Raw genomic sequence first — 53228 nt, 5'->3', positions numbered from 1 at the left:
ACGCTTAATGAATTTTCCATAGATTGGATGCTTCACGAAACGCTCGATAGCAACAACAGCAGATTTCTGCATTTTGTCACTAACAACACGACCCTGCAGAGTACGGATTTTATCGGTCATTACGAACCCGCCTTCTCAGTCAGTAAAGTCTTAACGCGTGCAACATCACGGCGAACCTGCTTCAGCAGATGAGACTGCTGCAGTTGGCCAGATGCTGCCTGCATGCGCAGGTTAAATTGCTCACGCAGCAGATTAAGCAGCTCAGTGTTCAGCTCTTCAACGCTTTTTTCACGCAGCTCTGTTGCTTTCATTACATCACCGTCTTAGTTACAAAGGTGGTTTTGATAGGCAGTTTTGCTGCTGCCAGCTTGAATGCTTCACGGGCCAGCTCTTCTGGTACGCCGTCCATTTCATACAGGACTTTACCAGGCTGGATCAGGGCAACCCAATACTCAACGTTACCCTTACCTTTACCCATACGCACTTCCAGCGGCTTCTCGGTGATCGGTTTGTCCGGGAATACACGGATCCAGATCTTACCTTGACGCTTAACTGCACGGGTCATAGCACGACGTGCTGCTTCGATCTGACGGGCAGTCAGACGACCACGGCCAACAGCTTTCAGACCGAAAGTCCCGAAGCTAACATCCGTACCCTGCGCCAGACCGCGGTTGCGGCCTTTGTGCACTTTACGGAATTTCGTACGCTTTGGTTGTAACATAGCGACTCTCCTTACTTACGGCCTTTACGCTGCTGCTTTTTAGGTTGAGCAGCCGGTTCCGGTTGTTCAACAGCAGCCATACCACCCAGGATCTCGCCTTTGAAGATCCATACCTTAACGCCGATTACACCATAAGTGGTGTGCGCTTCAGAGGTGTTGTAGTCAATGTCAGCACGCAGAGTGTGCAACGGCACGCGACCTTCACGGTACCATTCGGTACGTGCGATCTCGGCGCCGCCCAGACGGCCGCTAACTTCAACTTTGATACCCTTCGCGCCCAGACGCATGGCGTTCTGAACCGCACGCTTCATAGCACGACGGAACATCACACGACGCTCCAGCTGTGAAGTGATGCTGTCAGCAACCAGTTTTGCGTCCAGTTCCGGTTTACGGACTTCGGCGATATTGATCTGTGCAGGAACGCCAGCGATTTTCGCGACGACCGTGCGCAGTTTTTCTACGTCTTCACCTTTCTTACCGATCACGATGCCAGGACGAGCGGTGTGAATGGTCACACGGATGCTCTTAGCTGGACGCTCGATAACGATACGAGATACAGACGCCTTAGCCAGTTCCTTAGTCAGGTACTGACGTACTTTAAAGTCGCTGTCCAGGTTGTCAGCGAATTCTTTGGTGTTCGCAAACCAGGTAGAGTTCCATGGTTTTACAATACCCAGGCGAATACCATTAGGATGTACTTTCTGACCCATTGCTAGTCTCCAGAGTCTCAGCGATCGGACACAACCACAGTAATGTGGCTGGTGCGCTTCAGGATGCGATCTGCACGACCTTTTGCACGCGGCATAATGCGCTTCATGCTTGGGCCTTCGTCGACGAAAATTTTCGCGACTTTCAGATCGTCGATATCAGCGCCATCGTTGTGTTCAGCGTTAGCAATGGCAGATTCCAGAACTTTCTTGACCAGTACAGCCGCTTTCTTGTTGGTGTAGGTCAAAATGTCCAGTGCCTGCGACACTTTCTTACCGCGGATCAGGTCAGCAACAAGGCGAACCTTCTGAGCAGAAGAACGAGCGTGGCGATGTTGAGCTAAAGTTTCCATCTCTTCCTCCTACTTATTTCTTCTTGGCTTTTTTATCAGCCGCGTGACCGCGATAAGTACGTGTCGGCGCGAATTCACCCAGTTTGTGACCAACCATTTCGTCGGAAACAAAGACAGGAACGTGCTGACGACCATTATGGACAGCGATGGTCAAACCGATCATGTTAGGAAAGATCGTTGAACGACGGGACCAAGTGCGCAAAGGCTTCTTGTCACCGCTTTCCACCGCTTTCTCTACCTTCTTCAGCAAGTGCAGGTCAATAAAAGGACCTTTCTTGAGAGAACGTGGCATGGCTTATCCTCTAATATTATTTGCTACGGCGACGTACGATAAATTTATCGGTACGCTTGTTGCTACGGGTCTTCTTACCTTTGGTCTGAACGCCCCACGGAGTTACCGGGTGCTTACCAAAGTTACGACCTTCACCACCACCGTGCGGGTGATCTACTGGGTTCATCGCGGTACCACGAACGGTCGGACGAACACCACGCCAACGGGTTGCACCAGCTTTACCCAGAACGCGCAGCATATGCTCAGCGTTACCGACTTCGCCCAGTGTAGCGCGGCAGTCAGCTTCGACTTTACGCATTTCACCTGAACGCAGACGCAGGGTAACGTAGGAACCTTCACGCGCAACGATCTGCACGTAAGCACCGGCTGAGCGAGCAATCTGACCGCCTTTGCCTGGTTTCATTTCTACGTTGTGAACGGTAGAACCCACCGGGATGTTACGCATCGGCAGTGTGTTACCTGCTTTGATCGCAGCATCAACGCCAGACTGAATCTGGTCGCCGGCTTTCAGGCCCTTAGGGGCCAGGATGTAACGGCGTTCGCCGTCTTTGTACAGAACCAGTGCGATGTTCGCAGAGCGGTTCGGATCGTACTCAAGACGTTCAACGGTTGCCGGGATACCATCTTTGTTGCGTTTGAAGTCAACCAGACGGTAAGCCTGCTTATGACCACCACCGATGTGACGGGTAGTGATGCGACCGTTGTTGTTGCGGCCACCGGATTTGCTGTTTTTTTCCAGCAATGGAGCAAACGGCTTGCCCTTGTGCAACTCTGGGTTCACCACTTTAACGACGTGGCGACGACCCGGAGATGTCGGTTTACATTTAACAACTGCCATTGTCTTTCTCCTCCGACTTACTCAGCGCCGCCGACGAAGTCCAGATTCTGGCCTTCCTTCAGGGTGACGTAAGCTTTTTTCCAGTCGCTACGACGACCGATACGCTGTCCGTGACGCTTAACCTTACCTTTAACTACCAGGGTGTTAACGTCTTTAACTTCTACTTCGAACAGTTTCTCAACAGCAGCAACGATCTCTGCTTTAGTCGCGTCTTTAGCTACTTTGAGTACGATGGTGTTGGTTTTTTCCATCGCGCTAGATGCCTTTTCAGATACGTGCGGCGCGCGCAGTACTTTCAGCAGACGTTCTTCACGGATCATGCCAGCATCTCCTCAACTTGCTTAACTGCATCAGCAGTCATAACGACTTTGTCGAAGGCGATCAGGCTAACTGGGTCGATACCCGCTGCATCACGCACGTCAACCTTGTACAGGTTACGCGCAGCCAGGAACAGATTTTCATCCAGTTCGCCGGTGATGATCAGCACGTCTTCCAGCGCCATGTCTTTCAGCTTCTGTGCCAGCAACTTGGTTTTCGGTGCTTCAACAGAGAACTGCTCGACAACGATCAGACGATCTTGACGTACCAGTTCGGACAGGATGCTTTTCAGCGCGCCGCGGTACATCTTTTTGTTAACTTTTTGACTGTGGTCTTGTGGCTTAGCAGCAAAGGTCACGCCACCTGAACGCCAGATCGGGCTCTTTACAGAACCTGAACGCGCACGGCCGGTGCCTTTCTGACGCCAAGGCTTTTTGCCTGAACCGGTTACTTCAGCGCGAGTTTTCTGCGCGCGAGTACCCTGGCGGGCGCCTGATGCGTAAGCAACAACAACCTGGTGAACCAGCGCTTCGTTGAAATCACGACCGAAGGTAGTTTCGGAAACAGTCAGCGCGCTCTGCGCGTCTTTCAATACTAATTCCATTGCTATCCCCTTACGCCTTCACAGCTGGTTTAACGATCAGGTCGCTACCGGTAGCACCGGGAACTGCACCTTTAACCAGCAGCAGGTTGCGCTCAGCGTCAACACGTACTACGTCCAGGCTCTGAACAGTTACGCGCTCATTACCCAGCTGACCTGCCATTTTCTTGCCTTTGAACACTTTGCCCGGAGTCTGGTTCTGACCGATAGAACCCGGAACGCGGTGAGACAAGGAGTTACCGTGGGTTGCGTCTTGGGTACGGAAGTTCCAGCGCTTAACGGTACCTGCGAAACCTTTACCTTTAGAGGTGCCAGTTACGTCTACTTTTTTAACGTCAGCGAAAATTTCAACGCTGATGCTCTGACCTACAGAATACTCATCACCTTCAGCGGTGCGGAATTCCCACAGGCCACGGCCAGCTTCTACGCCAGCTTTAGCAAAATGACCAGCTTCAGGTTTGGTCACACGGTTTGCTTTTTTAGCACCGGTGGTAACCTGAATTGCCTGGTAACCATCGTTCTCCAGGCCTTTGACCTGAGTAACGCGGTTCGCTTCAACTTCGATTACGGTTACTGGGATAGATACGCCATCTTCAGTGAAGATGCGGGTCATACCCACTTTTTTACCGACTAAACCAATCATTGTTTCAACCTCTCAATCGCTCGATGACCTGATTAACCCAGGCTGATCTGCACGTCAACACCGGCAGCCAGGTCCAGACGCATCAGAGCATCAACGGTTTTTTCAGTTGGCTCAACGATGTCTACCAGACGCTTGTGAGTGCGAATTTCGTACTGGTCACGCGCATCTTTGTTAACGTGCGGAGAGATCAGAACGGTAAAGCGCTCTTTGCGGGTCGGCAGCGGGATCGGACCACGTACCTGCGCACCAGTGCGCTTGGCAGTCTCGACGATTTCCGCGGTTGATTGATCGATCAGACGATGATCAAACGCTTTAAGACGGATACGGATTCTTTGGTTCGACATGAGACCAAGGCTCCAAACATTTTATAGACGAAAAAAATTACTACTCGAACCCATTACGATTGATGGGAGAGTGTAATCGTTCAGCATATAACTCCACAGTTGGGAGTATTGTCAGACGGCCCAACAAACTGCCGTCTGCGATTCAGCTCGAATCGCGCCTGCCAATATCGGCAGGCCCGCGCATTATACGTAGATTTGCTCAGGAAGCAACCCACGATGCACATTTGCCATAGAAAACTGTGTTTAACGCTTTTGTGCACGTCTGCACAGAAGCCCTGCAGGACGGATGTTTTCGCCCCTTTTTTTCTGGGCGCGGTTTTCCATTCTCTTTTTCTTATCCGCGACGCAGAGGACGCGTTCAGACAGACTCAGTCATCACATCAGGTTAACCGGAGGTCATCGTGTTGCTCATCATCGTTGCTGTCTCCCTGTCAGGCGGCGTGCTTGGCAGCTTTCTCGCCCTGGCCTGTCAACGTTTTCATACGTCCGCTTCACCACGTCGCTGGCTGCAGTCATTGTGGACGCCGCCTTCCCACTGTATTTACTGTCGCCGCACGATCCTGTGGCACGACAGCGTTCCGCTGATAAGCTGGCTGTGGTTGCGGGGGCACTGTCGGTTTTGTTCGCATCCGGTCGGTTTGCTGCCCGTGCTGTTTGAGCTGACAGGCGCCCTGCTCTGCCTGTTGCTGGCTTACCTGTTTTACGACAATCTCATTCATGCGCTGTTTCCGCTTCTGGCTTCCTGTTTGCTCCTCGTCCTTGCGGCCATCGACCAGCGCCACTTCCTGCTGCCAGATGTTCTCACCCACGCGCTCCTGTGGCTGGGTCTTTCACGTTTCATGTTCTTTCAGCCACTCACGGTCAGTTCGGCCATCGGTGGCGTCATGTTTGGCTATGGTTCACTTTGGTTGCTTGCCGGAATTTTTCAACAGGTTACGCGGCGGAAGGGATTAGGTTGTGGGGATTTTAAACTGTTTGCCGCACTGGGCGCATGGTGTGGTTGGCAGGCCCTGCCCTTCATTGCCCTGACCGCCTGTACGACAGCCTTGATCGCTTTCGGCGCGCTGCGGATAAGGAACCGGGCGTGGTACCTGAACAGCCCGCTTCCCTTTGGCCCTTTCCTGGCCGTCGCGGGCTGGGGAGTTATCGTTAGTCAAAGCCTTACTCTTCTTTGATTTGCGCCTGCAGGTAATTCTGAATGCCCATCTTACTAATGAGATCAAGCTCGGTTTCAATCCAGTCGATATGATGCTCCTCATCTTCGAGGATGGCGATCATCATATCGCGGCTTACGTAATCATGAACTTTATCCGCATAGGCGATGGCTTCTCTCAGGTCTTTTGCGCCTTCGAGTTCAAGATTGAGATCGGACTGCAACATCTCCCCGACATCTTCTCCAATCCTGAGTCGTCCCAGATCCTGTAGATTAGGAATGCCTTCAAGAAACAGAATACGTTCGATGTATTTATCCGCATGCTTCATTTCATCTATGGACTCATGGTACTCAACGTCGTTAAGACGCATCAGTCCCCAGTTTTTGAACATCCGTGCATGTAAGAAGTACTGGTTTATTGCAACCAGTTCATTCCCCAACAATTTATTGAGATGACTTATGATTTTCGCATCGCCCTTCATTTCGCTTCCTCCGCTCATGTTTATTTGAGCGTAGATGCGGTTAAAAAGAAGTCAAAAAAACGCGATGAAAATTGTGGGTATTATCAAGTCGGTGGTGTGTGTGCGTTTACGCGATTTCTTTATATTGCGGAGCGTGCTGCATCTCTTCATCCATAATCGCGCGGGCATCCCGAATACATTTTCCACATTGCTTTCCCACGGGCACGATTTGGCGCAACTGCTGGATAGATTTGGGCTGATAACGGCGCACGACTTCACGGAGCGTTTTGTCACTGATGGCATTACACAGACAGACGTACATTTATTCATCACCCGGTCTATTTCGTGCGCACAGTGTAAATGCGAATCGTTTTTATTTCAAACCTACCTTTTGTGAGGAGAAAGCCTGCGTGATTAAATGACAGGCATAAAAAAAGAGCACCGAAGTGCTCTTTTTATTTTGCAGTGGCCACATGAGTGGCCACATCAGAGATCACAATTAAGCGATAACTTTAGCAACAACGCCCGCGCCAACGGTACGGCCACCTTCGCGGATTGCGAAGCGCAGACCTTCGTCCATTGCGATTGGGTGAATCAGGGTAACAACCATTTTGATGTTGTCGCCTGGCATAACCATTTCAACGCCTTCTGGCAGCTCTACTGAACCGGTCACGTCAGTGGTACGGAAGTAGAACTGTGGACGGTAGCCCTTGAAGAACGGAGTATGGCGGCCACCTTCGTCTTTAGACAGAACGTAAACTTCTGACTCGAACTTAGTGTGTGGCTTGATGGTGCCTGGCTTCGCCAGAACCTGACCACGCTGGATGTCTTCACGCTTGATACCGCGCAGCAGAACACCACAGTTTTCGCCTGCCTGACCCTGGTCCAGCAGTTTGCGGAACATTTCAACACCGGTACAGGTTGATTTCGCCGTATCTTTGATACCCACGATTTCAACTTCGTCGCCGACTTTAACAACACCGCGCTCAACACGACCGGTTACTACAGTACCACGGCCAGAGATTGAGAATACGTCTTCGATTGGCAGCAGGAACGGCATGTCGATAGCACGAACCGGATCCGGGATGTAGTTGTCCAGGTGGTTAGCCAGCTCAACGATCTTCTCTTCCCACTCTGGGTTGCCTTCCAGCGCTTTCAGTGCTGAACCGCGAACGATTGGAGTGTCGTCGCCCGGGAAGTCGTACTGTGACAGCAGGTCACGGACTTCCATCTCAACCAGCTCCAGCAGCTCTTCGTCATCAACCATGTCACACTTGTTCAGGAACACGATGATGTAAGGAACGCCTACCTGACGACCCAGCAGGATGTGCTCACGGGTCTGCGGCATTGGGCCGTCAGTCGCAGCAACAACCAGGATCGCGCCGTCCATCTGCGCAGCACCGGTGATCATGTTTTTCACATAGTCGGCGTGGCCCGGGCAGTCAACGTGTGCATAGTGGCGAGACGGGGTTTCATACTCAACGTGTGCAGTGTTGATGGTGATACCACGTGCTTTTTCTTCAGGGGTGCTGTCGATCTGGTCGAACGCACGCGCCTGGCCGCCGTTGGTTTTAGCCAGAACGGTGGTGATTGCTGCAGTCAGGGTGGTTTTACCGTGGTCAACGTGACCGATGGTGCCCACGTTTACGTGCAGTTTGTTACGTTGAAATTGCTCTTTCGCCATGGCGATATTCCTTACGTTATGCCTTCATCACCCGGGATGAAGGCATCAGTTCAAATTTAAACCGTAGCTTATTTGCTACGAGCTTCAATAACGGCCTGCGCAACGTTGTTCGGTGCGTCGTCATACTTCAGGAACTCCATGGAGTACGAAGCACGACCTTTGGTCAGAGAGCGCAGCTGAGTTGCATATCCGAACATTTCAGACAGTGGAACTTCAGCGTGGATCTGAACGCCAGTAGCGTTAGATTCCTGCCCTTTGAGCATACCACGACGACGGCTAAGGTCACCGATTACGTCACCGGTGTTCTCTTCTGGGGTTTCAACTTCAACCTTCATGATAGGCTCAAGCAGAACAGGCTGCGCTTTCTTAAAGCCATCTTTAAAGGCAATAGACGCGGCCAGTTTAAACGCCAGTTCAGAGGAGTCAACGTCATGGTAAGAACCGAAGTGCAGACGAACACCTAGATCCACAACCGGATAACCTGCCAGTGGGCCTGATTTCAACTGCTCCTGGATACCTTTATCAACGGCTGGGATGAATTCGCCAGGAATTACACCACCTTTGATATCGTTGACAAATTCGTAACCTTTCGGGTTCGAACCTGGCTCCAGCGGGTACATGTCGATAACAACATGACCGTACTGACCACGACCACCAGACTGCTTGGCGTGTTTACCTTCGATACCGGTAACTTTAGAGCGGATAGCTTCACGGTAAGCAACCTGTGGTTTACCCACGTTCGCTTCAACGTTGAATTCACGCTTCATACGGTCAACGATGATATCGAGGTGAAGTTCACCCATACCAGCGATGATAGTCTGGTTAGACTCTTCGTCAGTCCATACGCGGAATGACGGGTCTTCTTTCGCCAGACGACCCAGAGCCAGACCCATTTTTTCCTGGTCAGCTTTGGTTTTCGGCTCAACGGCGATAGAAATTACCGGCTCAGGGAATTCCATACGCTCCAGAATGATTGGCGCGTTTGGATCACACAGGGTATCACCAGTGATAACGTCTTTCAGGCCGATCGCAGCGGCGATGTCACCTGCGCGAACTTCGCTGATTTCTTCACGTTTGTTAGCGTGCATCTGAACGATACGACCGAAACGCTCACGTGCAGATTTCACGGAGTTCAGAACGGTATCGCCTGAGTTAACCACACCAGAGTAAACGCGGAAGAACGTCAGGTTACCCACGAATGGGTCAGTTGCGATCTTAAACGCCAGAGCAGAGAACGGCTCTTCATCACTTGCGTGACGCTCAGCTGGGGTATCTTTACCATCGTCCAGCATACCGTTGATTGCCGGTACGTCGGTCGGGGCTGGCAGATACTCAACAACCGCATCCAGCATTGCCTGAACACCTTTGTTCTTAAATGCAGAACCACAGGTCACCAGGATGATTTCGTTTTTCAGCACGCGCTGACGCAGCGCTTTTTTGATCTCTTCTTCAGTCAGCTCTTCACCGCTGAAGAATTTCTCCATCAGCTCTTCAGAGGCTTCTGCTGCAGCTTCGATCAGCTTGCCGCGCCATTCTTCAGCCAGTTCTTGCAGGTTAGCTGGGATCTCTTCGTAATCGAAGGTCACGCCCGCATCCTGGTCGTTCCAGTTGATGGCTTTCATTTTGATCAGGTCAACAACGCCGGTGAAGTTTTCTTCAGCGCCGATAGCGATCTGCAGCGGAACCGGAGTCGCGCCCAGACGAGATTCGATCTGACCAACTACTTTCAGGAAGTTTGCACCCATGCGGTCCATTTTGTTAACGAACGCAATGCGTGGAACTTTATATTTGTTAGCCTGACGCCATACGGTCTCAGACTGTGGCTGAACACCACCTACAGCACAGTAAACCATTACTGCGCCATCGAGCACACGCATGGAACGTTCTACTTCGATGGTGAAGTCAACGTGTCCCGGGGTGTCGATGATGTTGATGCGGTGTGGCTCAAACTGCTTAGCCATACCTGACCAGAACGCGGTCGTTGCAGCAGACGTGATGGTAATACCACGTTCCTGCTCCTGTGCCATCCAGTCCATGGTCGCTGCGCCATCATGCACTTCACCGATTTTGTGGTTAACACCGGTGTAGAACAGGATACGCTCGGTAGTAGTGGTTTTACCGGCGTCGATGTGTGCGCTGATACCGATATTACGGTAGCGCGCAATGGGTGTTGTACGAGCCATTTTATTCCTCGGTTTTTAGGACGTTCAAAGTTAGTCGACCCCAGCGGGTTGGCTGTTTGAGCGCCCGCTGGTTTAACAACAACTACGCAGCTGTTACCAGCGGTAGTGAGCGAACGCCTTGTTGGCTTCAGCCATACGGTGAACGTCTTCACGTTTCTTAACTGCAGTACCTTTGTTTTCTGCAGCGTCAGAAAGTTCGTTCGCCAGGCGTAAAGCCATAGATTTATCACCGCGTTTACGAGCAGCTTCTACGATCCAACGCATTGCCAGGGCATTACGACGAACCGGACGGACTTCAACTGGAACCTGATAGGTTGAACCACCAACGCGACGTGACTTAACTTCGACAGTCGGACGCACGTTTTCGAGAGCAACCTCAAAAGCTTCCAGGCCATCTTTACCAGCACGTTGAGCCAGGGTCTCAAGTGCGGTATAGACGATAGATTCAGCAGTAGATTTTTTACCATCTACCATCAGGATATTTACAAATTTAGCCAGCAGCTCTGATCCGAACTTAGGATCCGGCAGAATTTTACGCTGACCAATGACGCGACGACGTGGCATGGAAATACTCCGTTGTTAATTCAGGATTGTCCAAAACTCTACGAGTTTAGTTTGACATTTAAGTTAAAACGTTTGGCCTTACTTAACGGAGAACCATTAAGCCTTTGGCTTCTTCACGCCGTACTTGGAGCGTGACTGCTTACGGTCTTTAACACCTGAGCAGTCCAGCGCGCCACGAACGGTGTGGTAACGCACACCTGGCAGGTCTTTAACACGACCGCCACGGATCAGGATCACGGAGTGTTCCTGCAGGTTGTGACCTTCACCACCGATGTAGGAGGTGACTTCAAAACCGTTAGTCAAACGCACACGGCAAACTTTACGCAGTGCTGAGTTTGGTTTTTTAGGAGTGGTGGTGTACACACGGGTACAAACGCCACGTTTCTGCGGGCAAGCTTCCAGCGCCGGCACGTTGCTCTTTGCAACTTTGCGGACGCGTGGTTTGCGAACCAGCTGGTTAACTGTTGCCATTAAATAGCTCCTGGGATTTAGCTTTTTGCTTCGTAAACACGTAATAAATCACCTCGTAGAATTACGAGGAGGCAGAATTTTAGGGCTGTGTCAAAAAGGTGTCAAGAAATAACCAGGGGGCCAACGCATTACCAGGCCATTTGTTGTTGATGTTTTACCGTTAGCGCAACGAAAAAAGTATAGTCCACAGACTGCACAACAGGGGAAATTTGCGTGCTCAGCCCCCGGGCATTCAGGTCATCTTCCAGTGCCCAGAGCTTCGCCCCTGAGGCGCGAAGCTGTTCCAGCGCCCTGCTGCCCTCAATCGCCGCCAGTACGCCATCCTGCAGCAAGAGCAGGTCATCCTCCGGCATAAGCAGTCGGGTCAGGCTTTCGATGTCGCTGTAAGTCGGTGAGTGAAATAACATATGCAGCATTAGGTGCTCTTAAAAAGTCAAAATACGGTCATAGCCTGCGAGTTTTTGCCGCAGGGCCGACGCATCTAAAATTTCGGCATCCAGAATGCGTGGCGCATTTTCCGCTAAACCGCGCGACTGCAGCGACGCCCTGCACAGATAACACTGGTCGATATCATACAGCGCCAGCACGCCGAAGGTAGCGGCATAATGCCGGCTGTGAATATTTTCCGGCTGTTGCTCACTGTTAAGCTGCAGAACGCCATCTCCAATAAAAAACAGGCCGATATCGTCACTCAACGCGCCGGTGGCCAGCACCGCATCTAACCCTTCACGTCCTGCACTGCTGCCATGTGGGGCTCGGGTGAATACAAACGCGACACGCTTCATCAGAACTGCACCATCCGCTCGCAACGCAGCGCCGCTTCCGCCAGCGCGCCTAAGCCGGCCAGGGTAAAACCGGGCTGAAGATTCGCGCCCGGCAACGCAAGCCGTGAGGCTTCCTGCGCATCCGTCACGCCGCGCCGGAGTGCCGCCGCCACGCAAATGTTCAGCGCCACCCCATGCGCCTGATGAAGCGACTGCCAGGCACGAACAAGATCGAATTCGTCACTGGCGGGCGCGCTAAGCTGATTGGCGTTCAGCACCCCTTCCCGATAAAAAAAGACGCTTTCCAGCTGGTGTCCCGCTGCCAGCAGCGCGTTGGCAAACAGCAGCGCGCTGGTCGCCTGCTGCGTACCATAGGCCGGACCGGTGACAAGAAGCGCATAGCGCATTAACGATCCTGCCCCTGAAAGTCACCGTTTTTAAACTGGCGGATGTACAGGTACACGGTATGTTTGGAAATATTTAAGCGCTCGGCGACCTGATTGATGGCGTCTTTGATATCGAAAATCCCTTTTTCATACAGATTCAATACGATCTGACGGTTCTTGGCATTATTCGAGACGTTACGGTCGGCGCTCACTTCTTCAATCGTAAATTCCAGCGTCTGCATGACCAGGTCATCGACCGAACTGGCAAAGTTCACATTGGAATCGACCTGCTGCATCTCTGGCGGCAGAAACGTCGACATGATCTGTGAAAACGGAACGTCGAGGTTCATGTTGATACACAGCAAGCCAATCACCCGATGCTGGCGATTACGAATCGCAATCGTGACGGACTTCATCAGCACACCACTTTTCGCGCGGGTAAAGTAAGCGCGGGAGACGTTGCTGTCTGCACCCTGCATATCATGCAGCATGCGCAAGGCTAAATCCGTGATGGGCGAGCCCACTTTACGCCCTGTATGCTCGCCGTTAGCAATACGCACGGCCGAACAGTTTAAATCTTCCAGTGAGTGGAGGACGATTTCACAATGCGAGCCGATCAACATGGCAAGACCATCTACAACGGCCTCATACGATTTTAAAATATCGTAATCAGTTTGCTCGAACGGATGCTGCTCCAGAAGATCGAAGTCGCTCAGTTCACCGGGATTGAATGGATTAGACATTGAAGACATCACCCTACATGGCTGGAGCCTGTCACAGCGGCTACGGGCAGACTCAATATTGGGATAGTTATGCAGGCGATAGTCTGGCAAATGTCGCGGGGTTATGCCAGAGGTTTGTCATAAAGAGAAACCGCCACCCGAAGGTGGCGGCAGACAGATTACTGGGATTTCTTCGCGTCAGCAGCAGGTGCCTGCGTTTTTTCATCCGCTTTTGGTGCCGGTTTGATATCAAGCAGCTCAACGTCAAACACCAGCGTGGAGTTAGCCGGGATGCCCGGAACACCGTTTTTACCGTACGCCAGGTTTGGTGGGATAACCAGCTTGATCTTACCGCCTTTCTTAACGTGCTTCAGGCCTTCAGTCCAGCCTGGAATCACGCCGTCAAGACGGAAAGACAGGGGCTCACCGCGCGTGTAAGAGTTATCAAACTCGGTGCCGTCGATCAGCGTACCTTTGTAGTTTACAACGACTGTATCGCTGTCTTTTGGTGCCTCACCGGTCCCTTCTTTCTCAACCTTATACAGCAGACCACTTTCGGTCTTCTTCACGCCGCTCTCTTTAGCAAACTTAGCGCTGTAAGCTTCACCCTTCTCGGCATTTTCTTTTGCGTCTTTTTCCATCTTGGCTGACGCCGCGCCTTTCACGCGGGCTTCGAACGCCTGCAGGGTTTGCTCGATTTCTTCGTCAGACAGCTTGCTCTTGCCGCCAAACGCGTCCTGAACACCGGCAATCAGTTGCTGCTTGTCCAGCTTGATGCCCAACTTCTCCTGTTCTTTCAGGGAGTTGTCCATATAACGGCCCAGTGACGCACCCAAAGCGTATGCAGATTGCTGATCTTCATTTTTGAAGGCGGCATTTTTTGGAGCCTGAGGAGCAGACTGTGGAGCATCGGCAGCGGCCGGAGCTGCTGCTGTTTCTGCAGCCATTGCCAGCGGAGCATTCAGCGCGACGGCCATGGTGGTAGCTAACAATGTGACTTTAAACAGTGATTTCATCCTTTCTCCAAAACCGAAGCCTCTCACCTCGGGAATCATTGCGGACTGAGGGCCCACACTATAACTTTACGTGGCAATGACGAACACTCCCACAACGTAATTATCTGGTCTACTTCCGACCTTTTTTGCATCAGGAAGTTTCACCAGAGATGATGTCATCTGACCCTTTTTCAAGCTAAACACCAAATAAAAGCGAATAAATAGGGCAATTCTGCAACGCCAGCCTTTAGAATCATGCGCTGAGTAACCCCTTAACAGGAGAAAAGATCATGCAACAGTCAGAGTGGGAACAACGTATTGAAGCGCTTGAAAGTAAGCTGGCCTTTCAGGAGATCACTATCGATCAACTGAACAATACCGTCGTTCAGCATGAACTTGAAATGAGTAAGATGCGCGAACATATGCGCCTGTTACTTGAGAAGTTTAAAGCCAGCGCGCCGTCGATGATTGCCGATGCTTCAGAAGAAACCCCGCCGCCGCATTACTGATCCATCCGTGACAGGCCAGGCTGACTGTCGGCAGGCCCGTTCTGCCGAGGCCTGCTGACAATAAAATGCCGCAAAAAGTAAGGCCACCCGAAGGTGGCCCTGCACTACCGCGTCGGACTTAGTGGCTGCAGCCACAACCGCCCGTTCCGCAACCACCTTTACCGTGGTCATGGTCATGGTCATGGTCGTGATCGTGGTGATGACCATCTGCACCGTGAACATGGCCGTGTGCCAGCTCTTCCGGTGTGGCTTCACGAATCGCAACCACCTCAACGTTAAAGTTCAGGTTCTGACCCGCCAGCATGTGGTTACCGTCAACCACAACATGGTCGTCTTCCACTTCGGTGATTTCAACCGGCACCGGACCCTGATCGGTTTCCGCCAGGAAACGCATGCCAACCTGTAATTCGTCAACGCCCATAAAGACGTCTTTTGGTACGCGCTGTACCAGGTTGTCATCGTACTGACCGTACGCGTCATTTGCCGGGATATGCACGTCAAACTTATCGCCCGCGACGTGGTTTTCCAGCGCATTTTCCAGACCAGAAATCAGGGAACCATGACCGTGCAGATAGTCTAACGGTGCACTCACCGGTGACTCGTCAACCAACACACCGTCTTCTGTACGTACCTGATAGGCCAGGCTTACCACCAGGTCTTTTGCTACTTTCATGATATCTCCTAACCGTTGAGAACTAAGATCCCGTCTCATTGGTCTATTCTTGCGTGCAATAACACCAACCAGAAAGGTTCGGGGCTGAGTACAAGAGGCACTCTTTTTCTCTTGCGACTTCAGCGTTAATGGCGTCAATTGTAACGGAATTCAATCCCGCTGTGTGCTTAAGTTTAAAAAAAGCTGGGCCATTTCGCTACTCGGGATGGAAAATTCCGATCACTTGCTCGTTACTGCGAACCTGATCGCGTGCCTGTTTATCGGCTTCCCGCATTTGATGGCCGCACTTCACACACTCGACGACATCGACATTGTTTTCACGCCACATGGCCAGCGTGTCTTTTTCCTGACAATGCGGACATACCGCACCAGCAATAAAGCGTTTACGCATGCTGTTCTACCTGTGTCTTTTGATTACTGATCGTCATCCCAGTCATGGAACTGACGTCGTTCATGCTGCATTTCACGCTGAAAAATGTCTTCCAGTTCACGTCGCGCCTCGCGGACACGGGAAATCTGCGCCATATCAGAGTGGACAGGCATCAGCTCCCGCAACATGCGCATATCCAGCCGGCGGAAGTGTTGCTGTGCCCGATGAGCCTGATGAGGATGCATTCCCAGCGACATAAGCGTTTTACGCCCCAGTTCCAGCGCACTGGAAAAAGTTTCGCGTGAGAACTGCGTCACGCCCGCCTGCAGCAGTTCGTGGGCTTCCACACGACCACGGGCACGCGCCATAATCTGCAAATGCGGAAAATGTTGCTGGCAGAGATGCACAATCGTCATCGCATCTTCCGGATTGCTGCAGGTAATGACGATTGACTGCGCATCAGCCGCACCCGCCGCTCGCAGCAGTTCCAGCTCCGTTGCATCACCATAGTAAACCTTGTAGCCGTACTTGCGCATCAGGTTGACCGCACTAATATCACGCTCCAGTACGGTGATGCGCTTATTGTTTGCCATCAGCAAACGGCCCACTACCTGACCAAAACGTCCGAAGCCCACCACAATGACCTGCGGCTGATCGTCCTCAACGAAGGGTTTTTCAGTGTCTTCATCGCTTTCATTAAAGCGACGCGCCAACAGCCGATCAATTGCCTGCATAAGCAGCGGCGTGGTCATCATGGACAGCGTCACGGTAACCAGCAGCAGCGGCAGTTGGTCGCCCGAGAACAGTCTGGCTGACGAGGCCGCCGAGAACAGTACAAAAGCAAACTCGCCGCCCTGACTCAACACGCCGGCAAACTGCTGACGTTCAGAGCTGCGTAAGCCATAGATTCGAGCCAGCACATACAGCACCAGTAACTTGACCGACACCAGCGTCAGTACGCCCAGTAAAATGGCGATAATGTGGGTATAAAGCACCCCGAGGTTCAGCGCCATGCCCACCGAGATAAAAAACAGCCCCAGCAGTAAGCCTTTGAACGGCTCGATCGCCACTTCCAGCTCATGACGGTATTCACTTTCCGCCAGCAGAATCCCGGCGATAAAGGTGCCTAACGCCATGGATAACCCCAGCGCATCCATAAACAACGCGGAGCCCAATACCAGCAGCAGCGAGGCGGCGGTAAATACTTCACGCACGCCTGAGGCCGCGATGTAGCGAAAAATGGGGCGCAGTAAATAGCGGCCCCCGACGAGCATGCCGGCAAACGCCAGGACCTTCATGCCCACTTTCATCCAGTCGACGCTGCCGCTGTCATTCCCGGCCAGAAGCGGAATCAGTGCCAACGCCGGAATAACAGCCAGATCCTGAAACAGCAGCACCGAAAACCCTAGCTGGCCCGCTTCGCTGCGGTTCATGCCCTTGTCCCGCATCAGCTGCAAGGCCATCGCCGTTGATGACATGGCCAGACCGATCCCGCCGATTACCGCCGCGCGCCAGTCAAAGTTTGTCAGCCACAGCAATGCGCCAAGAATGGCGGCGGAGAAAATCACCTGCGCGGCACCGATACCAAAGATAGAACGGCGCAGCGCCCACAACTTTGCCGGGTTCAGTTCCAACCCGATGATAAACATCAGAAAGACAACGCCCAGTTCAGAAAAGTGCAGAATCTCGTCGACGTCACTAATAAATCCCAGTCCCCACGGACCAATGGCAATACCGGCCAGTAAGTACCCCAATACTGCGCCAATCCCCAGGCGAGCCGCTACCGGTACAATCAGCACCGCCGCAAAGAGATAGATGACTCCTGCGGTCAGCAGCGTTTGTCCTTCCATTTATAACCCTCCATTCGGCAGCGGTGCTGCCAGCCAGTCGCTATAGGCACGGGCATATTTTTTGAGTAAATCAGGTTGCTGACGGCGCGCCCAGTAAATAATCATCGGCGACATCCAGTGCATACGGCACATCTGTGCGGTCAGCTCAAAAGGTCGCAAAATGTCATTCATGGAATAGCGGTTCAGTCCGTGCTGCTGAAAGGCCGTTTCAGGTTCGCCAGTTGTGACGATACTGCGCCAGTACTTTCCTTCTAATGCGTTTCCGTCTATGCCGTTGGCAAAACCCCGGGACAACACGCGATCTAACCACTCTTTAAGTAACGCCGGGCAGCTGTAGGTATAGAGAGGATGTTGAAAAATAATCACATCATGCTCACGCAGTAGCTGTTGCTCATGGTGGATATCGATAAAAAAATCCGGATAGGCGGCATAGAGGTCATGAACAGTAACATGCTCAAGGGGCCTGGCCGCGTCCAGCAAAATACGATTTGCGATGGAATCCTGCGCTTCCGGATGAGCAAAAAGCAGCAAAATCTTAGGTGGCTGCGACATCCTTTCCCTCCAAAGCGTCGTCATTGGTGCGGATTTCCGCTACCATGCACAACGCAACAAAAACCCAATTATGTTGCACGTAAATTAACATATTCTGACGATACGGCGCTTATGATTGTCTTTTCTGCCCTACAAATTCGCCGCGGTGTTCGCGTCCTGCTCGACAACGCTACCGCCACCATCAATCCCGGCCAAAAAGTCGGGCTGGTGGGTAAAAACGGCTGTGGAAAATCCACCCTGCTGTCGTTGCTGAAAGGTGAGATCACCAGCGATGCGGGATCGTTTACCTTTCCCGGTAACTGGTCGCTTGCCTGGGTGAATCAGGAAACGCCTGCCCTCAGCCAGGCCGCCCTTGACTATGTCATCGATGGCGACCGTGAATACCGCCATCTTGAAGCAGAACTGGCAGAGGCCAACATCAGAAATGACGGAAATGCCATCGCCCTGATTCACGGTAAGCTCGATACCATTCAGGCCTGGACGATTCAGTCGCGCGCCTCAAGCCTGCTGCACGGGCTCGGATTCAGTCAGGAACAGCTTCAGCGCCCGGTCAGTGATTTTTCGGGGGGCTGGCGCATGCGTCTTAACCTGGCCCAAGCACTGCTGTGTCGATCGGACCTGTTGTTACTCGATGAACCGACGAACCACCTCGATCTGGACGCCGTGATCTGGCTGGAACGCTGGCTAAAAAGCTATGAGGGCACGCTGATTCTGATCTCGCACGATCGCGATTTTCTCGATCCGGTGGTGGACAAAATTATCCACATCGAACAGCAGACGATGACCGAGTACACCGGTAACTACAGTTCCTTCGAACGCCAGCGCGGCGCGAAACTGGCCCAGCAGCAGGCGTTATACCAGAGTCAGCAGGAAAAAGTGGCGCACCTGCAAAAATATATCGATCGTTTCCGTGCACAGGCCACCAAAGCCAAACAGGCGCAAAGCCGTATTAAGATGCTGGAACGGATGGAGCTGATTGCGCCAGCCCATGTGGATAATCCGTTTAGCTTCAGCTTCCGCGCACCCGAAAGCCTGCCGAATCCGCTGCTGAAAATGGATAAAGTCACCGCGGGCTATGGCGATCGCATTATTCTGAACGCCATTAAACTTAACCTGGTGCCGGGATCGCGCATTGGCCTGCTGGGTCGCAACGGTGCCGGCAAGTCAACGCTGATTAAGCTGCTGGCGGGCGAACTCGCCGCCAAAGCGGGCGAAATTGGCCTGGCGAAAGGGATCAAGCTGGGTTACTTCGCTCAGCATCAGCTGGAGTTCCTGCGCGCCGATGAGTCGCCTTTACAACATCTTTCACGGCTTGCGCCGAAAGTGCTCGAGCAGCAGTTACGGGATTATCTGGGCGGCTTTGGCTTTCAGGGCGATAAAGTCACAGAGGTAACCGAACGCTTCTCTGGCGGCGAAAAAGCGCGGCTGGTACTGGCGCTGATTGTCTGGCAGCGCCCCAACCTGCTGTTACTGGACGAACCCACCAACCACCTCGATTTGGACATGCGTCAGGCATTAACTGAGGCGTTGATTGATTTCGAAGGCGCACTGGTTGTCGTATCGCACGATCGCCATCTGTTACGCGCCACCACCGATGACCTCTATCTGGTGCATGATGGCAGCGTTGATGTGTTCCCGGGCGATCTGGAAGATTATCAGCAGTGGCTGAGCGACCTGCAAAAACAGCAAACGCAAAATGAGGCCGCGCCTAAACAGGACAATGGTAACAGTGCTCAGGCCCGTAAGGATCAAAAGCGTCGTGAAGCCGAGCTGCGAACGCAGACCCAGCCCTTGCGCAAAGAAATCGAGAAGTTAGAAAAACAGATGGCGAAGTGGCAAGCCCAACTGGCCGACGCCGAACACCTGCTGGCAGACAGCGCGCTGTACGAACACAGCCGCAAGGCTGATTTAACGGCTGCCCTGCAAAAACAGGCTGAGAGTAAATCGGCGCTGGAAGAGGTGGAAATGGCCTGGCTGGACGCGCAGGAAAAACTGGAAGCGATGCTCGCCTCCTGACAGAGGCGGCATCACCTTTCGTCACAACCGTACCGGTGTACTCGCGGTACGGTTCAGTAAGGCTTATCGCCTAATACCGTGGCGCGCTGCATCACTCTTCGGGCCGGATAGTAATCGGCATTGGCGTAGTGCTGAGTGACGCGATTGTCCCAAATCGCCAGGTCATTAGGCTGCCAGCGCCAGCGCACCTGAAACTCCGGTTTCGTGCTATGCGCAAACAAAAAGCCCAGTAATGCATCGCTCTCTTTCTGACTCAGCGTCAGAATTCGGGTTGTAAAACCCTCATTGACGAACAGCGCTTTTTTCCCACTAACCGGATGCGTCCGGATAACAGGATGCTGTACAGGTGGGTTTTTCGCCGCAGCCTGCCGCCAGCGCTGGTGCTCTTCTTCTGTCTTACGGTGTTTATATTCCGGAAACGACTTTGTAAAATCGTGCTCCGCATAGAGTTCAGACAGTAAGGTTTTGAAGGGGGCAGACAGCGCCTCGTACGCCGCAATACCGCTGGTCCATAACGTATCCCCACCCGCCTCCGGCAAGACTTTGGACGCCAGCAGCGCCACAGCCGGAGGCGTCTGGATGAACGTCACATCGGTGTGCCAGTTATCATTATCCGGAGGATTATCCTGATGCGTATCCAGGACAATGATCTCTTCCACGCCCGGCGCATGCGGATAAACCGGATGGATATGAAGATCGCCAAAGCGAATGGCCAGCGCACGATGCTGCTCGGGCGTGATCGCCTGATCACGTAAAAACAGTACCTGATGACGCAGCAAGGCGTGATAGAGCTGCTCAAACTGCGCGTCACTGAGTGGACGCGAGACATCAAGGTTGCCGACCTGCGCGCCGATAAAGGGGCCCAGAGGCGTAATCGCTAACTTTTCGTTCATTTTTGCTCTCCGTTCCAGGGCGTCAGACGGCGCTGTAGCGCACGCAGACCCAGTTCTAAACTACATGCCACAATGGCAATCACCGCGATCCCTGCCAGCACCACATCCGTTGCCAGAAATTCCCCTGCCGACTGCACCATAAAGCCCAGCCCACGCGTGGCAGCAATGAGCTCAGCGGCCACCAGCGTTGACCAGCCCACACCTAATCCAATGCGTAAGCCGGTCAGTATTTCTGGCAAGGCACCCGGCAGGATGACCCAGCGCAGCCGTTGCCAGCGATTCGCCCCCAACGATGCCGCGGCGCGCAGACGAACCTGCTGTGCGTTGCGAACACCGGCCACAGTCGACAGCACTATCGGGGCAAAAATCGCCAGCGTGATCAGCAGTATTTTCGATGTTTCACCAATACCGAACCAAATGACCATCAACGGTAAATACGCCAGCGGTGGCACGGGCCGATAGAGCTCAATCAGGGGATCGATCAGGGCACGTAAAACCGGGCTGACGCCCATCGCAATGCCCACCGGAATGCCTGTTAATGCCGCCGCGCTGAGCGCAATCAGCATGCGCGTCAGGCTGGCTGACAGGTGCTGCCACAACGTCGCGTCCATAAACCCCTGCGGACCGGCAACGCTCAGTAACTTACTCAGCACCTGCTGCGGCGACGGCAGAAACAGCGGCGCAATGAGCCCCAGTGTGGTCACGCTCCACCAGATGAACAACAGCACAAGCAGGCTCACTGTGCTCAGCGTGGCCGTCAGGGAGAAAGGCCAGCGCAGGCGACGACGCCGGGCGCGGGTCGGCACATCGTTAATGATCGCACTCATGCAAATGCCTCCCGTTGTGCAAATACCCGGTTCAGCACATATTCCCGTTGGGCGATGAAATCGGGATCAGACTTGATGCTGCGGCAGGGTTCGCCGTCCACGAAACGCTGGCCAAAATTCAGCGTCAGCGTTTCCTGTACCCGACCGGGCCCCGGAGAGAGCAGCACCAGCTCGCTCGCCAGAAAAATGGCTTCTTCAATGTCATGCGTAATCAGCAGGATCTGTTTACCGCTGTCCTGCCACAGCCTTAACAGCAAGGTCTGCATTTGTTCACGGGTAAACGCATCAAGTGCGCCAAACGGTTCATCGAGCAGTAACAGGCGGGGATCGGCAGCCAGCGCGCGGGCGATGCCAACGCGTTGACGCTGTCCGCCAGATAACTGCCAGATATGCCGCTTTTCAGCGCCTTCCAGCCCAACATTTTTTATCATCTGCCGTGCAAGGGCTTCACGCGGCTGGCGCGCCATACCGGCAATCTGTAATCCGAAAGCGACGTTATCCAGCACATTCCGCCAGGGCAGCAGGCCTTCATGCTGAAACACCACGCCGCGATCGGCGCCTGGCCCCTGAATCGCCTTGCCGTCCAGAGAAATACTGCCGGACTCGACCGGTAAAAACCCGGCGATCAGATTCAGCAACGTGGTTTTGCCACAGCCTGACGGTCCCAGCACAACGACCAGCGCGTTATCCTCCACGCGCAGTGAGATGTCCTGTAATACCGGCTGTCCGCCATAGCTCGCGTTCAGATGGGCTATTCGCAACATGACGATGTCCTCAGGGCTTGACCAGGGGCGCAACAAAACGACTCGTGACAAAGGCGCTGTAATCATTACCGGCCTGCGGCACCTTGCCCTGTTCTTTCAGGAATTGCGCCGTGTCCACGATGGCTTTGTTCACCGGCTGCTGCAGTTGCGCCACCTGCTGGGCGGCGGTCAGATAGGTGTTGCCCTTAACCAGTCCAGGAATTTGTTGCTCGGGCACGCCGCTTAAGCGCGAAAGTTTACTGAGGTTATCAGGCTGTTTAAGCCACTGTTCGGGATGGTCCAGGTAGGCTTTCTGCGCCTCAATAGCGCTACGGGCAAAGGCGGTCACGATATCCGGATGCTGCTGCGCGAAGTCTTTGCGTACCACCCAGACATCAAGTGTCGGTGCTCCCCAGCGCCCGACCTGCGACGAATCCGTTAAAACGGTGCCATCTTTCTCCAGTTCATTCACCGCAGGTGCCCAAACGTAAGCACCGTCAATGTCCCCGCGTTGCCAGGCCGCCACAATCGCAGGCGGTTGCAGATTGACCAGTTGAACCTGAGACGGCTTAATCCCCCAGTGTTTTAATGCCGCTAACAAGCTGTAATGGGTGGTCGAAATAAAGGGGACAGCGATCCGCTTGCCGATCAGGTCCTGGGGACGGGTGATCGTTTTCTTCACGACCAGCGCTTCAGAATTGCCTAACTGAGAAGCCAGTAAAAAGGCTTCGATGGGAAGCTGCTGCGTTGCCGCAACGGCCAGTGGGCTGGAACCAATATTGCCAATCTGGACGTCGCCTGATGCCAGCGCACGAAGCACGCCTGATCCGCTATCGAATTTGCGCCATTCGACCGTCGCACCGCTCTCTTTGGCAAACGTATTATCCGCCTGCGCCACCTTAGCGGGTTCAGCGGAGGTCTGATAAGCCACCGTTACGTTGACCGCGTTGGCCTGAAACGCCAGCACTGACAGGACCGCCGCCAGAATCGTGAGTCGCCCTTTTTGCATGATTTTTCCCCCATCATTTTTATGATGTGGGCAGTGTTGCTGGCAGAAGTAATTTCATAAAGGAATTAAAAGTTATCCCTAATAGAAAGAAATTCTTAGATCATCATCTGCAATAGATTGCCGTTATACGCAAATTAAATTTCAGACAAAAAGCCATAAATTTGTCAGGCGCTCACATCCTGGTTGTGCTATTGATATGCGCTATTATTTGCTCCCCGGTGAGGCTTGCGAGTTCGATGTCGATCGACAAAGTTGCCCTGTTAGCTGGCGTGTCTAAAGCCACGGTATCCCGCGTGCTTAACGCGCATCCTGGGGTAAAAGCAGATACGCGACAGAAAGTGCTGGATGCCATTGCCACAAGCGGCTATCAGCCAAACCTGCTGGCGCGTCAGTTGCGAACCTCGCAAAGTCATATGCTGCTGGTCCTGATCTCCGATATCACGAACCCTTTTTGCTCCCGAGTTGTTCAGGGCATCGAAGCTGAAGCAGAAATGCACGGCTACCATATTCTGCTGTGCAATTCGGCCTCACAGTTTAAACGTGAGTCGGCCTACCTGACCTTACTGACCGGCAAGGTGGTGGACGGCGTGATTACGATGGATGCCGCCGCCGGGCTGCAAAGCCTGATCGATATTATCGGTGATGCGCCCTGGATTCAGTGTTGTGAGTTTGATCCCGAGATTGCGGCCTCGTCCGTCTCCATCGATCATCTGGACGCCGCACGTGATACCGTCCATTATCTGGCCGGCCGGGGCCGTAAGCGCATTGCACTGGTGAATGGCGATATGCGTTATCTCTATTCTCAATATCGCGAACAAGGCTATCGAGAGGGCGTTGCGCAATCGGGGTCAGACTGGACGAATGTCGTCTATACCGAAGGCATTACCTGCGAAGAAGGCAGTCGGGCATTGCAGGAATTGTTGCGTTTAGCGGAGCCGCCGGATGCGGTATTTGCCGTGTCTGATGTGCTGGCGGTTGGCGTGGTGCATGCAGCACTGGAGGCGGGCCTGCGTGTCCCGGAAGACCTTGCCGTCGTGGGGTTTGACGGCATTCCCTTTACCAGCAGCCTGAATCCACCGTTAACCACCATTGAACAGCCCATGTATCAACTGGGTGCGCGCAGCGTGCAGCTGTTGCTGAAAAAAATTCGCCAGCCGCATGCGCCGGTTGTTCGCGAAGTGTTGCCCTGGACGCGCCTGGAGCGCGCATCCAGCTAAGCTCAGTGCCAGATCAGCAATACGCAGGCCGCCGTTAACAGCCCCATGCTCAGGTTAAAGCGTTTCCAGGCGCGGGGACTACGTAAAATACGGCCGATCATCGCACCAAAGCCCATCCAGATAACGCCTGCAACCAGATTGACCATAACCATGCCAAGACTGATTAACAGGACAGAATGGCGATAGCCCGCACCGGCCAGACTAAAACTGGCGACGGCACCCAGCGCCATGAGCCAGGCTTTGGGGTTGATCAGTTGTAATAAGCCTCCCTGCCAGAACGGCATAGGTGCGACAGGCGCCGCATCGGTTTCCAGCTTCTCATAGGCTGCGGTGGCAATCTTCCAGGCCAGCCACAGCAGGTAAAGGCTACCGGCAATTTTCAGGATGAGATGCAGGGAGGGATAAAGCAGTATCAATCCACCCACGCCAAACGCTACCAGCAGCAGCATTAGCTGCATGCCGATCATAATGCCGATCATCAACGGGAGGGTGCGCAAAAAACCAAAATTGGCCCCCGAGGCGGTGAGTAACATATTATTAGGTCCGGGTGTAATCGCCGCGACCCAAAGAAAGCCTAATAATGATAAAAACAGACTGAGTTCCATTAACCCGGGTTCTCCTCCCTTAGTGAAAACTTATCGAAGCTAACAGTGTGATATGGAACAGACAAGCCTTTACAACATGAAATTTTCGGGCCCTGACGACGCGGCGTTCATTCCCCTGCCCGGTCTGGGCAACCCGCACCTGCAAACCATTCTGCCGCGGCTGATACGGCGGACGAAAAGGTTAACGCCACACTGGCAGCGGCTGGATTTACCTGACGGTGACTTTGTTGATTTGGCCTGGAGTGAAGATCCTCAGTTTGCCCGGCATAAACCGCGCGTGGTGCTGTTTCATGGCCTGGAAGGAAGTTTCCACAGTCCCTATATTCATGGCCTGATGCTGCAGTGCAAACAGCGTGGCTGGCTGGCGGTAGTAATGCATTTTCGCGGCTGCAGCGGTGAGCCGAACCGTCTGAACCGGATATACCACTCCGGTGAAACCGAGGATGCGCGTTTTTTCCTGCACTGGCTGACGACGCGCTGGGGTCGGGTGCCCACAACTGCTGTCGGCTTCTCGCTGGGCGGGAATATGCTCGGTTGCCTGTTAGGCCAGCAAGGTGATGAAGCCCTGATCGACGCGGGCGTGATTGTGTCTGCGCCCCTGATGCTGGAACCCTGCAGCGCCCGACTGGAGCGCGGCTTTTCACAGGTTTATCAGCGTTACCTGTTAAGCCAGTTAAAAAAGAATGCCCAGCGTAAACTGCGGGCCTGGCCCGACACGTTGCCGGTGAACCTCATTCAGCTTAACGCCCTGCGCCGTCTGCGGGACTTTGACGACGCGATCACGGCCCGGGCGCATGGTTTTGCCGACGCCACGGATTATTACCGTCGCGCCAGCGCTATGCCGCGCCTTAAGTTCGTGACAAAACCGCTGCTCATCATCCATGCAAAAGATGACCCGTTCATGAGCGATGAGGTGATCCCGCAGCCTGCGCAATTATCTGCCACTATTACCTATCAGCTGACACAGCAGGGTGGGCATGTTGGTTTCGTCAGTGGCACCCTGCGTCAGCCTCGGTTGTGGCTGGAGCAGCGCGTGCCACAGTGGATTTCCTCTTATCTGGATAACTGATTCTGTGATTATTCCCTGGGAACAGGTTTCCCCCGAAACCCTTGAAAATCTTATCGAAGCGTTTGTTTTGCGTGAAGGCACGGATTACGGCGAGCAGGAGCTCAGCCTGACGGAAAAAGTCGCCGATGTGCGTCGTCAGCTGGAGCACGGCGAGGTCGTTCTGGTATGGTCGGAACTGCACGAGTCGGTCAACATCATGCGCAAAAGCGAGTTTCGTGGCTGATGCAACGAACGGAAAATCGTGCTAACAATGCTCATCGCCCGACGTCACAGGGACTTCAACTATGTCTGCACGCCATCCGATTATCGCGGTAACGGGCTCCAGCGGTGCGGGAACCACCACCACCAGCCTGGCGTTCCGTAAAATTTTTCAGCAACTCGGTTTGCACGCTGCCGAACTGGAAGGGGACAGTTTTCACCGCTTTACCCGACCCGAAATGGACATGGCTATCCGAAAAGCGCGCGATCTGGGGCGACATATCAGCTACTTTGGCCCGGAGGCGAATGATTTTGGCCTGCTGGAGCAAACGTTCATCGAATACGGCGAACACGGTAAGGGCCAGTCGCGTAAGTATCTGCACACCTATGATGAAGCCGTTCCCTGGAACCAGGTTCCCGGCACCTTCACGCCCTGGCAACCGTTACCACCGGATACGGATGTGCTGTTTTATGAAGGCTTGCACGGCGGCGTGGTGACTACACAACACAATGTGGCGGAAAAAGTCGATTTGCTGGTCGGCGTCGTGCCCATCGTCAACCTGGAGTGGATTCAGAAACTGGTGCGCGATACCAGCGAGCGTGGCCATTCACGCGAAGCGGTGATGGATTCGGTAGTGCGTTCCATGGAAGATTACATCAATTTCATTACGCCGCAGTTTTCACGAACCCATATTAACTTTCAGCGCGTCCCCACGGTGGATACCTCTAATCCCTTTGCCGCGCGCACCATCCCTTCGCTGGATGAAAGCTTTGTGGTTATCCACTTTCAGGGGCTGGAAGACATTGATTTTCCCTATCTGCTGGCCATGCTGCAGGGATCGTTTATTTCCAATATCAACACGTTGGTGGTACCCGGCGGCAAAATGGGACTGGCGATGGAGTTAATTATGGCGCCGTTAGTAAAACGGCTCATGGAAGGGAAACGGATTGAATAAGCACAGAGGCCAGCCTGGCCTCTGTGAGATTACAGCGCGATCACTTCGTAGCTGTGGGTAATGTTGACGCCTTTGCCTAACATGATGGCGACAGAGCAATATTTTTCCGCTGACAGATCGACAGCGCGTGCCACGGCTTTATCCGAAAGTGCGTTGCCGCTGACGATAAAATGCAGATTGATATGGGTAAAGATGCGGGGGGCTTCTTCCCGACGTTCAGACGATAGTTTCACTTCGCAATCAACCACATCGTTGCGGCCTTTTTGCAAAATTGACACAACGTCAATGGCGCTGCATCCCCCTGCCGCCATCAGCACCATCTCCATAGGGCTCGGCGCTTTATCGCCAGAATTGCCATCCATCAGTACCTGATGGCCGGACGATGATTCCCCCAGGAATGTTAACCCTTCAACCCATTTGACGCGTGCCTGCATAATTTTGACCTCAGAATACCCTGTTTTGGCTCAGCGTACGCTTTTGCCTGGGAAACAGCAATCCAGAGAAAACGCCATCTTGCTGAAGCGAGACAACACAAGACAGTCGACGTAAGCTGTGCTACAAACAGAGCTGAAAATATTTTTCGTCATCCGAAGACGAAGCCGGGAAGAATGATGCGCACTGCGCCGAATGCAGCCCGAATAATTTCCTGAATGGAAAGACGCTTAACGCTTACATCGCCTGGCAGGGAAACAGAGCCCTGTATTTTGGGCACGATTACAACAGAGGATAATAGCGAATGGTTCTCGGCAAACCGCAAACAGACCCTACACTTGAATGGTTCCTGTCCCATTGCCATATTCACAAGTATCCATCCAAAAGTACGCTCATTCATCAAGGTGAAAAGGCGGAAACGCTTTACTACATCGTTAAAGGTTCCGTTGCGGTACTGATTAAGGATGAAGAAGGCAAGGAGATGATTCTGTCCTATCTGAATCAGGGCGACTTTATTGGTGAGCTTGGCCTGTTCGAAGAAGGTCAGGAGCGCAGCGCCTGGGTACGTGCGAAAACCGCGTGCGAAGTGGCAGAGATTTCCTACAAAAAATTCCGTCAGCTGATTCAGGTGAATCCGGACATCCTCATGCGTCTCTCCTCGCAAATGGCGCGCCGTCTGCAGGTCACATCGGAAAAAGTGGGCAACCTCGCGTTCCTTGATGTCACCGGTCGCATTGCGCAGACGTTGCTCAACCTGGCGAAACAGCCGGATGCCATGACGCATCCTGACGGCATGCAAATTAAAATTACGCGTCAGGAAATTGGCCAAATCGTGGGATGTTCACGTGAAACCGTGGGACGTATTTTGAAGATGCTGGAAGACCAGAATCTGATCTCCGCACACGGCAAAACAATTGTTGTTTACGGCACGCGCTAAGCTTTATTCTTCACGGCATAATGGCAACGTTATGCCGTGAATTATTTGCGTTGAGCCGATGTGGCGAAGAATAATTTATCACCCTGAAGTTAACTATGCCCTGCGCCAGACACTGGTGTTGTGTCTCCCCGTCGCGCTCGGCTGGCTGTTTGGCGATCTGCAAAAAGGATTGCTGTTCTCATTGGTGCCTGCCTGCTGCAATATTGCCGGTCTGGATACGCCCCACAAACGCTTCTTTAAACGCCTGATTGTCGGCGGCAGCCTGTTTGCCCTGGGTAGCTTACTGATGCAGTGGCTTCTGTTTAAAGACGTGCCCTTACCGCTTATTCTTTTCGCCCTGCCTTTGCTGCTGGGCGTGACAGGTGAAATCAGCCCACTGCACGCACGGTTACTCCCTGCCACACTGATCGCAGCGATATTTACCACCAGCCTGATTGGCCGCATGCCCATTTACGTACCGCCCCTGCTCTACATCGGCGGTACGCTGTGGTATGGCCTGTTTAACTGGTTCTGGTTTTGGCTGTGGAAAGAGCAGCCAATGCGTGAAAGCCTGAGTCTGATTTACCGCGAACTGGCGAACTATTGTGACGCCAAGTACACCTTGCTGACGCAACTTACCGATCCGGAGAAGGCGCTACCACCGTTGCTGGCGCGGCAGCAAAAAGCAATCGACCTCATCAATACCTGTTATCAGCAGATGCATATGCTGTCCGCCAGCCGCGATCACAGTCATAAGCGACTGACCCGCGCTTTTCAGGTCGCACTGGATTTACAGGAACACATTTCTGTCAGCCTGCATCAGCCAGAAGAAGTGCAAAAACTGGTAGAACAAAGCCATGCAGAGGCCGTGATTCGCTGGAATGCGAAAACCATTTCCGCCCGTTTACGTGAGCTGGCAGACAACATCCTGTACCACCAACTGTCCAGTCGCTTTGATATGGACAAACAGCTGGGGGCACTGGAAAAAATCGCCCGTCAGCACCCGGACAATCCGGTAGGAAATTTTTGCCTTTATCACTTCAGCCGCATCGCACGGGTACTGCGTACACAAAAGCCCCTCTATCAGCGTGATTTGATGGCGGATCGCCAGCGCCGTTTACCGCTTCTGCCCGCACTCAGAAGCTATCTCTCGCTGCGCTCTTCTGCCCTGCGCACGGCCGGACGTTTTTCTGTGATGCTGATGCTGGGTAGCGGGCTGGCGCTGTTCTTTTCGATTCCCAAACCCTACTGGATTCTGATGACCATTATGTTTGTCAGCCAGAGTAACTACAGCGCTACACGGGTGCGTATTCAGCACCGTGCGCTGGGCACCTTTGCCGGGCTGGTCATTGCGGCAGCCTCGCTGCGGCTGGATGTCCCTGAACCGCTGGTGTTGAGCATCATGCTGGTGATTACCTTTATCAGCTATCGCTTTACCCGCCAGTTTTACGGCTGGTCGATGGTGGGGTTCACGGTCACCGCGGTATATACCCTGCAACTTCTGTCACTTAACGGCGCACAATTCTTACTGCCGCGCCTGCTGGATACCCTGATGGGCTGCCTGATTGCGTTTGGCGGAACGTTATGGCTTTGGCCGCAATGGCAAAGTGCCCTGCTACGACAGAACGCACATGATGTGCTTGAGGCTTTCCAGGACGCGTTACGCATGTTGCTTGGTCCGGAACAGTCTCCCGAGGTACTCGCCTATCAGCGCGTTAACGTTAATCAGGCCCACAATGCAGTCTTTAACTCACTAAATCAGGCGATGCAGGAGCCGGGGTTTAACGCACGCTATTTACAGGATATGCGTTTATGGGTCACGCACAGCCAGTTTATCGTTGAGCACATCAACGCCATGACGATTCTGGCACGCGAACATACCATGCTGCCGCCTACGCTGGCGGAGCACTATCTGCAATGGTGTGAAATTGCGCTGCAGCGTTGCCAGCAGCGGCTTGAATATGACGGCGAAAGTTCGCAAACCGATCTGTTACAGGGAATTGAAGATATCAACGAGGGACCGGTCACAGTACTGGAGCAGCACATCAGGCGCATTCTGGATCATCTTAAGGTGATGCACACGATCTCATCGCTGGCGTGGAACCAGCGACCGCATCATGGTCGCTGGCTGATTCGCAGTCTGGGTCGAAAATAACTCAGGCAGCCAGGACTTTCCCGACCGCTTTGGCAAAGCGCGCCATGCCTTCTTCAATATCGGCGGGTTCAATAATCAGTGAAGGGGCAAAACGCATCACATCCGTACCAGCCACCAGCACCATAACGCCTTCAGCCGCGGCGGCATTGAGGATATCGCGTGATTTTCCGGCATGTTGCGGCTTCAGGGCCGCGCCTACCAGTAAGCCTTTGCCGCGAATATCGCTAAACAGATCGTAACGGGCATCAATCGCCTTGAGTGCCTCGACAAACTGCTGGCGACGGGATTCCACGCCGTTCAGCACGTCTGGCGTATTGATCAGATCCAGCGCGGTTTCAGCAATCGCACAGGCCAGCGGATTGCCACCATAGGTGGTGCCATGCACGCCAGGAGCCATCGTTGACGCCACCTCCTCGGTGGTCAGCATCGCGCTGACAGGAAAACCACCGCCCAGCGCTTTCGCCGAAGTCAGAATGTCTGGCGTGACGCCGTAGTGCTCATAAGCAAACAGCTTACCGCTGCGCCCCATACCGCTCTGAACTTCATCCAGCACCAGCAACGCCTGATGTTTATCGCAGAGCTCACGCAGCCCCTGCATAAATTCTGGCGTGGCCGGCATGACGCCACCTTCACCCTGAATGGGCTCAACGACAATCGCACAGGTGTGGTCGTCGATAACGGCTTTCACTGCCGCCAAATCGTTGAATGGCACATGCACAATGTCAGCGGGTTTCGGGCCAAAACCGTCGGAATATTTTGGCTGGCCGCCTACCGTGACCGTAAACAGCGTCCGGCCATGAAAGGCATTATGGAAGGCAATAATTTTGCTTTTAAACGGGCTATGACGTTTACAGGCATAATAACGCGCCAGCTTAAACGCGGCCTCGTTGGCTTCTGCGCCGGAGTTGGCAAAAAACACTCTGTCCGCGAAGGTGGCGTTAATCAGTTTGCTGGCCAGGCGCAAAGCCGGTTCATTGGTGAACACATTGCTGGTGTGCCACAGGGTTTCGCCCTGTTTCTTCAGGGTTTCAATCAGCGCCGGGTGACAATGGCCCAGCGCGGTGACGGCAATCCCACCCGAGAAGTCGATATACTCTTTACCCTGCTGATCCCACACCCGGCTTCCTTTGCCTTTTACCGGTACAAACTGCGCAGGTGCATAAACAGGCAAAATAACCTGATCGAACGTTTCCCGTGTTACCGCAATGTTTTCCGCTGCCATTGACAACCTCGCAAACTGATGAGTTGATTCATGATGAAATAATAATCATGAAATATGCATAAAAAATCACTTAAAGGCAAACACAACTTTACTGTTGCAGGAAATTAGCGAGCAGTTGATGTCCCTGTTCGCTGAGGATACTTTCAGGATGAAACTGCACGCCTTCCAGTGCCAGCGTTTTATGACGGATGCCCATAATTTCGTCGGGCTGACCGTCACGTAAACTCCATGCGGTGACGTCAAATTCATCAGGCAGCGTATCGGCTTTCACAATCAGCGAGTGATAACGCGTTACGGTCAGCGGTTGATTCAGACCGCGAAATACACCACAGCCGTTATGCTGAACAGCAGACGTCTTACCGTGCATGACTTCGCGCGCACGCACGACCTGCGCACCAAACACCTGGGCGATTGCCTGATGCCCCAGACAAACGCCCAGCACCGGCAGGCGACCGGCGAAGTGGCGAATGGCCTGTAATGAGATCCCGCTCTGATCGGGCGTACAGGGGCCGGGTGAAATCACCAGGTGGGTTAACGGCAACGCCGTCATTTCATCCAGAGTGATGGCATCATTTCTTACCACCTGAACGTTCGCGCCCAGTTGGCAAAAATACTGGTACAGGTTCCAGGTGAAAGAATCGTAATTATCAATAAGCAGCAGCATGGTTATGATTTCAGGCAGATCAGAAGGATACGTACAAGGCCCGGCATCCGGAATGAGGACCAGAGCCGTATCTTATCATGCGGTGTGACCTGAGTGTGATGTGAGGAAAACAGACTACCAGGCGCAGGGAGACGCGCTCGCCTCCCTGGCGGGATCGGGGTTCAGACAGGATGCGCTTCGCTGACGATGCTGGCAAAGACGTCTTCCAGCGGTTGTAAATCCCCTGCCGCACCGGCCTGACTGGCGCTGACCCATTCTTCCGGATTCAGTTTTTCCCATTCCAGCAGGTAACCTGCATGCAGGGCCAGTTGCTCAAAGAAAATACGCTGCGCCCGGCCATTACCTTCGCGAAAAGGATGAAGCATATTGATTTCGCAATAATACCAGGCGACGCGTTTCGCAAACTCAGCTAAAGGCAGATCGGCCAGGCCGTTCTCTTCTTCTAGCGCGGCCATGAGTGCATTACCCTCTTTTTCGATATATTCGAAGTGACAAAAAGGGGTTTCGTCGCGCCAGATGTCCAGCGTGCGGAGTTCGCCAGCCCAACTGTAGACATCCTGAAACAGCGTACGGTGAATGTGACACAGGTAAGGCAGGCCGATTTTGGGTGGGCCCAGTTCAAGCGTGGCAAGCCGGGCGGCGCTAAAGCTCAGTTCCGCTTTACGTAACTGTGCCTCATCATGAATATCGAGACGATTTTTGAGGACCGTGTCGTTTTGCCACAGGTAGGGATCCTGCGTGACGGCAGTATTAGCAGCCATATTGCCTCCTTAATGAGGCCAGACGGGCTTCCGCCTCTTCACCCTTAACCTCCGGTTCCGTCAGGGTAAAGCCTTCAAGCCGACAGCTTGCCCGATAGCTGGCATTCCGCCGCTGTCGCCAGAGCGCTGCCTTCTGTTTGTCTGTGAGTGTATTTGCCATACCGCCTCCTGCTCAGGTTTGCCCTAAGTATAAGAGCAAATTTTCCCTTTGCCGGAAACGGGATGGCAATCAAGACAATCAGGGCAGGACTTTTGCCGACAAAATGACCACCGGCTTGACGGGAACATTCTGGTAAGGCCCGACATCTTTGGTTGGCACCTGAGAGATTTTGTCCACGACGTCCTGGCCCTTCACGATCTTACCAAAGACGGCGTAGCCAAAATCGCGCTGACCATGATCCAGAAAGGCGTTGTCAGCGACGTTCAGAAAGAACTGGCTGGTGGCGCTGTCTTTGTCGGAGGTGCGCGCCATGGAGATGGTGCCGCGCAGGTTGCGCAGACCATTATCCGCTTCATTTTTGATCGGCGCATTGGTTTGTTTTTGCTGCATTTCATTGGTAAAGCCACCGCCCTGAATCATAAAACCCGGGATAACGCGGTGAAAAATCGTGTTGTTGTAAAAACCACTGTTAACGTAATCAACGAAGTTTTTAACGGAGATCGGTGCTTTTTGATTATTCAGTTCGAGTTCGATGTTACCGGCAGAAGTGGTCAGCAGGACATGCGTATCACCTTTGGCCGCTAAAGCTGAGGCAGAAACAGAAGAGAGCGCTAACAGGGCAACTGCCGCTGTCAAAGTACGTTTAAACATGAGTAATTCCTTACTTTGGAGAGCTAGCTCAAAAACGATATTGATTGTAAAGAGCATGTAATACAAGAGCCAGCGTTTTACCTATATTTACGCTAAACGCACCCAAAAACGCCTGAAAAAGATTGCTTCCGCTTCGTGACTAAAATCACAGTATTGATGAAATGAATGACAACAGTTTTCACTCTTAGTTTATTAAGATCACGGTTCCGTTTACAATTTCTGCCGCTGCAGCGCTCCCGCTTCCCAACAGGTTCAGAACATGACAAATCGTAATCGTATCGGCCTTACCTGGATTAGCTTTCTTTCCTATGCGCTCACCGGTGCCCTGGTGATTGTCACCGGTATGGTAATGGGTGATATCGCGAAAGATTTCCAGATTCCCATCGACAGTATGGGTAACACCTTCACTTTCCTGAACAGTGGCATCCTGGCTGCCGTTTTCCTTAATGCCTGGTTGATGGTCATTGTGCCGCTCAAACGCCAGTTGATTTTTGGCTTTGTGCTGATGGTATTAGCCGTTATCGGACTGATGACCAGCCGGGATCTGTCGGTATTTTCGCTGTGCATGTTCGTACTGGGCGTCGTCAGTGGTATCACCATGTCGATTGGGACGTTCCTGATTACCCACATGTACGAAGGCCGCCAACGGGGTTCACGCCTGCTGTTCACGGACTCCTTCTTTAGTATGGCTGGCACCATTTTCCCGATTCTGGCCGGCATTTTACTGGCACGTCATCTGCCGTGGTACTGGGTTTACGTCTGCATTGGCGTCATTTACGTCGGTATTTTTATCATGACGTTATTCGTGGAGTTTCCGGTTCTGCGTAAGCCAGAGAACAGCCCAACGGTTGAAAAAGAAAAATGGGGACTGGGCGTACTGTTACTGGCGATTGCCGCCTTATGCTACATTCTTGGCCAGCTCGGCTTTATTTCCTGGGTGCCTGAATATGCCACCAAAGTGATGGGCATGAATATTGATGATGCCGGTCAACTGGTAGGAAGCTTCTGGACCGCTTATATGGTCGGCATGTGGGTATTCAGCTTCCTGCTGCGCTTCTTCGATCTGCAACGTATTCTGATGGTACTGGCAGGACTGGCCACGGTGCTGATGTACTGGTTCGTAAGCAGCCAGGATGCAAGCATGTTGCGGTGGATTATTCTGACGCTGGGCTTCAGCTCAAGCGCGATCTATACCACCATCATTACGCTCGGCTCTCTACAAACCAAAGTCGCGTCTCCCAAGCTGGTTAACTTTATTCTGACCTGTGGCACCGTGGGTACCATGCTGACCTTCGTCGTTACGTCACCCATTGTGAAAAACAGCGGCGTGCACAGCGCGCTGCTAACGGCAAATGGCCTGTACGCCGTGGTGTTTATCATGTGTGCGTTGCTGGGCCTGGTGACCAAACACCGCTCGCACGGTCATATCACGCATTAATCCTCTCAGGGCGGCGGCAACGCGCCGCCCTTTGCTTCAACGCCTGAAGGTCACCGCTTCCCACGTGTCCAGACAGATTTTGCTCTCTGCGGGCTGCGTCGCCGCGATGACCTTTCCACGCCGAAGCGAATAACGCACCGGCACCTGCCGCCTGACCGCATCAAAACCGTTTTCTGCGGGCAGAATGATAAAACTGGCGTCATGACCACGCTGAATACCGTACTCTGCTAAATTCAGCGTGTTGGCACTGTTGCGTGTAATTAGATCGAGCCCGGCATTAATTTGCTCGTACCCCATCAGCTGACACACATGTAATCCCATATGCAGCACCTGAAGCATATTGCCCGTACCCAGCGGATACCAGGGATCGAATACGTCGTCATGGCCAAAACAGACGTTAATCTCCGCCTCCAGCAGCTCTTTCACCCGGGTAATGCCGCGGCGTTTGGGATAGCTGTCAAAGCGACCCTGTAGGTGAATATTCACCAGGGGATTGGCAACAAAGTTGATGCCGGAGAGCTTCAGTAAGCGAAACAGACGAGAAGTATAAGCCCCGTTATACGAGTGCATCGCTGTGGTATGGCTTGCCGTGACGCGCGCACCCATCCCGTCACGGTGTGCCAGCGCGGCAACGGTTTCGACGAAGCGTGACTGCTCATCGTCAATTTCGTCACAGTGCACGTCCACCAGCCTGTCGTAACGGTTGGCCAGCACGAACGCTTTATGCAGGGATTCCACGCCGTACTCCCGCGTGAATTCAAAATGGGGAATCGCGCCGACGACATCCGCGCCGAGTCGCAGCGCTTCTTCAAGTAGCGCTTCGCCATTAGGGTAAGACAGAATGCCTTCCTGCGGGAACGCCACGATTTGAATCGTGATCCAGGGTGCCATCTCCGCTTTCAGTTCCAGCATAGCCTTGAGGGCGGTTAACGTCGGATCGGACACATCCACATGCGTGCGCACAAACTGTATGCCATTCGCGATCTGCCATTTCAGCGTTTGCATCGCGCGCCGTTTTACATCCTCATGACTCAATAAGGCTTTCCGCTCTGCCCAGCGCTCAATACCTTCAAACAGCGTGCCGGACTGATTCCAGGCCGGTTCACCCGCCGTTTGGGTGGTATCCAGGTGAATATGAGGCTCAATAAAAGGCGCGTACGCCAGGCCGCCTTCCGCATCCAGTGCTGCGCCCTCGGCTGACAGCTGCTGAGGCTGCGCCGTGATGCGGGCGATTTTTCCTTCCACGATCTCTATCTGCCACAGCCCTTCCCGGGTGGGCAAACGCAGATTGTTTATCCAGCGAAGTGGTGCTGTTGTCATTCCGGGCTCCTCATGCGTTAAGCGCTGCGAAGTAAAGCTAACACGATCTCTCTGCCCTGCTCCAGATGACTTTATTCGTTATTTAAATCACTTAGCGCGTACGAGGCCGAACCGGTGCCCTGCCTCTGCGGACAGGTCAGGCGCGACAGCAAAAGGTCGGGGACGAATAAGATGACATGATTACCGAAAGCGAAACGCAAGAAGGGTTGGCACACGTTCCGCTCCGTTTGCGCGTGGTACCTGACCGTCATTTTCCTTTGTCGGCAGCGTGGTCAGCCTGCGCCGCCCATTACGCTGGGGGGAAAATCAAAACGGCGAGCCTTCGCTCGCCGTTTGACTTACAACGTTACCGATCAGGGTTGAGAAACAAATCCGACCGCTTCATAGACTTTTTTCAGGGTTTCCTGCGCCTGGGCACGGGCTTTCTGTGCACCGTCACGCATCACCTTTTCCAGCAACGCTTCGTCGTTGCGGAAGCGATGATAACGTTCCTGCAGGTCTGTCAGCATGCCCGATACGGCTTCTGCGACCGCGCCTTTCAGGTGCCCGTACATTTTGCCTTCGAACGCCTGCTCCAGCGTGGTCACCGGCGTACCGGTTACGCCTGACAGGATGTCCAGCAGATTCGAGACGCCCGCTTTCTCTTTAATGTCATAGCGGATAACCGGCGGCTCTTCAGAGTCGGTCATCGCACGCTTAATCTTTTTAACCACCGATTTGGGATCTTCAAGCAGGCCGATCACATTGTTGCGGTTATCATCCGACTTAGACATCTTTTTCGTCGGTTCCAGCAGCGACATCACGCGTGCGCCTGATTTTGGAATGAATGGCTCCGGCACCTTGAAGATATCGCCATACAACGCATTAAACCGGCTCGCAATATCACGGCTCAGCTCAAGATGCTGTTTCTGATCTTCACCCACCGGTACCTGCGCGGTCTGGTAAAGCAGAATGTCGGCAGCCATCAGCACCGGATAACTGAACAAACCCGCGTTGATGTTTTCTTCATAGCGTGAGGATTTGTCTTTGAACTGGGTCATGCGGCTCAGCTCACCGAAATAGGTGTAGCAGTTCAGAATCCAGCTGAGCTGCGTGTGCTCCGGCACATGCGACTGAACAAAGATGGTGCTCTTCTCGGGATCGATGCCGCAGGCCAGATAGAGCGCCAGCGTATCTAAGGTGGCTTTACGCAGTGCAACCGGATCCTGGCGCACGGTGATGGCGTGCAGATCGACGATACAGTAAATGCAGTGGAAATCGTCCTGCATCTGCACCCACTGACGCAGCGCACCCATATAGTTGCCAATGGTCAGTTCGCCGGACGGCTGTGCGCCGCTGAAAACGATGGGTTTGCTCATGCTTATGTCCTGATAAATTACAGCCCGATAGCGGGCAAAAGTTCGTCAAAAGAGTCAAGGGTCAGATCGGGCTGGCTGCTGGCAATGGGTTCACCATAGTTATAGCCAAACGTCATGCCGACATTGGGTACGCCGGCAGACTGCGCGGCCAGAATATCATTGCGTGAATCCCCGACAAACAGCAGTTGTGAGGGCAGCAGCCCCCATTTACCCAACACCAGAAAAATCGCGGCAGGATGCGGTTTTTTAACCACCACATCATCGCCACCAATAATCAACGAAAACGCCTGGTCGATTCCCAGCGATTGCAACAGCGGCGCGACAAACGGCGTCGGCTTATTGGTCACAATCGCCATCGGCATGCCTGTGGCCTGTAACCGTGTCAGCGTCTCTTTGACCTGAGGAAACAGGGTACTGCCCGCCTCCACCGTGCTGGCATAATGTTTGTCAAACAGCACACGCGCATCACGCTGCTCGTCCGGGTGTGGCTCGCGCCCGAGTGCCCAGGTCAGCGCACGGCACATCATAACGTCGGCACCATTCCCAATCCACGTTGATACGCGCGCCACGCCAGCAGCAGGCAACGCCAGGTCTGCCAGCGTCAAATCGATCGCATCCGCCAGCCCCGGCGCGCTGTCGACCAGCGTACCATCCAGGTCAAAGGCCAGCCCACGAATATCAGTGAAATGAGCCATTCGCTTTCTCCAGCTCGTTCCGCATGTCGTCGATCACTTTCTTGTAATCCGGATGGCCAAAGATGGCCGAACCGGCAACGAACATATCTGCACCCGCTGCCGCGATTTGCGCAATGTTATCAATCTTCACACCACCGTCGACTTCAAGGCGAATGCTGTAGCCGCTCTGATCAATCCGCTTGCGCGCTTCACGAAGCTTGTCGAGCGTGCCGGGGATAAATGACTGACCACCAAAGCCGGGGTTCACCGACATCAGCAAAATGATGTCCAGTTTATCCATCACATAGTCGAGGTAGCTGAGCGGAGTGGCAGGATTAAAGACCAGGCCTGCTTTGCAACCGTGCTCTTTGATTAACTGCAGCGTGCGGTCAACGTGCTCGCTCGCTTCGGGGTGGAACGTGATGTAGGTCGCGCCAGCCTTGGCAAACTCGGGGATTAACGCGTCCACTGGCTTCACCATGAGATGCACATCGATCGGGGCTGTGATGCCATAGTCACGCAGCGCTTTCAACACCATCGGTCCCATTGTCAGATTCGGCACGTAGTGGTTGTCCATTACGTCGAAGTGAACCACGTCGCCTCCGGCCGCCAGTGCCTTCGCGGTGTCTTCACCCAGGCGAGCAAAGTCTGCCGAAAGGATGGAAGGGGCCAGCAAATATTGTTTCATCCGATTCTCCACTGTTGTGCGCCAGCATGATGGCTGGCGTAGTACCCTGGTCGCGGACGAAACAGACTAGCTATAGAGTGCCAGCAGTTCGTCGACCTTGGTGCGACCGGTTATGCTTCGGCTAATAGAACGCCGGACTTTGACCACATGTAACACGGCATCCTGATACCAGCAACGCGTCAGTTCCGTATCATGGTTAGAAATCAGGACCGGAATTTGACTCTCAGACGCCAGCTTTGCGGCCAGTTGCGCCAGATGCTGCTGCTCATGCAGGCTAAAACTGTTGGTGTGGTAAGCCGTGAAGTTAGCCGTTGCGGACAGCGGCGCGTACGGCGGATCACAATATACCACAGAGCCTTTTTGGGCATTGTTCAGGGTAACATCGTAGGATTCACAGACAAACGTCGCCTTTTGCGCCCGTTCGGCAAACCAGAGCAGCTCGGCTTCCGGGAAGTAAGGTTTACGATAGCGCCCAAACGGCACATTGAACTCACCACGCAGATTGTAGCGGCACAGGCCGTTGTAGCAGTGGCGATTCAGATAGAGGAACAGCAGCGCACGCTGATAAGCGTCATGACTGAGGTTAAACTCCGTGCGCAGTTGGTAATAACGGATTTCGCTGTTTGTTTCGCTGGTAAACAGTAAACGCGCATCGCGAATAAAATCCGACGTGCGCGTTTTGACAATATTGTAGAGATTGATGAGATCGTTGTTGATGTCGGCCAGATGATAGCGATCAAAATCGGTGTTAAGAAACACGGAGCCCGCGCCAACGAAGGGTTCGATCAGGCAATCACCTTGCGGCAAATGACGGTGGATCTCTTCGACTAAGGGAAATTTTCCCCCCGCCCATTTCAAAAAAGCGCGATTTTTTTTCATGCTGTCGTGGTAATTACATCTTATTGTGAGGCTGTGGTTGAACCGACAGCAGATCTGCGCTTAAAACAGGGCCCGCATGGGCAGGCCCCACATCACTTATTGACTGGCTTCTTTCCTGACCTGACTGACCGGTTTCACCCAGGGATTCTGTGCACGTACCTCTGCAGGCAATGTCGCAACGGCACGCTTTGCGTCGGCCGGCGTGGCGTAAGAACCACTGACCAGCACATACCAGGGTTGACCATTGCGCGTGGTTTTATACACATGGTACGCACTCAGGTTTTGCTTCTTCGCCCAGGCATTCAGGCTTTCCGCTTTAGATGCGCCGCTCAACTGCAACGTGTAGTTGCCGCCCGGTACTGATTTGCTGGCCGTAGCGCTACTGCCCGCCGCTTTTGCCGGCGCGTTATTCACGGAGGAGTGCGCTGGCGTTGTGTGGGTTTTATGCTCGCTGGCTGCGGGTTTAGACGCCGTTCTGGCAGGCTCACGCGTATGACGCGGCGTGACGGGTGCCTGCGCGGCGTTTTGACGACCTGTAGCGGGAAGACTCGCCGCTGCACCTGCTTTCCCGCTCACCGTAGCGGGTGCGGTCGGCAGAGAACTGCTGCCTTCTGCACCCTGTGCGGCGCCATCCACCTGCTGTTGCTGGTTGGTCAATGCGCTGTTCAGGTCGCCGGGTAATGTAATGCGTTGCTGATTAGCCGGGGTTTCAACCGGGGCTGCCTGCGTGGGTGTGGATGCAACCGGTGGCATGGAAATATCACGTGGCGCATTTGTCGCCCCCGCTGCCGGTTCCGCTCCTGCTGCATTCGGAGTGCCGGTGGAAGGCTGTGCTGTTCCCGTGGCGTTCTGACCGCCGCTCATGGCGGTGGAGCCGCTGAGATCAATATTTTTTCCGTTGCCCGATCCTGCGGCCCCGCTGGTGGCGGTGCCTTTGTCAGTAGAGGACGACGCGGATTTGCTGTCGTCAGCGCCGTTGAGCGCTGAGCCAATGCCCAGCACGAGCAGCAGCAACACAAGGATACCGACGCCCATCATGACGTGCTGGCGCGAGACCGGAGCTTTCGTCGCAGAGGACGATTTACGTGGGCGCGAGGGACGACGGTCACTGGCGTCAGGTTTTAACTCATCATCCGGTTTGAACTCATCCATTTTGCCTCCTCCGTAAAGCGGCCGTTCGCACTGCGCACCCGCGCGTCGCGTCACCACTTACCTGCTGAATATCAAGATTTCTGGCAGTCATTAATTGCCGCCATCACCATATCATGAGCCACGCCACCACGCACTTCAGCGCGGCCTATCGCCAAAGGCAGTATCAGACGTAATTCGCCCGCCAGCACTTTTTTATCGCGCATCATATGGGGCAAATAGTCTTCGGCCTGCATCTCAACCGGGCCGTGTACCGGCAAACCGGCGCGCTGCAGTAACGCGATAACGCGTTCGCAATCCTGCTCGCTGAACTGACCAAGACGTTGCGCGGTTCGCGCCGCCATCACCATACCAGCGGCAATCGCTTCACCATGCAACCAGTTGCCATAGCCCATATGCGCTTCAATGGCATGGCCAAAAGTATGACCCAGATTCAGTAATGCGCGCTGACCGTTTTCACGCTCATCCGCGGCGACAACCTCGGCTTTCAGCTCACAGCAACGACGGATGCACCAGGCCAGCGCGGCTTCATCCAGCGCCAGAAGGCGGTCAAGATTTTGCTCAAGCCAGTGAAAGAATTCACCGTCCAGAATGATGCCGTATTTAATCACTTCAGCCAGACCGGACGCCAGCTCACGCGGAGGCAGTGACCGGAGACATTCCGTATCAATCACGACCGAAGCGGGCTGGTAAAACGCACCTATCATGTTTTTGCCAAGAGGATGGTTAACCGCCGTTTTTCCGCCAACCGACGAGTCAACCTGAGACAGCAGCGTGGTCGGCACCTGAATGAACCGCACACCACGTTGATAGCTTGCCGCAGCAAAACCGGTAAGATCGCCAATCACGCCCCCACCCAGCGCCACCAGCGTGGTATCGCGCCCGTGGGGCTTTTGCAGGAGGGCGGTAAAAACCTGATCCATCACCGCCAGCGTTTTGTGCTGCTCACCGTCGGGCAAAATCACCTGATCCGTCTTCACTCCCGCCGCCTTTAGCCGCGCCGTGACCTTATCCAGGTAAAGCGGTGCCAGCGTCTCGTTCGTGACCAGCATGGCATTATCACCCGCTTTTAACGGCCAAAAAGAAGCCGGATCATTAAACAGTCCGGCGGCGATAGTGATGGGGTAACTGCGTTCCCCCAATGAAACGGTGATCTTCTCCATGATGCTCGATACCTGTCAAAGAGCTTTCAAACGTTGGATCAACTTTTTTCCAACATGTGGATAATCTGATTCGCCACCACTTTTGCACTTTGATCGTCAGTGCGGATGGTAACATCGGCGATCTCTTCATACAGCGGGTTGCGTTCAGCGGCCAGCGCTTCAAGTACTTCACGCGGTGGCGACTCGACCTGCAGTAAGGGGCGTTTTTTGTCACGCTGCGTACGTGCCAGTTGTTTCTCAATAGTGGTTTCAAGATAAACCACGACGCCGCGGGCGGAGAGACGATTACGTGTTTCCCGGGATTTTACGGAGCCACCGCCGGTCGCCAGGACGATACCCTGCTTCTCGGTCAGTTCATTGATGATTTTTTCTTCACGATCGCGGAAGCCAGCTTCGCCTTCAACGTCAAAAACCCAGCCCACATCCGCTCCGGTGCGTCGCTCAATTTCCTGATCGGAATCGAAGAACTCCATATTGAGTTGCTGAGCCAACTGACGGCCAATAGTGCTTTTGCCGGCACCCATCGGCCCAACCAGAAAGATATTGCGTTTCTCTGCCATTTTGTCGGTATTACTAAGAATTCGTTAATGATACCCCGCTTTCAGCATTTTACTGGCGGGACAGGAACTGAGACCTCATGAGCGTTAGCAAGAGTCAGACGAAAAATTATCTCAACACTCAAGGCTGTTTGGCAACCGATTATATTGCTTACAGCACATCCATTTCTGAATTGGCCTGTTGTTCGCGAAACTGTAAGGCGTCAGTAAAGCGTTGTGACATGACTGCGTACAGAGGAATTCGCTCATCTGCTTGCCGGGTTCTTCCAACTCAGACGCTTACAACGTGTTAAAAATCGCTAAACCTTGTAAGCTAATTCCTGTCCTGCGTCAACGCAGTTAAACTTTAAGGGCACATTTTCCGTTTTATCGTGCCGTAAGCGCTGCTTCCCTGACCAATCGCGGCGTCATGAAGATCACCAGCTCGCGTTTTTTATGTTCTTCAGCCTGCTGGCGGAATAATCCCCCCACGACAGGCAGACGGCCAAGTAACGGCACCTGCGTTTGTCCCTGAGTGCGCTGCTGATGGAAAATACCGCCCAGGGCCAGTGTTTGCCCGTCGTTAACCGTCACCTGCGTTTCCATTTCCTGCTTATCAATCGACAGCACCTGCGAGGCGCTGGTCTGAACCACGCGCCCCGGCACGTTCTGGCTGATACGTATTTTCAACTGAATGCGGCCATTGCCTAAAACGGTGGGCGTGACTTCCATGCCCAGCACCGCTTCTTTGAATTCGATACTGGTTGCGCCGCTGTTACCGGCTGAGACTTCATAAGGGATTTCGGTGCCCTGTTTAATCGACGCGGTTTGCTGATGCGACGTAAAAAGCCGTGGGCTGGCGATGATTTCAACCTGGTTTTCCTGCTCCAGCGCACTGAGCTCCAGATCCAGCACTCTGCCGCCTGTCCGCGACAACGTGACGCCCAGCGAAACAGCGGGCGAGCTCAGCCCCAGGGGAATAGCCAGAAGCGGGTGATGTAAAGCCCGGCTGAGGCTTTCACTATCCTCAGACAGTCGCCAGTTGACGCCCAGCTCATGCAGATTCTCTTCACTAATCGTCACGATATGGGCCGCCAGCTCAACCTGTTCCAGCGGCACATCCAGCGCCTGAATCCAGCGCTCCGTGTCTTGCAGCGCCGGTTCAATGTCGCGTAGCAACAGGCTGTTGGTGCGCGTGTCCACAGAGGCGCTCCCGCGCGATGTCATAAGCGACTGGCGTTCCCCTTGCAGGCTGCGGTGCACCTCACTGGCACTGGCATAGAGCAGGTTGATCCTGCGCTGCATTAAAGGACGCTGCTGACGCGCTTCCGCCTGTTGTACCTTTTCTGCTTCGCGCCGCTGCTGCTGCCAGCGCTCGGGATAAACCAGCAGAACGTTATCTTCTTCCAGCACAGTCAGTTGCGCCATCCGCGCGACCAGCGACAGTGCCTGTTGCCAGGAGACGTTGTCCAGCCGCAGTGACAGCGTTCCGTTAACCTCAGGGGAGATCATCAGGTTGATCTGCTGGTAATCAGCCAGCGCCTGTAAAATGCGCTCAATCGGCGCATCATCAAACGCGAGGCTCAGGCCCTCATCAGGGCTGGCGTGAGCGGGGATTTGGCAAAACAGCAGGAGTGTCAGAATCGCTATCCTTATCATGCAGGCGTCCTTTGAGATGAAACGTGAAACGTTGGGCCGGGCAACTGCCCGGAATAAATAGCCGAAGCGAACGGGAAGTAAACCGGAGGGTTTGCCAGGGGAACAACGGAAAAGGCTGGTCGCTCAGGACGTGGACGGATTTGCCCTGTGGCGTCAGTAGCCAGCCCTGGAACCGGGGAGCACGACCAATGATGCCCTGCAAACGCCATTCGCTGAGAGGTTCAACCTCCGCCAGGCAGGCCGCGCCAGGAAGGGGACGAAACGGATCGCGTTCCTGCGCAACGCCAGCGCCACAGCTGAGTAACAGCAGAACAACACTAATGGGTTTCATCAGCGTCCAGCCAGAGTTGCGCCACCAGATAGTCAGAATGAGCGGTTAACTGAAAGCGATCAGGAAACGCCGTTGCAGACGTTGAAAGCGCAGAAAACAACGGCGGAAACTGGGCCCATTGCAGATGAAAAGTGAGGGCTCGAGGCTGTTCATCGGGCAGCCACTGCTCAAGCGCTGCACCCCGTTCTGCGATGATCGCCTCCAGCGTCGATGACGCGGCTGGCTTTTCCATCTGAATCTGCTGAAGTTGTGCCTGTAAAACAGTAAGGGCGGGATAGCGGGCAAACTGTCGCTGCAGCTGTTGCAGGTGCACCTGCTGCTGCACGCATTGATGCCTGGCATCAGCCAGCACCCGTTTTTGCGGCTGTAGCACGGTCCACCAGGCCACACACAGCAGGCAGACCGCGCCCGCCAACAGGCTGCCATAACGCAGCGGTGGAGCTAACCGCATCCAGTGCCTGGTAAGGCTACTCACTAGTCGCCTCCTTAAGGCGAATATGCAAGACGAAGCGATACTCCCCTTCAGGCTGGCGTTGCACATTGCCTTGTTTGATCTGTGAAAACAGCGCCACATCGCTTAAGCGCTGACGAAAGGCGCGAATCTCCTGCATATGCTGCGCTTTGCCCTCCAGTTGTAACGACGTTTCCCGTTTATCCAGTCGCGTTAACCACAGCCCGTCAGGCAGCAAAGCAGGCAACGCAAGCCAGAGTTGCTGCCAGACCTGAAACTGCCTGCTCTGCTGGTGCAGCCAGTGGCGGCGCCGCTGCGCCTCATCCAGTTGTTTCAGCAGTCGCTGTTGCTGCACCACCTGCTGTTCAGCGGCCTTAAGGGCATGACTGAGGCCGACATGCTGACGCTGAACCCGTCTGAGCGCCTTATGGTTCCGCCAGCACTGTCCTGCCACCAGCAGCACGACCAGTCCTGACGTGACAGCCAGCATACGTAAGCTCTGACGCCGTTGACGCTGCCAGCGCCAGTGCCGCCAGGGAAGAAGGTTCACAGCGACCATCAGCAATCCTCTTTCCGCAACGCCAGCCCGGCGGCCAGGACGAAGGCCCCCGGATGCGCGGGCAAAGGTGGCTGTTGATAGCGAAATGTTTGCAGGGGAGAGAACGGCACCGTGTCAGCCGGCGGCAATGCGTTATCGGCATCACAATAATAAAGCGACGTCACGTGGGGAAAAGCCTGCTCACGTAGCGCGTCAAAACCGCCCTCTCCGGCAAAAAGTGCGGCGTTGACGCCATCGCTCCACAGGTAACGTGCATCCTGACGTAAAACCACTACACTTCCCGCAGCCAGTTGCGCCTGTTCTGCGACGATGTTGAGTGCGTTCGTCGCCAGTTCAAACACAGAGCATTTAAGGCCGGCCTGCTCCAGCGGTGTCCGCCACTGCGTAACGACATCCCGCCGTGCAGCCGTGACGCTTAGCCGTTCCAGCATGGGATCGACACGGTAATCCAGGGCCAGTTCACTGGGGTCCACCGGGAAAAGACGCTGAGCGGATGCCCGGACAAAGCGGCCCAGTGCGGGTTCTTTTAAGGGCGGATCAGGCAGAGAAAGCGGTTGCTGTAGTGCCAGGTGCGCGGGAAGACAGACCCGTAACGTATAGCGCCGTGGTAACACCTTACGCCACTGGCTTAATACAGACAGCAATGCAGGGGAAGATTGCAGCACACCGTTTCTTAACGTATCTTGCGGCAGCCGTTGCTGCCACCAGTGGCATAATTGCCAACCCCGGCGACGACGCAGGATGGCAAGGGCACAGCACTGCCGGTTCTGAATATCCAGTCCAATTTGCCAGGTGTGAAAAGCCATGCGCGCGATCTCCTTATCGTCCGGAAAAATGGACATATCAAAGCGTCTGGCTTGCCTTTATACTACTGCGCGGTTGCTTATAAACTGCCCAAACGACAACAGATGGGAAATCTCAGGTGAAGTTCGTAAAGTATTTATTAATCCTTGCAGTGTGTTGCATCTTGCTGGGAGCTGGCTCGATTTATGGTTTGTACAAATATATAGAGCCCCAGTTACCCGACGTTAACACACTGAAAGATGTGCGTTTGCAAACCCCTATGCAGGTTTACAGCGCCGACGGCGATCTTATCGCCCAGTATGGTGAAATGCGCCGTATTCCGCTCAGCCTGCAGCAGGTTCCACCTGACATGGTCCATGCGTTTATTGCGACGGAAGACAGCCGCTTCTATGAGCATCACGGTGTGGATCCCATCGGGATTTTCCGTGCCGCCAGCGTTGCGCTGGTCTCAGGCCATGCGTCCCAGGGGGCCAGTACCATCACGCAGCAACTGGCGCGTAACTTTTTCCTCAGTCCGGAACGCTCCCTGATGCGTAAGGTAAAGGAAGCCTTTCTGGCGATTCGCATTGAGCAGTTGCTGAATAAAGACGAAATTCTTGAGCTTTACCTGAATAAAATCTATCTCGGCTACCGGGCTTATGGCGTTGGCGCAGCCTCGCAGGTGTATTTTGGCAAACCTGTTGGCGAGCTGTCGTTGAGTGAAATGGCGACCATCGCCGGGCTGCCGAAAGCCCCGTCGACCTTTAACCCCCTGTATTCCCACAGTCGTGCTGTCGCCCGGCGCAATGTGGTGCTGGCTCGTATGCTGGACCAGAAATACATCACCCAGCAGCAATATGACGAAGCACGTAATGCGCCGCTGGTCGCCAGCTATCATGGCCCGAAAATCGTCTTCTCCGCGCCCTATCTGACCGAGATGGTGCGCCAGGAAATGGTGAAACGCTATGGCGATAATGCGTATACCGATGGTTACAAGGTTTACACCACCGTGACGCGCCGTCTGCAGGAATCCGCGCAGGAAGCCGTGCAGAACAACGTCATCGCCTACGATATGCGTCACGGCTATCGTGGCCCTACCAGCGTGCTGTGGAAAGTCGGCGAGCCAGCCTGGGGGCAAACGCAGATTGTTAAAGCATTAAAAAATCTGCCTCTGTACGGGCCGCTTCATCCGGCCGTCGTAACGCATGTCCAGAGTGACGAAGCTACCGTCATGATGAAGGATGGCAGCAATGTGTCACTGACGATGGCGGGCGTGCGCTGGGCGCGTGCCTTTAAATCGGACACAGTGCAGGGACCGACACCAAAAAGCATTGCACAGGTGCTTCAGCCGGGCCAGCAGATCTGGGTACGCCAGGTCGGCGATACATGGTGGCTGGGCCAGGTACCGGATGTGAACTCGGCCCTGGTTTCACTGGACCCTAATAACGGTGCGGTTCGCGCACTGGTCGGGGGCTTTGACTTCAACCAGAGCATGTTTAACCGCGCGACTCAGGCGCTGCGCCAGGTGGGTTCAAACATCAAGCCGTTCCTGTATACCGCGGCGATGGATCGCGGGTTAACGCTGGCATCCATTCTGAACGACGTACCGATTTCTCGCTGGGATGCCGGTGCCGGTGCGGACTGGCGTCCAAAGAACTCTCCGCCCACTTACGATGGTCCGATTCGTCTGCGTCAGGGGCTGGGGCAGTCTAAAAACGTTGTCATGGTTCGTGCCATGCGTGCAATGGGCGTGGATTACGCCGCAGAGTATCTCCAGCGTTTTGGCTTCCCGGCACAGAATATTGTGCATACCGAATCGCTGGCCCTGGGTGCCGCGTCGTTCACGCCGCTGCAGGTCGTGCGGGGCTATTCGGTCATGGCTAACGGCGGCTTCCTCATCGATCCTTATTTCATCAGTAAGATCGAAAATGAGCAGGGACAGACCGTTTTCGAAGAGAAACCCAGAATTGCCTGTCCGCAGTGCAACTTACCGGTGATCTACGGTGAAACCAAAAAAGCGCTGGCGCTGAATGCGGAAAGCGTTGAGAACGTTGCCCCATCCGCCCCACAGCAAAATCAAGCTGTGCCGCAGCCTGAGCTGGAGCAAGTGCCCGCCCAGCCTCAGCAGGGTGGCGAGCAGCAGTATGCGCCGCACGTGATTAACACACCGCTGTCCTTCCTGATCAAAAGCGCACTGAACAGTAATATTTTTGGTGAGCCAGGCTGGATGGGCACCGGCTGGCGTGCCGGACGCGACCTGAAACGTAATGATATCGGCGGGAAAACAGGGACGACTAACAGCTCCAAAGATGCCTGGTTCTCGGGTTACGGCCCGGGCGTGGTGACCTCGGTGTGGATCGGCTTCGATGATGCGCGTCGCGATCTGGGTCGCAGTACGCTTTCTGGTGCCATTCCCGATCAGATTTCGGGCTATGAAGGCGGGGCGAAGAGTGCACAGCCTGCATGGGATGACTTTATGAAGGTGGCCCTTGAAGGTGTTCCTGTTCAGCCGTTAACGCCGCCTGAGGGCATTGTTACCGTGACCATTGACCGCAGTACGGGCAAGCTGGCCAATGGCGGAGGAAACACACGTCAGGAGTACTTTATCAACGGAACACAGCCAACCGAATATTCGGTTCATGATGCAGGTACGACCATTATGGACAATGGCGAAAGTCACGAACTGTTCTGATAAACGTGAGAGGCGGCCTGGCCGCCTCTCCGCTTTTTACCGCCCGGAAATCTGGTGCTCAATCAGTAATGCAGACGGCCCTGCTTCACCAGCCACTCACGCACCATAAACAACGCACTGACGTTGCGCGCTTCGCGGAAATCAGGCTCCTGCAGTAACGCCAGCATGTTGCTTAACGGCCAACGGTGGACCACCAGCGGCTCAGGCTCATCCCCTTCCAGCTTCTCCTGGTAAAGCCCTTCTGCAACCACGATGTTCATCTTGCTGGAAAAATAGGACGGTGCCATCGTCAGTTTACCCAGCATAGTTAACTGGCCAGCCCCGAATCCCGCTTCCTCTTTCAGTTCACGGTCGGCCGCCTGATTGACCGTTTCACCCGGATCGATTAAGCCTTTTGGAAAGCCCAGTTCATAGCTTTCCAGGCCCACGGCATACTCTTCGATCAGAATCAGATGATCATCAATAATGGGCACAATCATGACTGCCTCGCGTTCCGACGGTTTCATGCGTTCATAAATGCGCCGGGCGCCATTGCTGAAGGCCAGGTCGACCGCTTCGACAGTAAACAACCGTGAACGTGCTACGGTTTCTACATTGAGGATGTCAGGTTTTTTTAACGACTTTTTCATATCAGCCTCAAACTTGCTGCGCCAGCACTCCGTAGCGAATTAGCATACCTAACCGTGGAGCATTGTGCGACTCAATGACGTCATCCGGTTACGCAGCCCACGTTTTCTCTATGCAATAACGGCTCTATTTCGGGCACAAAAAATTTGCGTTAGTCAATATCTGCCTTCAAAATTCAGACAATGCCGATACAATACTATGTGCATGATAGTTACTATTCTGGCACTGTGTGCTGTAATAACGCCTAATCAAATGATTTACAGTACAATTTTGTTTGTTGTTAAACTTGTCAGAGTTGTTTAACCTCCCATCAATCGCCTGAAATCAGGGGCGCGTCTGGGGACGTAAGTCTAAAGTGAAGGCAGTATTTTGGCTGAATTGAGCAAAGCATGAGCACAATAATTATTATATTGGCCTTAGTGCTAACCTGTTCAATTCTGGCAGGTATTGGATTTTGGTACGCTATGCGGCGCAGGCCGCCGTTGGCGAAACCGTTGCCATTCATCAGCCCGCCCTGCCGTAAACTGACTGAAAGAGAGCGCAGAGCCGTAGAGCAGTATCTTGCCGCCCTGGAAAAACAACCCCGTATCCTCAGCCCTGGTGAATCCCGTCGTCGGCACGAAAAGCTGGTGCTGACCGCCCAGAGCAATAATGTTTATCCGGTTACCCGCGCGATTACCCGCTATGGGCTTTCCACCGACGATCCGCATAAGTGGCGCTACTATCTGGATGAAGTTGAAGTCCATTTGCCGCCGCTGTGGGAACAGTACATCACCGATGAAAATTACGTTGAGTTGATCCGTACGCAATCGATCCCACTCATCATTTCGTTAAACGGCCACTCGCTGGTGGATTACGCGATTGATCAGCAGTCACTGCCTAATCTGATACGTCCGGCATCCACAAATGCCTCTATCCGTAAGGCCGAAAGCGAAAACGTTGAGTTAGTTCGGGTGCGCAAAGAAACCCTGGAAGAGTATCGACTGTCCCGCCCGGATGGCACGCGCGAGGCCGTTATCATCTCGTTTGCGTTGATGATGTTTTTTATTGGTTTGTTATTACCTACAAGTCTGATGATCTGGCTGGTGGTGATTGCCAGCGCGATGGTCGTCGCAAGTCTGTGGTTAATGTACCGGATTCCCGGTGAAAATGGTCTGCGTGAGATCCACTGCCTGCGCGGCGCGCCAAAACGCTGGGGCTTGTTTGGCGAGTCCAATCAAGAGCAGAGCAACATCACGCTGGGAATTATCGACCTGATTTATCCTGCGCACTGGCAGCCTTACGTCGCACACGACCTGGGGCAGGTTACAGACGTCGAAATTTATCTTAACCGTCAGGTGGTGCGTCAGGGGCGTTTTCTTTCTTTGCAGGACGAGGTAAAAAACTTTCCGCTTCAGCGCTGGCGGAAAAATGTCGTTCTGGCCTGCGGTGCCTTTATTGTTCTGGCCTTCTTACTCACCTGGATACCGCTCAGTATGCCCATCAAGCTCAGCCTTGCATGGGTAAAAGGTACTGACAGCCTTGATGTCAGTAGCGTCAATCAACTGAGTCGTGAAGATTTGAAAGTGGGTGACAGCCTGAAGGTTACCGGGACCGGCATGTGTGCCGTGCCGGGCAATTATCAAAGCAATCGCACTTATATCTACATGCCGTTCGACTGCTCGCAGATCTACTGGAATAACGCTACGCCTCTGCCACTGCCTCACTCAGATATTATTGAGAAAGCCTCCGCGCTTCTGGAAACCACCACAAAACAGCTGCATCCCGAAACCAATACGGACCCCAAACTGAATCCGCAGTTAGCGTCTGCGATTCAGAAATCAGGCATGATTTTGCTGGATGACTTTTCCGATCTGGTGTTGAAAACGCAGGCGCTGTGCAGCCAGGCACAGGACTGTGTTCGGCTGAAAAACGCGTTGGTGAATTTGGGCAATGCCAAAGACTGGGACACATTAGTCAGCCGCGCCGATTCCGGTCAACTTAACGGGATGAATGTGCTGCTGCGCCCTGTCAGCGCGGAAGCGCTGGAAAATCTGGTGCACACCGCGACCTCGACCTTCTTTTATCGTGAAACGCGTCGTGCCACAGAAAATCTCAACAGCCCACCGCCGGGCGGGTTTGTGATTGTCAGCGACGAAGGGCATCAGTTAGTCAACCAGCCTCAGCCCGCGGTTCCCTTGTTTGATCTGGATGCGGCCTCACAATGGCAGGAGCTGCAACGTCTGTCCTCACTGCTGTTGCACACGCCGTTCAGCGCGACGGGCATCATTACG

At 53.8% G+C, this 53228-nt stretch carries 63 protein-coding genes (2 of these 63 only partly in view); 12 read left to right on the top strand and 51 right to left on the bottom strand.

Going from position 1 to position 53228, the window contains the following annotated elements:
- The 11 genes in view from rpsQ to rpsJ are tightly spaced (at most 32 nt apart) and all read right to left on the bottom strand, a layout consistent with a single transcriptional unit that may run on beyond the window.
- Positions 1–120: the 5' portion of a 30S ribosomal protein S17 gene (rpsQ, locus tag RAC65_RS13815; protein ID WP_006120589.1), read on the bottom strand. It extends 135 nt beyond the left edge of the window; only the first 120 of its 255 coding nucleotides appear in the window; its start codon is at positions 118–120; the stop codon falls past the left edge of the window.
- The gene (gene rpmC, locus RAC65_RS13810) at positions 120–311 is read right to left on the bottom strand and encodes a 50S ribosomal protein L29 (protein ID WP_006120588.1); all 192 of its coding nucleotides are present in this window, start codon (positions 309–311) and stop codon (positions 120–122) included. The genes rpsQ and rpmC overlap by 1 nt, the downstream gene beginning before the upstream one ends.
- A complete protein-coding gene (gene rplP / locus RAC65_RS13805; RefSeq protein ID WP_002438716.1) occupies positions 311–721 on the bottom strand; it encodes a 50S ribosomal protein L16 in 411 nt (136 codons plus the stop codon). Before rplP ends, rpmC begins: the two co-directional genes overlap by 1 nt.
- 11 nt (positions 722–732) lie before the next feature.
- Positions 733–1431 carry a 30S ribosomal protein S3 gene (gene rpsC, locus RAC65_RS13800; RefSeq protein ID WP_006120587.1) on the bottom strand — a complete coding sequence of 233 codons (699 nt, stop codon included), beginning with the start codon at positions 1429–1431 and terminating at the stop codon, positions 733–735.
- A 17-nt stretch (positions 1432–1448) separates the two neighbouring features.
- Complete coding sequence (gene rplV, locus RAC65_RS13795) at positions 1449–1781, bottom strand: 50S ribosomal protein L22 (RefSeq protein ID WP_002919773.1); 333 nt, start codon at positions 1779–1781, stop codon at positions 1449–1451.
- A 13-nt stretch (positions 1782–1794) separates the two neighbouring features.
- A complete protein-coding gene (rpsS, locus tag RAC65_RS13790; protein WP_001138115.1) occupies positions 1795–2073 on the bottom strand; it encodes a 30S ribosomal protein S19 in 279 nt (92 codons plus the stop codon).
- Positions 2074–2089: 16 nt separating this feature from the next.
- Entirely contained in the window at positions 2090–2911 is an 822-nt protein-coding gene (gene rplB, locus RAC65_RS13785) for a 50S ribosomal protein L2 (protein ID WP_006120586.1), read from the bottom strand.
- Positions 2912–2928: 17 nt separating this feature from the next.
- Entirely contained in the window at positions 2929–3231 is a 303-nt protein-coding gene (rplW, locus tag RAC65_RS13780; protein WP_006120585.1) for a 50S ribosomal protein L23, read from the bottom strand.
- On the bottom strand, positions 3228–3833 hold the full coding sequence (gene rplD, locus RAC65_RS13775; protein WP_006120584.1) for a 50S ribosomal protein L4: 606 nt from the start codon (positions 3831–3833) through the stop codon (positions 3228–3230). Before rplD ends, rplW begins: the two co-directional genes overlap by 4 nt.
- A 10-nt stretch (positions 3834–3843) precedes the next feature.
- Positions 3844–4473 (bottom strand): 50S ribosomal protein L3, encoded by a 630-nt coding sequence (rplC, locus tag RAC65_RS13770; RefSeq protein WP_006120583.1) that lies wholly within the window; start codon positions 4471–4473, stop codon positions 3844–3846.
- A 32-nt stretch (positions 4474–4505) separates the two neighbouring features.
- Complete coding sequence (gene rpsJ, locus RAC65_RS13765) at positions 4506–4817, bottom strand: 30S ribosomal protein S10 (protein WP_006120582.1); 312 nt, start codon at positions 4815–4817, stop codon at positions 4506–4508.
- Between the two features lie 401 nt (positions 4818–5218).
- Between rpsJ and RAC65_RS13760 the strand changes: the two genes are divergently transcribed.
- Complete coding sequence (locus RAC65_RS13760) at positions 5219–5992, top strand: prepilin peptidase (RefSeq protein WP_375096808.1); 774 nt, start codon at positions 5219–5221, stop codon at positions 5990–5992.
- On the opposite strand, the gene bfr is transcribed toward RAC65_RS13760, so the two are convergent.
- From bfr to fkpA, 11 genes are all read right to left on the bottom strand, one after another.
- The gene (bfr, locus tag RAC65_RS13755) at positions 5979–6452 is read right to left on the bottom strand and encodes a bacterioferritin (RefSeq protein WP_006120580.1); all 474 of its coding nucleotides are present in this window, start codon (positions 6450–6452) and stop codon (positions 5979–5981) included. The genes RAC65_RS13760 and bfr overlap by 14 nt on opposite strands.
- Before the next feature lie 106 nt (positions 6453–6558).
- On the bottom strand, positions 6559–6753 hold the full coding sequence (gene bfd, locus RAC65_RS13750; protein WP_033741530.1) for a bacterioferritin-associated ferredoxin: 195 nt from the start codon (positions 6751–6753) through the stop codon (positions 6559–6561).
- Positions 6754–6930: 177 nt separating this feature from the next.
- Entirely contained in the window at positions 6931–8115 is a 1185-nt protein-coding gene (gene tuf / locus RAC65_RS13745; protein WP_006120578.1) for an elongation factor Tu, read from the bottom strand.
- Positions 8116–8183: 68 nt separating this feature from the next.
- Positions 8184–10298, bottom strand: a complete 2115-nt coding sequence (fusA, locus tag RAC65_RS13740) for an elongation factor G (protein ID WP_006120577.1) — start codon at positions 10296–10298, stop codon at positions 8184–8186.
- 93 nt (positions 10299–10391) lie between these two features.
- Positions 10392–10862: a 30S ribosomal protein S7 gene (gene rpsG, locus RAC65_RS13735; RefSeq protein ID WP_006120576.1), complete on the bottom strand. Its 471-nt coding sequence runs from the start codon at positions 10860–10862 to the stop codon at positions 10392–10394.
- Between the two features lie 96 nt (positions 10863–10958).
- Positions 10959–11333 carry a 30S ribosomal protein S12 gene (rpsL, locus tag RAC65_RS13730; protein ID WP_006120575.1) on the bottom strand — a complete coding sequence of 125 codons (375 nt, stop codon included), beginning with the start codon at positions 11331–11333 and terminating at the stop codon, positions 10959–10961.
- Between the two features lie 128 nt (positions 11334–11461).
- A complete protein-coding gene (tusB, locus tag RAC65_RS13725) occupies positions 11462–11749 on the bottom strand; it encodes a sulfurtransferase complex subunit TusB (protein WP_375096807.1) in 288 nt (95 codons plus the stop codon).
- A 9-nt stretch (positions 11750–11758) separates the two neighbouring features.
- Positions 11759–12118: a sulfurtransferase complex subunit TusC gene (tusC, locus tag RAC65_RS13720; RefSeq protein ID WP_033741534.1), complete on the bottom strand. Its 360-nt coding sequence runs from the start codon at positions 12116–12118 to the stop codon at positions 11759–11761.
- Positions 12118–12504, bottom strand: a complete 387-nt coding sequence (tusD, locus tag RAC65_RS13715) for a sulfurtransferase complex subunit TusD (RefSeq protein WP_006120572.1) — start codon at positions 12502–12504, stop codon at positions 12118–12120. The genes tusC and tusD overlap by 1 nt, the downstream gene beginning before the upstream one ends.
- Positions 12504–13226, bottom strand: coding sequence for a transcriptional regulator (locus tag RAC65_RS13710; protein ID WP_033741536.1), 723 nt, complete (start codon positions 13224–13226; stop codon positions 12504–12506). The genes tusD and RAC65_RS13710 overlap by 1 nt, the downstream gene beginning before the upstream one ends.
- 158 nt (positions 13227–13384) lie before the next feature.
- A complete protein-coding gene (gene fkpA / locus RAC65_RS13705; RefSeq protein WP_006120570.1) occupies positions 13385–14221 on the bottom strand; it encodes an FKBP-type peptidyl-prolyl cis-trans isomerase in 837 nt (278 codons plus the stop codon).
- Between the two features lie 269 nt (positions 14222–14490).
- Here fkpA and RAC65_RS13700 point away from each other — a divergent pair, with 269 nt between their 5' ends.
- A complete protein-coding gene (locus RAC65_RS13700) occupies positions 14491–14709 on the top strand; it encodes a protein SlyX (RefSeq protein ID WP_006120569.1) in 219 nt (72 codons plus the stop codon).
- Between the two features lie 118 nt (positions 14710–14827).
- Here the strand turns inward: RAC65_RS13700 and slyD are convergent, their stop codons facing one another.
- The 4 genes from slyD to kefG all read right to left on the bottom strand — a co-directional run bounded on the left by slyD (position 14828) and on the right by kefG (position 18154).
- Positions 14828–15382, bottom strand: coding sequence for a peptidylprolyl isomerase (gene slyD / locus RAC65_RS13695; protein ID WP_054632984.1), 555 nt, complete (start codon positions 15380–15382; stop codon positions 14828–14830).
- A 196-nt stretch (positions 15383–15578) separates the two neighbouring features.
- Positions 15579–15773 carry a YheV family putative zinc ribbon protein gene (locus RAC65_RS13690; protein WP_006120567.1) on the bottom strand — a complete coding sequence of 65 codons (195 nt, stop codon included), beginning with the start codon at positions 15771–15773 and terminating at the stop codon, positions 15579–15581.
- 23 nt (positions 15774–15796) lie between these two features.
- Complete coding sequence (gene kefB, locus RAC65_RS13685) at positions 15797–17602, bottom strand: glutathione-regulated potassium-efflux system protein KefB (RefSeq protein ID WP_006120566.1); 1806 nt, start codon at positions 17600–17602, stop codon at positions 15797–15799.
- Positions 17603–18154, bottom strand: coding sequence for a glutathione-regulated potassium-efflux system ancillary protein KefG (kefG, locus tag RAC65_RS13680; RefSeq protein ID WP_006120565.1), 552 nt, complete (start codon positions 18152–18154; stop codon positions 17603–17605). It lies immediately after the preceding gene.
- A gap of 111 nt (positions 18155–18265) precedes the next feature.
- Here kefG and RAC65_RS13675 point away from each other — a divergent pair, with 111 nt between their 5' ends.
- A complete protein-coding gene (locus RAC65_RS13675) occupies positions 18266–20170 on the top strand; it encodes an ABC transporter ATP-binding protein (RefSeq protein ID WP_058701411.1) in 1905 nt (634 codons plus the stop codon).
- A gap of 53 nt (positions 20171–20223) precedes the next feature.
- On the opposite strand, the gene tauD is transcribed toward RAC65_RS13675, so the two are convergent.
- The 4 genes from tauD to tauA are packed head-to-tail and all read right to left on the bottom strand — an operon-like array spanning position 20224 to position 23642.
- Entirely contained in the window at positions 20224–21063 is an 840-nt protein-coding gene (tauD, locus tag RAC65_RS13670; protein WP_006120563.1) for a taurine dioxygenase, read from the bottom strand.
- Positions 21060–21890, bottom strand: coding sequence for a taurine ABC transporter permease TauC (gene tauC / locus RAC65_RS13665; RefSeq protein ID WP_006120562.1), 831 nt, complete (start codon positions 21888–21890; stop codon positions 21060–21062). The genes tauD and tauC overlap by 4 nt, the downstream gene beginning before the upstream one ends.
- Positions 21887–22654, bottom strand: coding sequence for a taurine ABC transporter ATP-binding subunit (gene tauB, locus RAC65_RS13660; protein ID WP_033741545.1), 768 nt, complete (start codon positions 22652–22654; stop codon positions 21887–21889). Before tauB ends, tauC begins: the two co-directional genes overlap by 4 nt.
- 10 nt (positions 22655–22664) lie before the next feature.
- Positions 22665–23642: a taurine ABC transporter substrate-binding protein gene (gene tauA, locus RAC65_RS13655; RefSeq protein ID WP_033741547.1), complete on the bottom strand. Its 978-nt coding sequence runs from the start codon at positions 23640–23642 to the stop codon at positions 22665–22667.
- Between the two features lie 236 nt (positions 23643–23878).
- Here tauA and RAC65_RS13650 point away from each other — a divergent pair, with 236 nt between their 5' ends.
- Entirely contained in the window at positions 23879–24859 is a 981-nt protein-coding gene (locus tag RAC65_RS13650; protein WP_006120559.1) for a LacI family DNA-binding transcriptional regulator, read from the top strand.
- A 2-nt stretch (positions 24860–24861) separates the two neighbouring features.
- Here RAC65_RS13650 and RAC65_RS13645 read toward each other — a convergent pair whose 3' ends face one another.
- Positions 24862–25464, bottom strand: coding sequence for a LysE family translocator (locus RAC65_RS13645; RefSeq protein WP_033741549.1), 603 nt, complete (start codon positions 25462–25464; stop codon positions 24862–24864).
- Positions 25465–25516: 52 nt separating this feature from the next.
- Here RAC65_RS13645 and RAC65_RS13640 point away from each other — a divergent pair, with 52 nt between their 5' ends.
- The 3 genes from RAC65_RS13640 to RAC65_RS13630 all read left to right on the top strand — a co-directional run bounded on the left by RAC65_RS13640 (position 25517) and on the right by RAC65_RS13630 (position 27687).
- On the top strand, positions 25517–26533 hold the full coding sequence (locus tag RAC65_RS13640) for a hydrolase (RefSeq protein WP_006120557.1): 1017 nt from the start codon (positions 25517–25519) through the stop codon (positions 26531–26533).
- 4 nt (positions 26534–26537) lie between these two features.
- Positions 26538–26756: a YheU family protein gene (locus tag RAC65_RS13635; RefSeq protein WP_006120556.1), complete on the top strand. Its 219-nt coding sequence runs from the start codon at positions 26538–26540 to the stop codon at positions 26754–26756.
- A 61-nt stretch (positions 26757–26817) separates the two neighbouring features.
- Complete coding sequence (locus RAC65_RS13630; RefSeq protein WP_054632980.1) at positions 26818–27687, top strand: phosphoribulokinase; 870 nt, start codon at positions 26818–26820, stop codon at positions 27685–27687.
- 29 nt (positions 27688–27716) lie between these two features.
- Here RAC65_RS13630 and RAC65_RS13625 read toward each other — a convergent pair whose 3' ends face one another.
- Positions 27717–28121, bottom strand: a complete 405-nt coding sequence (locus RAC65_RS13625; protein WP_033741554.1) for an OsmC family protein — start codon at positions 28119–28121, stop codon at positions 27717–27719.
- 302 nt (positions 28122–28423) lie between these two features.
- On the opposite strand from RAC65_RS13625, the gene crp reads away from it, so the two are divergent.
- Positions 28424–29056, top strand: a complete 633-nt coding sequence (gene crp, locus RAC65_RS13620) for a cAMP-activated global transcriptional regulator CRP (protein ID WP_000242758.1) — start codon at positions 28424–28426, stop codon at positions 29054–29056.
- 58 nt (positions 29057–29114) lie between these two features.
- Entirely contained in the window at positions 29115–31190 is a 2076-nt protein-coding gene (locus RAC65_RS13615) for a YccS/YhfK family putative transporter (RefSeq protein WP_033741557.1), read from the top strand.
- Position 31191: 1 nt separating this feature from the next.
- Here RAC65_RS13615 and RAC65_RS13610 read toward each other — a convergent pair whose 3' ends face one another.
- From RAC65_RS13610 to ppiA, 5 genes are all read right to left on the bottom strand, one after another.
- Entirely contained in the window at positions 31192–32412 is a 1221-nt protein-coding gene (locus tag RAC65_RS13610) for an aspartate aminotransferase family protein (protein WP_033741559.1), read from the bottom strand.
- Positions 32413–32500: 88 nt separating this feature from the next.
- Entirely contained in the window at positions 32501–33076 is a 576-nt protein-coding gene (locus RAC65_RS13605; RefSeq protein WP_006122311.1) for an aminodeoxychorismate synthase component II, read from the bottom strand.
- Between the two features lie 161 nt (positions 33077–33237).
- On the bottom strand, positions 33238–33837 hold the full coding sequence (locus RAC65_RS13600) for a putative adenosine monophosphate-protein transferase Fic (protein ID WP_006120990.1): 600 nt from the start codon (positions 33835–33837) through the stop codon (positions 33238–33240).
- Positions 33827–33997 carry a YhfG family protein gene (locus RAC65_RS13595; protein ID WP_006120991.1) on the bottom strand — a complete coding sequence of 57 codons (171 nt, stop codon included), beginning with the start codon at positions 33995–33997 and terminating at the stop codon, positions 33827–33829. Before RAC65_RS13595 ends, RAC65_RS13600 begins: the two co-directional genes overlap by 11 nt.
- A 78-nt stretch (positions 33998–34075) precedes the next feature.
- A complete protein-coding gene (ppiA, locus tag RAC65_RS13590; RefSeq protein WP_033741562.1) occupies positions 34076–34648 on the bottom strand; it encodes a peptidylprolyl isomerase A in 573 nt (190 codons plus the stop codon).
- Positions 34649–34907: 259 nt separating this feature from the next.
- Between ppiA and tsgA the strand changes: the two genes are divergently transcribed.
- The gene (tsgA, locus tag RAC65_RS13585; RefSeq protein ID WP_006120993.1) at positions 34908–36086 is read left to right on the top strand and encodes an MFS transporter TsgA; all 1179 of its coding nucleotides are present in this window, start codon (positions 34908–34910) and stop codon (positions 36084–36086) included.
- 36 nt (positions 36087–36122) lie between these two features.
- Here the strand turns inward: tsgA and RAC65_RS13580 are convergent, their stop codons facing one another.
- From RAC65_RS13580 to pilM, 13 genes are all read right to left on the bottom strand, one after another.
- Entirely contained in the window at positions 36123–37406 is a 1284-nt protein-coding gene (locus tag RAC65_RS13580; RefSeq protein ID WP_205953746.1) for a cytosine deaminase, read from the bottom strand.
- Between the two features lie 353 nt (positions 37407–37759).
- Complete coding sequence (gene trpS, locus RAC65_RS13575; RefSeq protein WP_006120995.1) at positions 37760–38764, bottom strand: tryptophan--tRNA ligase; 1005 nt, start codon at positions 38762–38764, stop codon at positions 37760–37762.
- Between the two features lie 17 nt (positions 38765–38781).
- Positions 38782–39459, bottom strand: a complete 678-nt coding sequence (locus tag RAC65_RS13570; protein ID WP_006120996.1) for a phosphoglycolate phosphatase — start codon at positions 39457–39459, stop codon at positions 38782–38784.
- Entirely contained in the window at positions 39443–40126 is a 684-nt protein-coding gene (gene rpe / locus RAC65_RS13565; protein WP_006120997.1) for a ribulose-phosphate 3-epimerase, read from the bottom strand. The genes RAC65_RS13570 and rpe overlap by 17 nt, the downstream gene beginning before the upstream one ends.
- 66 nt (positions 40127–40192) lie before the next feature.
- Positions 40193–41005, bottom strand: coding sequence for an adenine-specific DNA-methyltransferase (gene dam / locus RAC65_RS13560; protein ID WP_058708596.1), 813 nt, complete (start codon positions 41003–41005; stop codon positions 40193–40195).
- A 96-nt stretch (positions 41006–41101) separates the two neighbouring features.
- Positions 41102–42157, bottom strand: a complete 1056-nt coding sequence (locus tag RAC65_RS13555) for an SPOR domain-containing protein (protein WP_033741569.1) — start codon at positions 42155–42157, stop codon at positions 41102–41104.
- A gap of 71 nt (positions 42158–42228) precedes the next feature.
- On the bottom strand, positions 42229–43317 hold the full coding sequence (aroB, locus tag RAC65_RS13550) for a 3-dehydroquinate synthase (protein WP_054632975.1): 1089 nt from the start codon (positions 43315–43317) through the stop codon (positions 42229–42231).
- 38 nt (positions 43318–43355) lie between these two features.
- Positions 43356–43877, bottom strand: a complete 522-nt coding sequence (aroK, locus tag RAC65_RS13545) for a shikimate kinase AroK (protein WP_033741572.1) — start codon at positions 43875–43877, stop codon at positions 43356–43358.
- A gap of 363 nt (positions 43878–44240) precedes the next feature.
- Positions 44241–45512 (bottom strand): DNA uptake porin HofQ, encoded by a 1272-nt coding sequence (hofQ, locus tag RAC65_RS13540; protein ID WP_133745866.1) that lies wholly within the window; start codon positions 45510–45512, stop codon positions 44241–44243.
- Complete coding sequence (locus tag RAC65_RS13535) at positions 45448–45843, bottom strand: HofP DNA utilization family protein (protein WP_375096806.1); 396 nt, start codon at positions 45841–45843, stop codon at positions 45448–45450. Before RAC65_RS13535 ends, hofQ begins: the two co-directional genes overlap by 65 nt.
- Positions 45830–46318 (bottom strand): type II secretion system protein GspM, encoded by a 489-nt coding sequence (gspM, locus tag RAC65_RS13530; protein ID WP_375096805.1) that lies wholly within the window; start codon positions 46316–46318, stop codon positions 45830–45832. The genes RAC65_RS13535 and gspM overlap by 14 nt, the downstream gene beginning before the upstream one ends.
- Positions 46311–46853 (bottom strand): PilN domain-containing protein, encoded by a 543-nt coding sequence (locus RAC65_RS13525; protein WP_375096804.1) that lies wholly within the window; start codon positions 46851–46853, stop codon positions 46311–46313. Before RAC65_RS13525 ends, gspM begins: the two co-directional genes overlap by 8 nt.
- On the bottom strand, positions 46853–47659 hold the full coding sequence (gene pilM / locus RAC65_RS13520) for a pilus assembly protein PilM (RefSeq protein ID WP_375096803.1): 807 nt from the start codon (positions 47657–47659) through the stop codon (positions 46853–46855). The genes RAC65_RS13525 and pilM overlap by 1 nt, the downstream gene beginning before the upstream one ends.
- 116 nt (positions 47660–47775) lie before the next feature.
- Here pilM and mrcA point away from each other — a divergent pair, with 116 nt between their 5' ends.
- Complete coding sequence (mrcA, locus tag RAC65_RS13515) at positions 47776–50328, top strand: peptidoglycan glycosyltransferase/peptidoglycan DD-transpeptidase MrcA (RefSeq protein ID WP_039342670.1); 2553 nt, start codon at positions 47776–47778, stop codon at positions 50326–50328.
- A 62-nt stretch (positions 50329–50390) separates the two neighbouring features.
- On the opposite strand, the gene nudE is transcribed toward mrcA, so the two are convergent.
- Positions 50391–50957, bottom strand: coding sequence for an ADP compounds hydrolase NudE (nudE, locus tag RAC65_RS13510; protein WP_054686903.1), 567 nt, complete (start codon positions 50955–50957; stop codon positions 50391–50393).
- Between the two features lie 387 nt (positions 50958–51344).
- Here nudE and RAC65_RS13505 point away from each other — a divergent pair, with 387 nt between their 5' ends.
- Positions 51345–53228, top strand: partial view of an intracellular growth attenuator family protein gene (locus tag RAC65_RS13505; RefSeq protein ID WP_033741582.1) — the 5' portion only. 252 nt of this gene lie beyond the right edge of the window; only the first 1884 of its 2136 coding nucleotides appear in the window; its start codon is at positions 51345–51347; its stop codon lies off the right edge, out of view.

This window comes from Pantoea sp. BS_8 (assembly GCF_041954965.1).
In the GTDB taxonomy this organism is placed as follows: Bacteria; Pseudomonadota; Gammaproteobacteria; order Enterobacterales; family Enterobacteriaceae; genus Pantoea; species Pantoea stewartii.
This window is presented reverse-complemented; position numbering and strand designations above follow the sequence as displayed.

What these genes read in the sequence shown, in the direction of transcription:
- rpmC (WP_006120588.1), bottom strand. Translation starts at nt 311, where the DNA reads ATGAAAGCAACAGAGCTGCGTGAAAAAAGCGTTGAAGAGCTGAACACT.
- rplP (WP_002438716.1), bottom strand. Translation starts at nt 721, where the DNA reads ATGTTACAACCAAAGCGTACGAAATTCCGTAAAGTGCACAAAGGCCGC.
- rpsC (WP_006120587.1), bottom strand. Translation starts at nt 1,431, where the DNA reads ATGGGTCAGAAAGTACATCCTAATGGTATTCGCCTGGGTATTGTAAAA.
- rplV (WP_002919773.1), bottom strand. Translation starts at nt 1,781, where the DNA reads ATGGAAACTTTAGCTCAACATCGCCACGCTCGTTCTTCTGCTCAGAAG.
- rpsS (WP_001138115.1), bottom strand. Translation starts at nt 2,073, where the DNA reads ATGCCACGTTCTCTCAAGAAAGGTCCTTTTATTGACCTGCACTTGCTG.
- rplB (WP_006120586.1), bottom strand. Translation starts at nt 2,911, where the DNA reads ATGGCAGTTGTTAAATGTAAACCGACATCTCCGGGTCGTCGCCACGTC.
- rplW (WP_006120585.1), bottom strand. Translation starts at nt 3,231, where the DNA reads ATGATCCGTGAAGAACGTCTGCTGAAAGTACTGCGCGCGCCGCACGTA.
- rplD (WP_006120584.1), bottom strand. Translation starts at nt 3,833, where the DNA reads ATGGAATTAGTATTGAAAGACGCGCAGAGCGCGCTGACTGTTTCCGAA.
- rplC (WP_006120583.1), bottom strand. Translation starts at nt 4,473, where the DNA reads ATGATTGGTTTAGTCGGTAAAAAAGTGGGTATGACCCGCATCTTCACT.
- rpsJ (WP_006120582.1), bottom strand. Translation starts at nt 4,817, where the DNA reads ATGTCGAACCAAAGAATCCGTATCCGTCTTAAAGCGTTTGATCATCGT.
- bfr (WP_006120580.1), bottom strand. Translation starts at nt 6,452, where the DNA reads ATGAAGGGCGATGCGAAAATCATAAGTCATCTCAATAAATTGTTGGGG.
- bfd (WP_033741530.1), bottom strand. Translation starts at nt 6,753, where the DNA reads ATGTACGTCTGTCTGTGTAATGCCATCAGTGACAAAACGCTCCGTGAA.
- tuf (WP_006120578.1), bottom strand. Translation starts at nt 8,115, where the DNA reads ATGGCGAAAGAGCAATTTCAACGTAACAAACTGCACGTAAACGTGGGC.
- fusA (WP_006120577.1), bottom strand. Translation starts at nt 10,298, where the DNA reads ATGGCTCGTACAACACCCATTGCGCGCTACCGTAATATCGGTATCAGC.
- rpsG (WP_006120576.1), bottom strand. Translation starts at nt 10,862, where the DNA reads ATGCCACGTCGTCGCGTCATTGGTCAGCGTAAAATTCTGCCGGATCCT.
- rpsL (WP_006120575.1), bottom strand. Translation starts at nt 11,333, where the DNA reads ATGGCAACAGTTAACCAGCTGGTTCGCAAACCACGCGTCCGCAAAGTT.
- tusB (WP_375096807.1), bottom strand. Translation starts at nt 11,749, where the DNA reads ATGCTGCATATGTTATTTCACTCACCGACTTACAGCGACATCGAAAGC.
- tusC (WP_033741534.1), bottom strand. Translation starts at nt 12,118, where the DNA reads ATGAAGCGTGTCGCGTTTGTATTCACCCGAGCCCCACATGGCAGCAGT.
- tusD (WP_006120572.1), bottom strand. Translation starts at nt 12,504, where the DNA reads ATGCGCTATGCGCTTCTTGTCACCGGTCCGGCCTATGGTACGCAGCAG.
- RAC65_RS13710 (WP_033741536.1), bottom strand. Translation starts at nt 13,226, where the DNA reads ATGTCTAATCCATTCAATCCCGGTGAACTGAGCGACTTCGATCTTCTG.
- fkpA (WP_006120570.1), bottom strand. Translation starts at nt 14,221, where the DNA reads ATGAAATCACTGTTTAAAGTCACATTGTTAGCTACCACCATGGCCGTC.
- RAC65_RS13700 (WP_006120569.1), top strand. Translation starts at nt 14,491, where the DNA reads ATGCAACAGTCAGAGTGGGAACAACGTATTGAAGCGCTTGAAAGTAAG.
- slyD (WP_054632984.1), bottom strand. Translation starts at nt 15,382, where the DNA reads ATGAAAGTAGCAAAAGACCTGGTGGTAAGCCTGGCCTATCAGGTACGT.
- RAC65_RS13690 (WP_006120567.1), bottom strand. Translation starts at nt 15,773, where the DNA reads ATGCGTAAACGCTTTATTGCTGGTGCGGTATGTCCGCATTGTCAGGAA.
- kefB (WP_006120566.1), bottom strand. Translation starts at nt 17,602, where the DNA reads ATGGAAGGACAAACGCTGCTGACCGCAGGAGTCATCTATCTCTTTGCG.
- kefG (WP_006120565.1), bottom strand. Translation starts at nt 18,154, where the DNA reads ATGTCGCAGCCACCTAAGATTTTGCTGCTTTTTGCTCATCCGGAAGCG.
- RAC65_RS13675 (WP_058701411.1), top strand. Translation starts at nt 18,266, where the DNA reads ATGATTGTCTTTTCTGCCCTACAAATTCGCCGCGGTGTTCGCGTCCTG.
- tauD (WP_006120563.1), bottom strand. Translation starts at nt 21,063, where the DNA reads ATGAACGAAAAGTTAGCGATTACGCCTCTGGGCCCCTTTATCGGCGCG.
- tauC (WP_006120562.1), bottom strand. Translation starts at nt 21,890, where the DNA reads ATGAGTGCGATCATTAACGATGTGCCGACCCGCGCCCGGCGTCGTCGC.
- tauB (WP_033741545.1), bottom strand. Translation starts at nt 22,654, where the DNA reads ATGTTGCGAATAGCCCATCTGAACGCGAGCTATGGCGGACAGCCGGTA.
- tauA (WP_033741547.1), bottom strand. Translation starts at nt 23,642, where the DNA reads ATGCAAAAAGGGCGACTCACGATTCTGGCGGCGGTCCTGTCAGTGCTG.
- RAC65_RS13650 (WP_006120559.1), top strand. Translation starts at nt 23,879, where the DNA reads ATGTCGATCGACAAAGTTGCCCTGTTAGCTGGCGTGTCTAAAGCCACG.
- RAC65_RS13645 (WP_033741549.1), bottom strand. Translation starts at nt 25,464, where the DNA reads ATGGAACTCAGTCTGTTTTTATCATTATTAGGCTTTCTTTGGGTCGCG.
- RAC65_RS13640 (WP_006120557.1), top strand. Translation starts at nt 25,517, where the DNA reads ATGGAACAGACAAGCCTTTACAACATGAAATTTTCGGGCCCTGACGAC.
- RAC65_RS13630 (WP_054632980.1), top strand. Translation starts at nt 26,818, where the DNA reads ATGTCTGCACGCCATCCGATTATCGCGGTAACGGGCTCCAGCGGTGCG.
- RAC65_RS13625 (WP_033741554.1), bottom strand. Translation starts at nt 28,121, where the DNA reads ATGCAGGCACGCGTCAAATGGGTTGAAGGGTTAACATTCCTGGGGGAA.
- crp (WP_000242758.1), top strand. Translation starts at nt 28,424, where the DNA reads ATGGTTCTCGGCAAACCGCAAACAGACCCTACACTTGAATGGTTCCTG.
- RAC65_RS13615 (WP_033741557.1), top strand. Translation starts at nt 29,115, where the DNA reads ATGTGGCGAAGAATAATTTATCACCCTGAAGTTAACTATGCCCTGCGC.
- RAC65_RS13610 (WP_033741559.1), bottom strand. Translation starts at nt 32,412, where the DNA reads ATGGCAGCGGAAAACATTGCGGTAACACGGGAAACGTTCGATCAGGTT.
- RAC65_RS13605 (WP_006122311.1), bottom strand. Translation starts at nt 33,076, where the DNA reads ATGCTGCTGCTTATTGATAATTACGATTCTTTCACCTGGAACCTGTAC.
- RAC65_RS13600 (WP_006120990.1), bottom strand. Translation starts at nt 33,837, where the DNA reads ATGGCTGCTAATACTGCCGTCACGCAGGATCCCTACCTGTGGCAAAAC.
- RAC65_RS13595 (WP_006120991.1), bottom strand. Translation starts at nt 33,997, where the DNA reads ATGGCAAATACACTCACAGACAAACAGAAGGCAGCGCTCTGGCGACAG.
- ppiA (WP_033741562.1), bottom strand. Translation starts at nt 34,648, where the DNA reads ATGTTTAAACGTACTTTGACAGCGGCAGTTGCCCTGTTAGCGCTCTCT.
- tsgA (WP_006120993.1), top strand. Translation starts at nt 34,908, where the DNA reads ATGACAAATCGTAATCGTATCGGCCTTACCTGGATTAGCTTTCTTTCC.
- RAC65_RS13580 (WP_205953746.1), bottom strand. Translation starts at nt 37,406, where the DNA reads ATGACAACAGCACCACTTCGCTGGATAAACAATCTGCGTTTGCCCACC.
- trpS (WP_006120995.1), bottom strand. Translation starts at nt 38,764, where the DNA reads ATGAGCAAACCCATCGTTTTCAGCGGCGCACAGCCGTCCGGCGAACTG.
- RAC65_RS13570 (WP_006120996.1), bottom strand. Translation starts at nt 39,459, where the DNA reads ATGGCTCATTTCACTGATATTCGTGGGCTGGCCTTTGACCTGGATGGT.
- rpe (WP_006120997.1), bottom strand. Translation starts at nt 40,126, where the DNA reads ATGAAACAATATTTGCTGGCCCCTTCCATCCTTTCGGCAGACTTTGCT.
- dam (WP_058708596.1), bottom strand. Translation starts at nt 41,005, where the DNA reads ATGAAAAAAAATCGCGCTTTTTTGAAATGGGCGGGGGGAAAATTTCCC.
- RAC65_RS13555 (WP_033741569.1), bottom strand. Translation starts at nt 42,157, where the DNA reads ATGGATGAGTTCAAACCGGATGATGAGTTAAAACCTGACGCCAGTGAC.
- aroB (WP_054632975.1), bottom strand. Translation starts at nt 43,317, where the DNA reads ATGGAGAAGATCACCGTTTCATTGGGGGAACGCAGTTACCCCATCACT.
- aroK (WP_033741572.1), bottom strand. Translation starts at nt 43,877, where the DNA reads ATGGCAGAGAAACGCAATATCTTTCTGGTTGGGCCGATGGGTGCCGGC.
- hofQ (WP_133745866.1), bottom strand. Translation starts at nt 45,512, where the DNA reads ATGATAAGGATAGCGATTCTGACACTCCTGCTGTTTTGCCAAATCCCC.
- RAC65_RS13535 (WP_375096806.1), bottom strand. Translation starts at nt 45,843, where the DNA reads ATGAAACCCATTAGTGTTGTTCTGCTGTTACTCAGCTGTGGCGCTGGC.
- RAC65_RS13525 (WP_375096804.1), bottom strand. Translation starts at nt 46,853, where the DNA reads ATGGTCGCTGTGAACCTTCTTCCCTGGCGGCACTGGCGCTGGCAGCGT.
- pilM (WP_375096803.1), bottom strand. Translation starts at nt 47,659, where the DNA reads ATGGCTTTTCACACCTGGCAAATTGGACTGGATATTCAGAACCGGCAG.
- nudE (WP_054686903.1), bottom strand. Translation starts at nt 50,957, where the DNA reads ATGAAAAAGTCGTTAAAAAAACCTGACATCCTCAATGTAGAAACCGTA.